Source organism: Saccharibacillus sacchari (assembly GCF_037722395.1).
In the GTDB taxonomy this organism is placed as follows: Bacteria; Bacillota; Bacilli; order Paenibacillales; family Paenibacillaceae; genus Saccharibacillus; species Saccharibacillus sacchari_A.
Genome location: NZ_JBBKAR010000037.1, coordinates 57672 through 115342 on the forward strand (window position 1 = coordinate 57672; position 57671 = coordinate 115342).

Genomic DNA, 57671 nt, shown 5'->3' on the forward strand with positions numbered 1-57671 from the left:
ACGTTGGGATTGGCCTGCACCGCAACCGTAATAATCGGACGCCCGTCTTCGCCTACGGCCGGCGCGGATTCCTGCTCGTTGCCCGAAGCACAGGCCGACAGCAGCATTCCCGCCAAGATCACAGCCAGAGCCGATGCCGTTCCTTTTCGCCATGCCCCGTATCTCGTTCGTATGCTCAACTTGTGTTCCTCCTTCTTTTTTTGAAATCGCTTACAATTTTAATGTAGACAACGTTTCCGTTTCGCGGAACCGGCACTTTTGCGATCGCTGTCGCAGCGTCCGATCCGGGCACTGGCATTTTCTTTTCGTTCCGTCACGGCGTAAGCTTGCGGTGCGTTTCTTTCCAACTCGACGGCGTGACGCCGTGTTTTTTGGAGAAAGCGCGATAAAAGGTATTTTCGCTGCCGAAGCCGCATTTTTTCAAAATGGCGCTGTTCGGCTCGTCGGTTTGGATCAGCAGACGTTCCGCTTGTTCCAGACGAAGCTCCTCGATATATTTGCCCAGGCTTTTGCCGGTCTGCTCTTTCACGAATGAAAACACATATTTCTCCGACAACATCAATTCCGCAGCAATCTTCCCCGCCGACAGCGACGAGTCTCCATAGTTCTCCGCGATATAATTCAAAATATCCGCTTTCAATCGGTCGTTGTTGCTTTTTTTCCGACCGATCACCGACCTGCATAGCTCCAGAGCGGTTTGTTCCAGTTCGCCGAAAAGCTTGAATACGTCTTTCGTTTGGTCATATTCGGGGAGTGCCTCTGCCTTCGTTTCTTCTTTGTATCCGTTGCCGAGACGCATTACTTTGTAAGCATTGGATACGGTTTGCCTGACGGTAAAGAAAATTTGCAGCCGTTCTTGTTCGGTTCGCGCATGGACGGCCATCTGAGTCGACGCATCGGCAAAAATCTGTTCCGCGCCGCGCTCTTCTCCCGCAATCAACGCGTCATGCAGCTTGAGCGGGATCGTATGGTCGAATTCCGGCCCGCCTTCCCCGCTGCCCGATCGCTCAAAAACATGCACGCCGCTGGAGATGCCGTTCTCATGAAGCGACAACGCGTATTGCGCCTGTTCATACGCCGGTCTGGCTTGCTTCAATCCGCTTTTGATTCCGCTCAACCCGATATTGATGATTGCGGCCGACGGAACATCGCGGCTCAACGTCCGCAGCATACCGGATAATCGGTCTCCGAGCTCCCGAACGGAACCTTGTTCCTCCGTTTTGCCGAACAGCACGAATATCGCTTCGTTTGCGTGAACATGAAGCGCCAACACGCCGTAATCCGGCAGCGTCCGCAGCACTTTTTCCAACTCGATGCCCGGATTGGGCCGCAACGCAGCGGGGTTCGCCTCGTCTCGCTCCTCTCTGTTCTCTTCCGTACTCCACCTTGCCTTGGCTATGCAAAACCGTTCGAACGTATCGCCGAAACAATCGATCGCTTCTTCCAGCTCGCGCTGCGTATGCAAGCCGAGCACCAGCAGATTTTTGAGTACGGAATAGCGAATCGAAATGTTCAAGGCCTCGATTCGTTCCAGCTGTTCTTCATTGATCGAACGAATGCGCGTGAATGCGCGATCCATGTATTTGTATTCGTTCAGCGTCGTAAAATTCACCTGGCTCAACGTTCCCGCCGTTTGCACCAACTTCCGGAGCGTCAACGTTTCGCGCATGGAAAACAGGACGGCCAGCAGCACGACGACGATCGCGCCCGCAGCCGCATACGTCACCACCAGTTCCATCAGCGCATCGATATTGGTCTCGAATGTGCTGGAAGGAATCGCGACGACGACGCGAATGCCCAATCGAGCGCTTACGTCGCTCAGCGTCACGTATTGCCGTGAATTCAGCTCGATTGCGTCTTCCTTCGGCTCGCCTGTAGATGTTTGTTTCGTCAGAACTTCTTGCAGAGTATCGGCTTGCGACGCGCTCGCTTCGCTCCCTTTTGCCAATAACAGATTGCCGTCCAGATCGGTCAGGTATACCTGATGATCGCCAAGCTGTTCCTCATACAGCAGCAGCTTCGCGATATCTTCCGTATTGATGTCGATTGCCAGCACGCTTTTAACATCCAGCGCATTATAATAGGAGTTATTGATCAGCACCGTCATCGCCTGAAAGTCGTCTCGGCTGTAATAGGAAGAATGCACCGCCTTGGACGGCAAGATACGGAAAACGTCCGTTTTGCCGAACAACATCGTTTTCCATTCCTGCACGGTCATGCCGGGATAGCGGTAATAACGCCGGTAAACATCGTCCGCGTTATCCGAAGACAGCGAATTGGATACGAAAACCGGATTGTCGCGAAAAGCGATATAAGCGTTCGAGAACAGATCCTGCGTCAGCGACAAGCTTTTCAGCTTGGTTTGCAGCCGTTCGAAATCGTAATAATAAGCGCTCGAAGGCTCCCCTTGCAAAAAGAACAACCGTTTGAAACTTTCTTCCTGTCTGAGCAGATTTCCGATCTCTTGCGCCCGCAGTACCTGCCGTTCCAACACCCCGATTCCGTCGTGCAACCGAGCCGAACTTTTTTCGATCGTCAGCCGCTTGGCCAAATCATACGATTTGACATACAACGGAGCCATCATCAGAATGAGGATAGCCAAGATCAGAAAATACTTAATCAACCGTTTGAAAAAGAGGATACTCGTCTTGTTGCGCTGCATCTGTCTGGCCCCCTCTTGCCCGTTCTTTTTTGTAACCGCTTGCAAAAAAGTGTAAAGCAAACGCCGCCGAAGTTAAACCTTCAATTTCTCCGGCACTGTCAGAGAGTCGGAAAACGCTTGGAACACCAAAAAAAAGAGCAGCCGCGGCTGCCCTTTTCGGATTACTGGTTAAAACAAACCATTCCGTACTCCTGATCCACATGCTGCAAAATCGTGATGCTCGCGTTGCGGATCTCGACCGACGCGTCCACTTCCTCGCACAGTTGGCTGACGATATTGCGAATGGTGTTGCCGTGCGAAACGATCAGGATATTGGCTTCGTCCTCGTAATCGAGACCGACCACCTCTTCCAGTCCGCCCTGGATACGCGTCCACAGTTCGTCGAAGCTTTCCGCGTGACCGTAAGGGTCTGCCTTTTTGATCAGATCCGCGACTTCCTTGACCGTGAATTGTTGACGCAGCTCGTCAAAGCTTCCGATGCCGCCCACTTCCGCGATCTGCTTCAACGCCACTTGGGAATACTCGCCTTCGAAGCCGCCGAAGAACGTTTCGCGAAACGCCTTCGTCCGCTTGATCACCGGAACGGGATGCTTGTTTTCTTTCAATATAAGCTCCGCCGTCTCCAGCGTTCTACCCGAATCGCTCGTGTATACGTGGGTAAAAACGGTATCCGCCAGCTTTTCTCCTGTCGCGACCGCCACAACCTTGCCTTCTTCCGTCAGCGGGCTGTCGCACCATCCTTGCATTCTTTTATAACGGTTGAGATAAGTCTCTCCGTGCCGAATCAGATACAAATTAACCTTTTTGCCCATGATCTATCCCCCTGTATGGTGAGTTCTCGGTTTAAACGTCTGCCGCAGTGAATTTCTCGGCTTTCAGCGGCAAGGCAAAGAAGTCGGTCGAAACTTTAAAGAAGCCGGTAAAATGCGACGAGGCATTATGGCGATCTACCGCATCTTGGTCTGTCCAGACTTCGATCATGGTGAACCGGTTGAGATTCGCCACGTCTTGGGTCAGCGTATAGCGCAGGCAACCTTCTTCGGCTTGCGACCCGGCTACGAGCGGTTGAACCGTTTGAAGAAAAGTTTCCCTTTTCTCCGGCTTGATCTGCATATCGGCATGAATCACAATCATCGAACATCCTCCTTCGCGATTAAACGCTGCCGGGCCGAGATTTTCCGAACCGGTCTATATGATTAGCTTAACACAGAATGGGGTGGGGAATCATGAATGGGGGTTGCGCTGCCGGAATTCGGCGACGCGTTTTTCACTATAAGTGCTGAGCCTTTTCAGGCCCAAAACGCGTACGTCCGCACCCACTCCCTACTTTCTCCCGCTTCCAGCTCCAAATCGATAAACACCTCCGGCGCCACGACGTGGCCCGCGCCCCATAATCCGAGCTTCGCCGCGTCGAAATCGCCGCTTTCGCTTACGCCCGCTCCGCTCGGGGTATGCCGTAGTTCCCAATAAGGATCTTCGCCGTTCGCGAATCCTTCGTATAGCGCGTAATATTCTCCGCCCGCTTCGGCGTTCCAGGTCACCCGATCCGGCGACAGTTGTAGCTTGTCCTCCACGCCGCCGTCGCCCAGGATGTTCAGCTTCGGCGCATACGGCAGGTTCAGCACGTAATCCGGCCCGACCGCATGACCGCCGATACCCATAAAGTTATGCACGTATTCGTTGGTGGAGATTTTTTTCGAACCCAGATTGTCCAGCTTGTAATGCACATGCAGACGGCGTCCGTCGATTTGGATTTTTTTGACCAGCTTGGCGGCGTAACCATTATGTTCGGGCACGTTCATCGTAAAACGAATCTCGCTGCGGCCGACTTCGGTTCGCACTTCATACGCTTCCACCGGATAGGTGCGGGCAAAATTATAGCCTTCTTCGTCGATCTTCGTCAACGCGCCGATCCCCAGCTTGACGAACGTCTCTCCCGGAACCGCTTCGTCATAGCCGATCGCTTGGTCGATACCGAACTCGCCGGATAATCCTTCGCCGCCCGTGCCTTGTCCGGCGATCAGGCTCTCGGGTACGCAAAAGTCGATGCCCGCGCTCTCCAGCCGCACCTGCGTGATCCATCCGGTGCGGTCGAAGCGCGTTCCGGTGCACGTTTCCGGCACGCGGATCGTAACCGTCAATTCGTCGCCGTTCACTATGTATTCATTCGTTTCCATTGTTGAAAACCTCCTTTGTTCGGTTCGGCCTTTGTCTGCTTTCCAGCCGATTTCGTTTCATCATCATAACGCGACGCGGCGGAAAAAGGTAGACGTCCCGACGTCGTTGCGTTGATTTTCCGATTGGGCGGCAGTTTTCGCGCAATCGCGATAGATCGTTGTTTTCCCGTCGATGTGGGGCTTGTGCGGCGTGCTGCGGTCAGGCTCGATCTTCGCCAAAAAAGCCTCGTTCGATCGCGGCGCGGACCGCGATTCGAGCGAGACTTTCCGTTTGTTCCGATTCGGCGAACTTTTCGATCGTTCGATTCCTGTCGCGGGATTTATCGTGTTGCGAGTGTTCGCGGTATGCGCCGATCAGTCTTTCGCTACCCCGTCTTCGATCGCCGACGAGCAGGCCGCGCTTTCGCGGTCCTCCACGATCGCGAAGCCCCAGCCGGGCAGGCGCAGCATTTGGCCGTGCCGGATATCGTCGCCCGACAGCAGTTCGCGCCCGTCGCGGTAGCCGTATTCGAATTCCGCCGACTCGTCGGAATAGTTCAGGAAATAACGCACCCGGCAGCCCGCGCGGTTGATCCCGGATTTCACGATCAGCGGAAAAGACAGCTTCTGATCCGGTCCCCATAAGCCGATATCGCGCAGCAATTGCTCGAACAGTCCCGACAGCAGCTTTTCTTCCGGCAGGAAGCCGATGTACGTCGCGGTGCCTTGCCCGAACGTATTGCGCGTGATCGCGGCATACTCGTTCCACTGCGGATGGTCGTACCGCGCCAACACTTCCGCCGTCGTCGGCGTGAGCAGCTCCATCCACGTCTCGACGCCGTCCGCTTGGTCGATCGCGCCGAACAGATCGCCCGTGAGTCGGACGCGGACGTTTTTCGGCTCGATAAACAGTTGGTAATTCACGCCGCAGGCGCGCTCGATGAGTCCCGGCTGCACGCTTGTCCGCACTTGCACGTCGTCGTTCGTAAACCCACTTTTGAACGTGTAGACGATATGGCCGCCTTTTTCCGTATAGTCGTTCAGCTTCTTCAGCAGTTCGTCCGGCGCGCTGTAGAGAGCAGGCACGACGAGCAGATCGTATTCGTCCAGCGCTTTGGCGTCCGTCTGAGGATAGACGAAGTCGCAGCCGATATTCAGCTTGTACAGCGCGTCGTAGCAGCGGCGCACGACGTCGTTGTAATTCGTCCCGCCCGGCAAAGGAAACCAGTCGATCGCGCTGAGCGCTTCGTTGCTGACCAACATCGCGACTCGGTTGATTTTGCGCAGGCCGGACAGCGATTCGCTCAGGCGCGCAAAGTCGGCTCCGATCGTTTTCGCTTCATTATAGATCGGGTTCGGCTGAAGATCGTGACTGAGCAGTCCTTTCCAATACGTCTCGAACGAGTTGTGGATCGAATGCCAGTGCCAGTATGCGACCATGCTCGCCCCGGATGCCAGATGACTGAACGCGAGCAGCCGAAGCTGGCCCGGATACGGCGTCCAATGCGGAAAAGCTTGCGCCTGCGTCTCCAACACCAGATAATTCGACTGCTTGAGCGAACGCGTCATGTCTCCGCCGAACGAAATTTCCGCTCCGGTCAGCTCGCCCTGCGACGGATGGTAGATGTCCACGCCGGCGATATCGAGACATTTGGCGGCTTTAAAATGGTCCACGTCCCGCTGCACGCCGTACGAATGGCCGCGCCATTCAAAGTCGAAGTTATGCGTAACGAACTGCCCCGGCTTTTTATATTCGTTGACGATTTCCGCTTGCCACGCCAGAAAGTCCGTCACGAGTTGCCGCTGGAACCGGGCAAATTCCGCACCCAGACTGCCGTTGATCGTGCCCAGCACCGACGGGAAATCTTCCCACGCTTCGATCCGGTTGCTCCAGTACGTCAGCCCGAAACGTCGATTCAACTCACTCAGATCGTTGCCGAATTTTTTCCGCATCGCTTTCACGAATTGCAGTTGCACGTTCGGCCCTGCCGTTCCGTAATGCTTCGTCTCGTTGTCGATCTGATAGCCGATCACCGCCGGATGCGCACAGGTGCGGCCGATGAGCTTGCGAATGATGCGTTCCGCGTAGAACAGGTACACCGGACTTGTAATATCCATGATCTGACGGGCGCCGTACTTGCCGGGACCGTCTTTCGTAACCGCCAATACTTCCGGGTGCTCGCGCACCATCCAGGGCGGGATCGCATAGGTCGGCGTCCCGATAATGACGTCAATGCCTGCTTTGTGCATGGCGTCCAGTACCCGATCCACCGATTTGAAGTCGAACACGCCGTTTTGCGGTTCATGCGTGCTCCACGTCGATTCCGCGATACGGACGACCGTGATGCCCGCCGCTTTCATCATTTCGATATCTTTGTCCAGCCGCTCGTAAGGCATATATTCATCGTAATAAGCGACTCCGTAGTGCAGACGTTCCATAGTCGTGATCCGTCCTTTCTTCTTGCGGGACTGAAGGCTGGCGGGCATTCATGCCGTTCTTGCGCTTTGGCTTCTTCCTTGCGGCTTGCCCCGATTATCGTCAGGCGCACCGTCAGCCTTGTCCGTAATCTTTTCGAGACGTGTCGCCGGATGTCCTGCAAGCGCTTCAGTTTCTTCGCTGCGGTCTGTTTTCTTTTTCCGAAAAAAGCTTTCCGTTCTCGGTTGCGTCGTTTAGCCTTTCACCGCGCCTTCCGTAATGCCTTCCATAATGAACCGCTGGCAAAACGCGTAGATAATAACCACCGGAATCGCCGTCAGCACCAGCGCGGCGAGGATGAGCGACCATTCTTTGTTGTACTCCCCGAACAGCATGTTGGTGGACAAAATCAGCGTGTAGCGGTCGACGTTGGTCAGCATGAGCAGCGGCAGCAGGAAATCGTTCCAGACCCACAGGAAGTCGAGAATGCCGATCGTCACCGTTATAGGCAGCAGCAACGGGAAAATGATGCGGAAATACGTCTGGAATTCGCCGCAGCCGTCCATTTGCGCCGATTCTTCCAGCTCGCGCGGGACGGATTTTACGAACCCGTGATACAGGAAGATCGCCATATTGACGCCAAGCCCGATATAGATGATGCCGAGTCCCCAGGTGCTGCCTTGAAGGCCAAGCGTTTTGGCAACACGGGTGAGCGAGATCATGATCGAGTGGAACGGCACGAGCATCGACGACACGAACATGATAAAAATAAATCCGCTCAATCGGCCCGGCGTGCGCGACAACTTGTACCCTGCCAGCCCCGCCGTGAAAATGATGCCGCCGATTCCGACGAGCGACACAATGATCGAATTGAGCGTGCTGCCGAGCAGATTGATCTGGTGAAACGCCTGGCTGTAGTTTTCGAAATGGAATTCCGTCGGCAGCGCCATGACCGATTCGAACATCTGCCCTTGCGTTTTGACCGAGTTGACCAGCGCCATATAGACGGGGAACATGGTGACCGCGGCGCAGACCGTCAGCAGCGTATTGATCAGGACGTTCGAAAATCTGCGGCTCATGCTTCCACCTCCCGCTTTTTCGTGATGCTGACTTGGATCAAGGTCAAAATGAGCACCATCGCGAACAGGATGATCGACTTGGCGCTGGCATACCCGTACCGGAAGTTGTTGGAAAACGCTTCTTCGTAAATGTTCATCGTGACCACCTGCGTGCTGCGTCCCGGCCCGCCGCCGGTCAAGCCGTACACGACTTCGAACACTTTAAACGAACTGTTGAGCGTAAGGAACAAACAGATCGTGATCGCGGGCGTAATCATCGGCAGCGTCACGCTGCGGAACCGTTGCCACGCGTTCGCCCCGTCGATCACCGCCGCTTCTTTCAGCGATTGCGGCACGCCTTGCAGACCGGCCAGATAGATGATCATCATATAGCCGACCCCGTTCCAGAGCGAAACGATCAGGATCGAGTAAAAAGAGAAATTCGGATCGCCGATCCACGACTGGTTGAGGAACGTGAATACGGTTTTTTCCGCGATCTGCGGCAGCACCTGGGAAAAAATAAACGTCCACATAAACGCGCTGATGATGACGCTGATCATGTTCGGCATGAAGAACAAGGTACGGAACAGCCCTTTGGAGCGGGTCCGCGATTCGATCAGCACCGCCAGGAACAGCGCCAGCACGTTTTGCAGCACGACCATCACGACGACGTATTTCAGCGTGAACAGCAGCGAGTTGACGAAGTCCGGGTCGTCTTTGAACACTTCGACGAAGTTGGCGAACCCGATCAGATCGTAATCGCGGTTCAGCCCGTTCCAATCGGTGAAGCTGTAGTAGAAAGCCCCGATCATCGGGATCAGCAAAAACGCGATATAAAAAAGCAACGCCGGAGCGGTGAACGCGAGCAGCGAGACGTATTTATTGCGCGAGGACAAGGCACTCACCTCATTTTCTGTTGGGGTAGGCTTCAGATATATGAAGCTAGCAAGAAGATCCTATTCGTTGGGAAAATCGAGGGCGCTGCGGGAGAAATTCGTTCAGGTCGCTGTCTCACCCGGAAAATTGAATTGGATTTAAATAATGAGTTTTCCGGGTTCAAAGGCGCCCTTCACTGAATTTCTCCCTCCGCTCTCGCTTCCCTGTGGAATAGAATCTACCTACTTGCTTCAAAATCTTCAGCCTTTGGGTTGTTGTAGTTTAACTTTCGCTGCGTGCTTCTCAGCGGAAGAAGATTTTTGGGCTTGCTTTTAGACTTGAATATTTTTTTTATTGCCGTGCAACTTCCACGATTCCAGGGGCTTTCCTGTGGGACACGATCTTTCCTAGCCTCTCCCCTACCTTCGGCCGTAGGTTTTGTAGGGAAGGTTTGGCCTTCCGAAAAGGCAAAAGGCGGAGCGGGGGTGTTCGTGTAGGAGCGTTAGCGATCGCCTTTGTCCTTGGGAAGCTTCCTTGTATAAATCCAATCCAGCTTCCCAAGGACAACACGCGACCGAAACGAACACCCCCGCGCAGCCGCCCCAGCCTTTTCAGCATAGCCGAACCGTCCCTGCAACGAAGGCGGCCGAAGCCGCCTCCCCCTTTATTTTTTGTTGACTTTGTTATAGTCTTTCCAGGCTTTGTCCAAAGCGGTAACGAGGTCGTCTTGCGTCATCTGGCCGGCGAAGTAGCTTTGCAAGCCTTTGCCGACTTCGTCTTTGACGGCTTGAGGGATGACCGGGTCTTGGTACGATTTGCCTTCTTTTACGTAAGCCATGGCGTCCTCGACCCAAGGGTACGTTTGGAATTCGTGGCTTTTGGCGACCGGGTTGAATTTCAGGCTTTCGTAGAACGCGCTGGAGTCTTTGTCGTCCAGTACGTAGTTGATAAAGTCGAGCGCGTATTCTTTGTTTTTGCTCGTCGGCGATACGGCCAGAGCGGTCGAGGTGCTGAGGTCGATCATGGTGGCGTTGGCGTCGTCGTTGATCGGAAGCGCCGCTACGCCGAAGTCGATATCCGGGTTGGATTTGAGAATGGTGTCGGCGTACCACGGGCCTTGCAGCCACATCGCCGCTTTGCCGGTCGCGAACGCGGCCGCGCCGTCGTCGGCGCTGACTTCTAGCGCGCGATCCGTGCCGTTGGCGTTCACCAGATCGATGATGTCGAACATCTGCTTCATTTCGGAGAACGAGCCTTCGTTTTTGCCCATCCGTTCGATAAAATCTTTATTCGTGGTGTTCACGATTGCGCCGACCGACAGCGGCAGGAACAGTTGAGGCACCCACGCTTCGGAATATGACAGCTCGAACGGCTTGATGCCCGCGGCGTTCAGTTTGTCCACCACCGCTTTCATCTCGGTCAGCGTGTTCGGAGGGGTCAAGCCCTGCTCTTTGAAAATGTCTTTGTTGTACAGATAGCCCCAGGAGATCGTCTCCATCGGCACGGACAGCACTTTGCCGTCGATCGTGACGGAAGGCTTCACGCTGTCGAGCAGCTTGTCCACGAACGGCTGATCCGACAGGTCTTCCATATAGCCCGCGCGGTAAAAGTCAGGCGCTTCGTTGACGGCGTGCAGGCTGTAAATATCCGGCGCGTCGTTCGATGCCATCCGCGTTTTGAGAATCTGCGGCGCGTTTTCGGCGTTCGGCATTTCCAGTTGGACTTTGATATCGACGTTTTTGTCCGCTTTTTCTTTGGCGACGAATTGGTCGATATAGGTCTGGTACTGTTCTTTGAACCGCGGCTGCGAGATAAAGAATTTCAACGTTACTTCTTTCGAACCTGAACCTTCTCCGCCGCTTGCCTGGCTGTCCGTTCCGCCTCCGCAACCGCTCAACAATCCTACCAGCAGCAACGAAGCCATCGCTCCGCCCCAGATCTTTTTCATGATTCGTGACCCCCTCGGTCGTTTTTTAAAAGATTGGTTACGCTTACAAATGTATTGTACCGTTATTCTGTAAGCGCTTAATTGGACAGGATTGAGGGAAGCTTTTGTATTATATTGAACCTCTCGACAGCTCCCCCGGAGCGATGCCGTACTGCTTTTTGAACACACGGTAAAAGTAACCCAGATCCTCGTAGCCGCACATCTCGCTCGCCCGCCGGATCGGCACGCCTTCCAAAATCCAGGCTTTCGCCTTTTCCATGCGTACCTGCTGAATGTAATCGGTCAACGTCTGTCCGAACTCCTGACGGAACGTACGGCTCAGATACTCTTTGGATACGAAAAAGCTGCGCGCCAAACCGTCCAGTGACAACGATTCCGCAAAATGCTCCGCTACGTAAGCCCTGACCTCGTTCAGATCCAGACGGTCGCGGAACTTGCGTCGCCGGATCAATTGCTCCAACGATTCCGTATACACGAGCGGGATCTCGGGCAACGTCGGCTCGCTATCGCTTCGCTGTCCGTCCCGGACCAGATCTTCTTCCTGTCCGTAACTCTGACGAAGTTCACGCAGCCGCTGCGTTAATTCCCGAGCCAATCGGCGTTCCGACGCACAATCCACCGAACCCGACTGCAATTGTTCCATATGCTCCCTGACCAGTTCCTCCAATACCCGACGCAGATCGTCCAAACGCAGTTCGCCGTAATGCGCACGAATCAACGGGTCCGCTTCGCGCAGTCGCCGACGCGTCTTATCGTCCAAAGCCGTAGCGGCAAGCTCCTGCTTCTCAAGCTCGATCAGGTCGGCCCGACACTTTTCCAGCGTACGATTCAGCTCCACCGGATCAACGGGCTTGAGCAGATAGTCGTTCGCCCGATAACGGATAGCCTGCTTCAGATAAGCAAAGTCGTCATAGCCGCTCACCACCACGACCTTCACCTGCGGATACCGCTCGTTCAAGGTCTTCATCAGTCCCACCCCATCGACGCCGGGCATGTTCATATCGGTAATGACCAGACGAATGGTGCTGGATTCCATCCGCTTCAGCGCCTCGCCTCCATCTTCCGCTTCCGCCACAATACGAATCCCCAGTCGATCCCACTCCCCGAAGCGCCGGATGATTGCCCGGGTCGCCGCTTCGTCGTCCACGATCATCGCGGGGATTATTCTTTTTTCGTCTGCTGTCGATTTTTCGCTCATCCTTCATTCTCCTCTCCGCCCGATACGGGCATTCGCAGTATAATCGTGGTTCCGATGCCTTCTCCTCCGGATAATTGAAGACCGTAACGTTCGCCGAACCGCAACCTTAGCCGGGCTTCCACGTTCGCCAGCCCGATATGCTCGCCGCTGCCGCTGATCCGCCCCGCTCCCTGATCGATATCCGACCGCAGCTCTTTCAGACGCTCGTCGCTCATCCCTTTTCCGTGGTCGGTGATCGCGATCTCCAAGTCTTCGCCCAACCGCCGCACCGCCACATCCAACCGCCAAAGCGCCTGTTCCGGGCCAAAAGCGTGCTGGAACGCGTTTTCCGCGATCGGTTGCAAAATCAGCTTGGGAACAAGCAACTCTTCCGTTCCCGCGCCGATATCCAAAGTCGTCTCGATCCGCCCCGGATAACGATGCTCCTGAATAAACAAATAGTTTTGCAAATGGCGCAGCTCTTCCTTGACTTCCACCAGTCCCGCCGGGCCTCGCACCACGTAACGGAACATTTCGCTGACGGCCCGAATGACCGCGTACAACCGCTCCGGCGTTTCCGTGAAAGCCATCCCGCCGATCAGCTGTAACGTGTTTTGCAAAAAATGCGGATTGATCTGAGCCTGTAACGCCGCGAGTTGAGCTGTTTTCTTTTCCAGATTCAGCGCGTATTCGGTATGGATATGCTCGCGTATCCGTTTGGACATTTTGTGCATGCGCAGCTCCAGCAATCCGATCTCGTCCGTTCTTCCCGTCAGCGGCGTGCCTTCTTTGATAAACGAGATATTTTGAATCGAGCGCGCCAGCTTAATGATCGGAGCCGTCGTTTTCCAGGCTGCGAACGCCGAAGCCATGACCGCCAGCAACGCCGCGATCACGCCGACGATCGAGCCGTAGCGAATCGTCCGCTCCGCGCTGAGATCCACGGCTGTTCGCGGCACGACTTTGACGATACGCAGCCCCCAGGCATCGAGCGTATCGTAGAACACGTAAGCGTCCGGCGTTTGCGCATAGCCGGAACCTGTCGACGAACGCACCGTATCCGCAGCGCCTCCTGCAATCGTTCCGGTCGGGCTGTACAGCATATTGCCGCTAGCATCGGTAATCAACAGCTCGCCGCCGGAATCCGGGTTGAGCAGTTCCGTGACCCGGTCCGTGAACCGCCAATTGATCCGCAGCGTCATGTAGCCCAGATTTTCTCGATTCTCGAACCTGCGCAGCGCGCGGACCAGCTCGAACGAATCCGGATTGTCCGGACTGCTGCGGATCAAGACGTCCAGATTGCCGTTTTCCATCTTCCGATATTCGTCCGGCATCTCCGGCATGACCCGGCTCGTGACCTCCATCGTGCTGATCGTGAACAGTTTGCCGCCTTGAAGCAGGTACAATTCGATGTCCCGAAGCTGGGTATTGGCGGTGTAGTAGACAGACAGCATCGTGTCGGTGACGTCTTTTTGCAGGGGATACAGGGAACCGGTTTGTCCGTCTTCGAGTGCTTTCAAGTAACGGTTCAGGCTGGGGCTGATAAAAAGGGTATAGGTCAATGTGTTAAATTCGGAGAGTTGCTCATCCAAATAACCGCCTGCCCATTTAACCGTGGAGAGATTGGATTGGATCACCTCGTCCTCGACCGAACTGCGCGTATTGTAAGCCGCCAATTGCGTAACCGCAAACACCGGAAGCACGCCGAGCGGGATAAGCAGCAGCATCAGCCTTACGCGAAAGCTGCGGCGAAACGGGCGAAGAAGCCCCGAATAAAGCGCTTTCCAAAAATCCAAGATGTAAATCCTCCTTATGCGCCGCTTCGCTTCCCTCGGCTTTACCGAGATTATAGCGCAAGCAAACGGGATTGCGGAGAGAAAGATTTTCGGCGGCATATAGCGGATTAAAAAAATTTCATGTCGCGAAGTTTTACAAAACGTTGATCTTTGTTTATTTTTCTATAGAGTCTTTTTCGCATATTGGGCATAAAACGTTTGAACCGACACGTTTTGTTCAAATTTTGGAGGATTCTTTTTCCGAACGCCGAATATGGAATCTAACTGGAAAAAGCGTTTTTTTACATCTGCTTAACAAATGAACGTTATACTTAAAAGAGTTAGTTTCATTCACGCAACCTGCGGTCGATTGCTTTCGTAAACGAATCAATACTTGTGCAAGCAACGTTTGTGCTGCTGTCAAGTAGCTTGGCCAAGCTACTTGTACTCTGTACCAGATGAAGGTAAGGTTACGCTCGTCCGAAACGCACTAGACCCATGCGCGTTTCGGACGAGCGTAAACCTACTATTTAACCTGGTACAAAGTCCTAGGCCCAAACAATCTGTGGCGTATACACGCCGTAATTTTGGAGGAATTATGGATAACCAAGCCGCTCATCGGGGTTCTTCCCCGTATTACATCAACCGTGACCTCAGTTGGATCGAGTTCAATTACCGCGTACTTGAAGAAGCGCAACACCCGGATACGCCGCTGCTGGAACGCGCCAAATTTCTGGGGATCGTCTCGCGCAATCTGGACGAATTCATGAGCGTCCGAGTGGCGGGCATCCGCAATCAACTCAAAGCCGGCATCGTCAAAAAAGACTTTTCCGGTTACACGCCGCAGGTTCTTTACAAGCGGCTCTCGAAGCGCGTCGAAAAAATGGTCACTGCCGAGTATCGTACATACCGCGACCTGATTCGTTTGCTCACGAAAGAGCATCTTGTGCTAAGCCATTACGACGACTTGACGGCAACCCAACAAAAATCGGCCGATGACTATTTCCATGACGTCATCTTCCCGATCCTGACGCCGATGGCGGTCGACCTCAGTCGGCCGTTCCCGCTTGTGCATAGTCAGAACGTCTATTTGGCCGCCGTGTTGGAACGCGAAAACGCGACTGCCGATCTGCCCGACGAAGAACGTTATTACTTCGCGATCGTGCAGATTCCTTCGATCCTGCCGCGCCTGATTCCCGTCGCAAGCCGCAGCCATAGCAAAAAGCAGGTCTACGTCCTGATCGACGAATTGATCTGCAATCATATCCAGACGCTGTTCAGCGGTTACAAGCCGGTGGCCGTGCATGCGTTCCGGCTGTCGCGCGACGCCGATCTGGAGATCAACGAGGAAGAAGCGGAAGATTTGCTCGAAGAGATCGAGAACAAGCTGCGCAAGCGGCGCCGCGGCGCGCCCGTGCGTCTCGAAGTGCAGAAAGACTTCCACCCTTACGCGCTGCAATTATTGCTGGAAGAATTCGAAATCGACGATGCCGTGTACGAAATCGACGGCCCGATTGATCTCGGTTTCATGACGTCGTTCGCCGGCTCGGTCAAAAACCGGGATCATCTGCGGTATCCGACGGCCCGTTCCGTCTATCCGCCGGAATTCGCGGACGGCGAGGATACCGACTTTTTCGCAACGTTGAAAGAACGCGACGTGCTGCTGCACCACCCGTTCGAATCGTTCGATGCCGTGAGCGACTTTGTCGAGCAGGCTGCCGAAGATCCTGACGTGATGGCGATCAAAATGACGCTGTACCGGGTCAGCAGCAAATCGCCGATTATCCGCTCGCTTGCCGAAGCGGCTGAAGCCGGCAAGCAGGTTACGGTCGTCGTCGAACTGAAAGCCCGCTTCGACGAAGAACGCAACATCACCTGGGCACGCGAGTTGGAGAAAGCCGGCTGCCACGTCGTTTACGGCCTCGTCGGACTCAAAACGCATGCCAAAGCGATTCTTGTCGTTCGACGCGAAGAAGACGGCTTGCGCCGTTACGTTCATGTCGGTACGGGTAACTACAACGATACGACTGCGCGTCTGTATACGGACGTCGGTCTGATGACCTCCAATGCTTCGATCGGCGAAGACGCGTCTGAGCTGTTCAACCATATCACCGGATATTCGCGCCACCCGGATTGGCAAGAGATTTCCGTCGCGCCGGATACCATGATGGGCACCTTCGTGACCAATATCCGCCGCGAAGCCGAACATGCGAAAGCAGGACGTCCGTCCCGCATTATCGCCAAGTTCAACTCGCTGTCCAACCAGCAGATCATCGACGAGCTGTACGAAGCGTCGAAAGCCGGCGTCAAAATCGACCTGATCGTGCGCGGCGTCTGCTGCTTGCGTCCAGGCGTCGCAGGCTTGAGCGAAAATATTACGGTGCGCAGCATCGTTGACCGTTATCTGGAGCATTCGCGGATTTTCTACTTCGAAAACGGCGGAGGCGAAGATTCCGAGATTTTCCTCGCCAGCGCCGACTGGATGACCCGCAACCTGACCCGCCGCGTCGAGCTGATGTGCCCGATCCGCGACGCCGGCTGCAAAGATACGCTGCTCAATATCGTCAAGCTGTATCTGAAAGACAATGTGAAGGCTCGCATTCTGACCTCCAGCGGTAGCTACGAACCGTTCAAGAACGGCGAAGAAGACTTCCGCAGCCAATTCCGCGCCGAAGATATACGGACATGGAAGTCTACGTTGGTCTAGGGAATTGATGTACGCAAATGGATGTACGCAAATAGATGTAGGCAAAGGCGAATCGAAACAAAGGAAAAAGTAAAAACCGGATGTCCGTCGTCGATGACGGGCATCCGGTTTTTGGGTTGCGGGCGGATTGACTCTTTGCGTCGAACGATTTTGCGAATGTGTGCAAAACGTCAACATTTTCGGCAAGATCGGCTTTTTTTTCCTCAAATGCTGATGAAAAGTCAAAATTTTTACCCACTCTTTCTCAAAAAAGCCAGTAGAACGCCAAATTTTTGCCTTTACGTCAGCATTTTCGGAAAAAGAGCAAATTAGGTCGAAAAATGTGTGCGTGACGTCAACATTTAGGCAGAGCGCGTCGTATTTTATCGCCGCACCACGCTCTGCCTATCGGGTTGCTTACTGCCTGATTTCTTACTTTGTCGCCGCTTTGTTTGTCTACTTGCCCGCCGACCGGATTTTCAATTCGATCCGCACGTTCCATTCTTTTTCGAACTCTTTCGATGCCAGCTTAAGGTCGCGTATTTCCATGAACGCTTCCGTGCGGCAGGTCAGCTCCATCTCGAAATGGTCGCCGCTTCGTCTGGCGGTCAGGTCGGTGACGGCTTGCGTTTCGCTGGAGTCCAGCGCGGCCGCCATTTGCAGCACGGCGCCCAGGCGGCGCGTCCGTTCTTCGTCTTTTGGAAGCAGGATGTCTTTATACGTCTGCGCCGTCGCGCTTTTGCGCCATTTGAACTTCGCTGCGATGCCGGCGATCAACGCGGTCAGGATGATCTCGCGATGCGTCAGCCCGGCCAACGGCCGCTTGGTCAGCAGATACTGCGTATGCTCTTCATAGTCGATATAGCCGATTTCGGTACCGCTCTGATACGTCCAAGCCGCTACGCGCAGCAGCTTGCGGTTCCATTCGTTTTCCCCGCCTTCGCCAAGCGCCTCGTACAGAACGCGCGCGAAGCGCTCGGTCTGACGCAAATGACGCTGACGCTGTTTGGGCGCGCTGGACAGCAGCGCTCGCAATTCGAATTCCAACACATTTTCGTGCACGGCTTGTTCGGGACGCAGCAGCTCGAAAAACAGTCCTTCGCGCAAGCCGGTCGCGCTGACGACATAGCGGGCTGCTTTCATATGGCGGAACAGCGTACGCAAGATGATCATACCGGGCACGATGATATCGATCCGGTTTTTGGACAGACCCGGCACGCGTTTGCGGCGGTTGTTATCCATGCCCGGCAAAGAATGGTAGAAGTAATCCACGTCTTCGCCCTGCATCGCGTAATTGTGCGTATGCGGCAGCGAATAGTTGCGGCGTCGTTGATCCATTTTGCCGAGACCGCGGATCGTACCGCCCAGACCGACCAGATCAAGCCCCGGATGCTCGGACATCCACGGATGCTTGCGGGCTTCGGCCAATACAAAATTCTCCAATTCGCCGACGCGCTCTTCCGTCCAGCTTCCACTGCCGCCGAATCGCACGTTCATGTTGACCGCGCCGAACGGGAACGAGAAGCTCGACACGCGCCGACGCTCCTGGAACAGCGTGATCTCGGTACTGCCGCCGCCGATATCGATAATAAAGCCTTCGGCGATATCGATCTTGTTGACCACGCCGATAAAGCCGTAATGGCCTTCCATCTCGCCGGGCAGCAATTCGATCTCCAGGCCCGTTTCCCGGTTCAGGATCTCGATGATCTGATCGGAGTTGGAGGCGTTGCGGATCGCCGCCGTGGCTACCGCACGGATTTGGGTCGCGCCGTATGCTTCGCAGATTTCGGTAAACTGGCGCAGCACGGGCACGACGGAATGGATCGCGGGCGACGGCATAATGCCGTCCGCCGTCACCAACGCGCTAAGTCGGGCCGCTTCGCGCGACTCGGTCAGAACGCGGTATGAGCCGCCGCTCTCGCTCTCATAAACAACGAGCCGGATCGAGTTGGAACCGATATCGATAATTCCGGCCCGCAGGCTGGTTTGTACCGCCTCGGGGCGGTTCGTTTCGGGTTGGGTAGTCATAGGGATGGACAGCTCCTTGTCTCCGGTCGCCGCGAATCGGGACCGGACGGTGATGAATGCCGATTGGTTTACCTGTTCATTAGACTTAACCTTAGCAAACCAAACAGGACGGCGCAATGCGCGCCGCCCTTGTTTTTTTACGTTGCGTTTACTTTTCTCGATATCTCGTGCAGCTTTTAAAGCTCCGAATCCACCCGACGCTGTACCAGCAATCGCACCACGCGATCCGGGTGATCGGTAATAATCCCTGCTGCCCCCATCTCGATCAAGGCATCCAAGCGCGCTTCATCATTGACGGTAAACGGATGATAATCAACGCCTGCCTCCAGCGCTTCCCGCACCCAATCCGCCGTTACGGCAGGATCATACGCATGCAGCGCATCCGCGCCAAGCGTCTTCGCGTAATCCCATGGCCGATATAATCCTTCCATATATAACACGCCCGTGCGAATCTCCGGCGCCAGCTTTTTGCACAGCGCGAGCGAATAATGGTTGAAGCTCGAAACGATCGTCTGTTCTTCAACGCCGTGAGCCCGAACGGCCGCGATTACTTTTTCCTCCAACCCCGGATAAGCGCACACGGTATTTTTCAACTCGATATTGACCACGATTCCCGTGTTTTTCGCAAGCTTCAGCAGTTCGTCCAGATGAGGAATCTGTTCGCCCATAAACTCCGGATGATACCAGCTTCCCGCATCGAGACTGCGCAGCTCCGCGTACGTCTTTTCGACGACGCAGCCGGGAGCCGCAGCCGTGCGTGACAGCGTCTCGTCGTGAATCAGCACGGGTTCTCCGTCGGCGCTGAGCTGAACGTCCGTTTCGATGCCTGTCGCGCCCAGTTCGATCGCCCGGCGGAAAGCCGCCATCGTATTCTCGGGACGCGTCCCCGAAGCTCCCCGATGCGCAAAAACAATCGGAGAACCGGGCTTGCCGGCCGCCGAATGTTTTCGGGTATCGCTTGTTTGTTCTGCCGTTTCCCTATCGATGCCGCGAATCAATTCGTTCATGAATATCGCCTCTTCTTCCGATCGGCCTTCGGCCGCTCTTTTGTAGTCTTGTCCTCTTTCTCATTACTATACCCATTCTACGTAAACCCCATGTTAAACGAACGACTTTACCGTAAAATGGATGTTTTACAAAACAGGGGGTTTTTATTTAACAAAGTATTGGTAGGCTAGACGTGCTTGGTTGGGAAAAGAATCGTTTACCCGGCACTCGGTATTCCAGGCATACATAAGGAGGCTCGGCCCTAAGCATGGAAAACATGGACAAGACCGCTTCGGTTTCGCTGGATAAAAAGCGCAAAGCAGCAGGCGCAAGCAAGAGCGGCGATCCTTCACGCGCTGCCAATCTGGGAAGGTTTCGCGAAGCTGCGCTGGCCGCGCTTTTCATTGCACCGGCATTGCTGCTATTCGGTATCTTTCTGTTCTATCCTTTGATGCAATCCGTCTATCTGAGTCTGCATTCCACGAATCCCCGCGGACAGGTCGCAAACTTCGTAGGGTTGACCAACTTCCGTAACCTTTTCGCTTCACCGGGATTTCCGAACAGTCTCATCGTAACTTTAAAATTCATTCTGTTTACGGTTCCGGCCAGTCTGGCGCTCGCACTCGCTTTCGCCGCCGTTTGCCGCAGCAAAATTGTGGGTATGCGTATCTTCCGTTTCATTTTCGCGCTTCCGATTGCCGTATCCGTCAGTACCGGCTCGATCATGTGGATGGTGCTTTTTCATCCGACGCTCGGAAGCCTGAATTATTTTCTCGGTAAAATGGGGCTGGCTCCCGTCCAGTGGCTGACCGATCCCAATATGGCGCTGCTGTCGATCTCGCTCATGACGGTCTGGATGAACGTCGGCTTCCTGTTTATCCTGCTGCTTGGCGGGATGCAGGGAATTCCGGAAGAAATCTACGAGAGCGCCAAAATCGACGGTTCCGGGCCGCTGCGTACCTTCTGGACGCTGACCCTGCCGCTGGTCTCGCCGACGTTGTTCTTCGCCTCTGTCACATCCGTCATCGGAGCGTTCCAGGCGTTCGGACAGATCAACATTCTGACCAAAGGCGGCCCGGTGAACAGCACGGACGTGCTCGTGTTCAGCCTGTATGAAGACGCGTTCGTGAATTTCCGGTTCGGCGTAGGTAGCGCTCAGGCGCTTGTGTTGTTCGCGATCGTGCTGCTGATTACGGTCATTCAATTCGTGTTCGCCGAAAGGAAGGTGCATTACCAGTGAAACGACTCTCCGTGTCCCGCACGCTGGCTTACCTGCTCTCTTCCGTTGCGGCGGCATTCATTCTGTTTCCGTTCTGGATTACGCTCTCGAATGCTTTTATGACCGAGGCCGAATCCGCTGCCTATCCGCCGAAGCTCTGGCCGACCGGACTGCATCTGGACAATTTTTCCGGCGTGCTGGCTTCTATTCCGATCGTGCAGTTTATTTGGAACAGCTTTGTTGTCAGCAGCGTCATTACAATCGGCTGTCTGGCGACCTCCTGCATGGCAGCTTACGCGTTCGCCTTCCTGCGTTTTCCCGGTAAAAAAATCATCTTCGCGCTATTCCTGTCCACGATGATGATTCCTTGGGAAGTCGCGGTGATCCCGAACTATCTGACGGTGCGCAGTTGGGGATGGCTCGACAGCTACGCAGGCTTGACCGTTCCGTTTCTGGCGACTGCGTTCGGCGTGTTCCTGATGCGGCAGTTTTTTCTCCAGCTCCCAAAAGAACTGATGGAAGCGGCGCGGATCGACGGCTGCGGCCACCTGCGAATCTTCCTGCGAATGGCCGTTCCATTGTCGATGCCGGGACTGGCTACGCTTGGCGTGTACTCGTTCCTGAATCATTGGAATATGTATCTGTGGCCTTTGCTCGTGACGAGCAGCGAGAAGATGCGCACCGTGCAAATCGGGGTCAGTATGCTGCAATTCTCGGAAATGACGGCTTGGAATCTGGTTATGGCCGGTCTTGTGTTAGTGCTGCTGCCGTCGTTGATTATGCTGGCGCTCGGTCTGGGGCGATTGGTTGGCGGGCTTACGGCGGGTGCTTTAAAAGGATAGTTTTAGGCTTCTCCAACGATAAAACGTTCTATCCTTACAGCGTTAATACCGGATTCGTTTTCTCGGATCGCCGTTTCCGCTTTGCTCACGAACGCGAAGATGCATTCAGGAAAACGTTTAAAAGCGACTCATGCCAAAAGCGGAGACGGCGAAAAGCCGTCCGAATCCCGTCCCGGCCCCCGCCGGGTCCCTCTCGGACTTAGCCGCACCGCGATAAGCGGTGCTACTGAAAGCTTGACCGCTTAAGAGGTTAAGTTACGCCCCTCGAAAACACGCTTGAACCGTACGTGTTTTCGATGAACGCAAACTTTAGATTTGATGCGGTCAAAGTACCAGTACTTTGACCGCTTAAGAGGTTAAGTTACGCCCCTCGAAAACACGCTTGAACCGTGCGTGTTTCCGATGAACGCAAACCTTAGATTTGATGCGGTCAAAGTACCAGTACCTTGACCGCTTAAGAGGTTAGGTTACGCCCCTCGAAAACCCGCTTGAACCGTGCGTGTTTCCGAGGAACGCAAACCTTAGATTTGATGCGGTCAAAGTACCAGTACCTTGACCGCTTAAGAGGTTAAGTTACGCCCCTCGAAAACCCGCTTGAACCGTGCGTGTTTCCGAGGAACGCAAACTTTAGATTTGATGCGGTCAAAGTACTATGTCCCGGTCTTTTGTCAGCTAACCGAAACGGTCCGCGCCCTGCCATTGGTGAAGCGCGGTTCTCGTGGAGTCCGGCACCGCCTCTGCCTCCCCCTACCTTGTGCGGAGCGCCCCGGATTTCCATATAACTCGGACGGACACGCGGACAGCTCTGCGACTCCGCCTTCCTCCGGGTCCTTTTTTACGGCATCAATGCAACATCTCATAGGCAATACGCACGATTCATGCAACGACTACAGAGAAAAGGGAGTGGGAGTTTTCAATGAAAAGTAGCCGAAAGTGGATGTTCGCCTGTCTGTGCATGTTGATGGTGGTTCTGACTGCATGCGGAGGCGGAGGTAGCCAAACCGCAACGGGAACAGGAACGGCTGAGGCCGCTTCGAGTAACGCTTCGGGCAGCACGGACACGACCCAAAATGACGGCGATCCGGTCAAAGTTGTCTGGTGGCACGCGATGAGCGGCGAGCTGGGTACGGTTGTTGACGAGTTGGTGAAGCAATTCAACGAATCTCAAGACGATGTACAAGTCGAAGCGGTATTTCAAGGTACGTATGACGAGAGCCTGAACAAGCTGAAGACCGCAATGGGCTCCGGCACAGGACCGACCATGATTCAGACATACGAGATCGGCAGCCGTTTTATGATCGATTCCGGCGCGATCACGCCGATGCAGCAGTTTATCGACAAAGAAAGCTATGACGTGTCGCATCTGGAAGAGAACATTCTCGGTTACTATACGTTCGACGATCGCCTCTACTCGATGCCTTTTAACACGTCGAACCCGATTCTCTACTATAACAAAGACGCATTCCAAGCAGCCGGCCTCGACCCGGAGAACCCGCCGAAGACGTACGCGGAAATCGAAGCAGCGGCCAAAGCGCTGACAGGCAACGGCGTAACGGGCGGATCGTTTGCGATCTACGGCTGGTTCATGGAGCAGCTATTGGCCAATCAGGGCGCCGAACTGCTGAACAACAGCAACGGTCGCGAAGGTTTGGCCGATCAGGCGCAGCTTGGCGCACCTGCTGCGGTCAGCACGCTGGAATGGTGGAAAAAGATGGTCGACGACGGTGTCATGCTGAACCTCGGCCGTAAGACTGACGATACCAAAAAAGCTTTTGCCGCCGGACAAATCGCAATGACTCTCGACAGCACGGCGTCCCTGCGCGGTATCGTGCAAGCGTCCGAAGGCAAGTTCGAAGTCGGTACGGCCGCTTTGCCGAAACCAACCGAAGCCGATGCAGGAAAAGGCGGTGTCATCGTCGGCGGCGCAAGTCTCTGGATGCTGAACGACCGTCCGGAAGAAGAACAGCAGGCCGCGTGGCAGTTCATCAAGTTCCTGGCTGAGCCGGCTACGCAAGCTTATTGGCACGTCAACACAGGCTACTTCCCGATTACAAAAGAAGCCTATAACGAAGAGCTGGTCAAAGAAAACCTGGAAAAGTATCCGCAATTCCAGACCGCGATCGACCAATTGCATAATACCGAGCTGACGCCTGCGACTCAAGGTGCCGTCATGGGCGTATTCCCGGAAGCCCGCCAACTGACGGAAACGGCGATCGAAGAAGCGCTCACGGGCGCGGCGTCGCCGCAGGACGCGCTGGACCGCGCTTCGGCGGAGATTACGCAGAAGATTCAGGAATATAACAGTACAGTGGCTCAGTGAGGATAAGCTAGGGGCGCTGCGGGGGAAATTCGTTCAATGCGCCTTTGAACTGAATTTCTCCCTTCGCTTTCAGCTTATTTGGGGAAAAAAAGAAGAAAGAGCAAAAGACCAGCCGTGGTTGCGGCTGGTCTTTTGTCGGGTTGGGACATGTTGGAGAATAGAGACAAAGCGGTTCGTTGATGTTGAACTTGCCGGGAAGGAATATTGCGAGCGTCCATCATTTGGGCGGAGCAATCAGCTTTTCAGATCGGTTTGTTGCCAGAATCCAACATTCATGCAGGCAAAAGCGACTTTTCGGCAAAGAAGGGAGAAAATGATGGACTGCGGCAACATTTTTTTGAATTCTCCGATGCGGTTGCAACAAATGATGGATGCTTGCAACATTCGGCGGCCCGATCCGCTACATTGACTTGATTGGCTCGATCGGATTACGCGGTACGGCGACTACCGATCTTTTTTACTGGATTCATTCGAAATCATTTAAAAATCTGCAACACGCTTGCCCTGCCTTTTTCTTCCGAAAATTCGACCTGAGCCATCGCGCCGTTAATCAGCGTCAATTGGGGAGGCATATGGCCGCAGTCGATATCGTAAAGCACAGGCACGCCGAGTTCTTCCGACATGTCCCGGTAGACGTCTTCGGCCGTATAACCGTCGACGGGCGTATTGGCGGGACTACGGCCGAACATCAAGCCGGAGCAGTTCTCGAACCAACCCGCCAGTTTCATTTGCACCAGCGAGCGGCGCAGGTCGGCGGTATTCAGCTCGCAATTTTCCAAATACCAGAGCACCGGCTCGCCCGGAATATGCCGCTCGCGGAAAGCCCGCACATCGCCGTAAGGCGTACCGACCAGATGGCGGATCACGTCGATACAGCCGCCGAGCAGGCGGCCTTTCAGACCGACGTCGCTGCCGGACACGCTGCGCCAGACCGTCGGTTCCGTCAGGTTGAACACGCTCCCGGCAGACGTTTCCGGTACGGTCGGGTTAAACGAACTTTCGTTCGGCGCATCCGCTCTCGCCGACTCGAACGCGCCTTCGTTACGCGAAGCTTCTGGCCCCGACACGCGGAACAAACCGCCGTCAGCCGCTTCTGATCCCAGCCGGCCGAACGTACCGTCTTGTATCGCCACCGTCTCCGTCCTGTGGAACGAATCGCCGCCAGACGTAGCCGATCTCGCCGCTTCAAAAGCGTCCCCGTCCGAAGCCCCCGCCAAGCGCAACGCGCTTTCCTCGCTCGTATCCGCTCCCGCTTCTTCCGCCGCCGCTTTCCATTCGATCTGATACAGCTCGGAAGAACGCTGCTCGAACGAACCGCCGGCCGGCGTCGTCAATGCTTCGTGCCATTTGGCGGTCGTCTCGTCTACGATCTCGCTGCGCAGATCGAGCAGGTTGGTGCCGTGGGCGGTAGCGATCCCGGTTTTGAGCGTGACCGCGAGCAGCAGCAGACTGATGTCCGAATATCCGAGCAGCCATTTTTCGCCGATTCGCTCGTAGTCGATATATTCCAACACTTCCACCAGCAGCTCGCCGCCCCACGGCGGCAGAACAAGTCCGATCCGTTCCTCTTGCAGCATGCGGTTCAATTCTTCCGCGCGCAGACGGGCCGGAGCGGATTTGGCTTTGTACTGCGTCCAGATCGTATCGCCTCCGGACACGGCAAAGCCTTGATTTTCCATACGTCGCATCGCTTGTTTCAACAATTCGTGCATATCGGGCGATACGCCCGAAGAAGGGGCCGTGACGCCGATCGTCGCGCCCGGCTCAAGCAGCGGATAACGAATCATGTAGATCTCTCCTTTTTCCATACGGATAAATGTCCTTGAACCCACTGCCCGACTTGAACCAGCGCATACGCCGCAAAAGGCAGCATGAACACGATCGTCGGATACCCGTAACGCCCAAACGCGACGAACGGGATATACAGCGCGGTAAAGTAAGCAAACGTGAGCAGCAGCGGCAGCAAGCGTCCGATCCGTTCGCGAATCAGCGCCCAGACCAGACCGAGCAGCGTGACGCCGACTAACGCTTTTTGCAGCGTATCCATCAGCGGGCGTTGGATCGGCCAGATCGGACGCCAATAATACGGTTCCACGTACAGTCCTTCCAGCTTTCCCAGCGTGTACCAATGCGCATACGTCCAAAAATGATGCGTAAATCCGTAGCGTAAAATGTCCCGTCCTTTCGACATCGCCGTATCGTCCCATCCTTTGAAAATCGTGTTGGGATCATACTGCGGATAAGCGTCGAAAAATCCGGCCGGCGGCAGTTGATAATCGATCCGCGTTCCCAGCAAAACGGCGAAGCAAACCGCTCGACTCCATTATGTTATCCAAATCAGAGTCTTCTGACAAAACATTTTACGCGGCGGATTCGAAAAACGGGTAGACGGCCTTCCGAATTCCAGACTTTCCGTCGATACGAACGCGCAAACGTCGGTAAAAGTTCCTTTTTGACTCCGTAAGCCAAGCATCCAAGAACCCGATTTTATCAAAAAAAGCCTGCGCAAGCCGGAAATTCCGCGCTCGCAACAAGCTTCTTTTGGCAACCTTTTTCTGATGAACCGGCAGCCGTCTCAGATCAACAGGCTGAACAGGCTCGGATCGCGGTTCAGTTCGGTGTAGTTGATGCCTTGCTCGTCCATCCGGGCGATCAGCGGCTCGTAGTCTTCGCGCGACGTCAGCTCGATGCCGACCAGGGCCGGACCGTTTTCTTTATCGTTCTTCTTCGTATATTCGAAGCGCGCGATATCGTCGTTCGGCCCGAGCGCTTTTTCCAAAAACTCGCGCAGCGCGCCGGCTCTTTGCGGGAAGTTGATCAGGAAGTAATGCTTCAGCCCTTCGAAAATAAGCGAACGTTCCTTGATCTCCTGCATGCGGTCGATATCGTTGTTGCCGCCGCTGATGATGCAGACGATCGTTTTCCCTTTGATCTCGTCGCGGTACAGATCGAGCGCGGCGACCGGAATCGCACCCGCCGGCTCGGCGACGATCGCATTCTCGTTGTACAGGTCGAGGATCGTCGTGCAGACTTTGCCTTCCGGCACTTTCACGACTTCGTCAAGCTTCTGCTTGCAGATGTCGTAGGTGTGTTGTCCGACTCTTTTTACCGCCGCGCCGTCGACGAACTTGTCGATCTCGTCGAGCGTCACGACCTGCCCGCGCGCCATCGCTTCGCTCATCGAAGCCGCGCCGAGCGGTTCGACCCCGATCATGCGCGTGGACGGGCTCATCGTTTTGATATATTGGGACACGCCCGCAGCCAATCCGCCGCCGCCGATCGTCAGGAATACATAGTCGGCCGGTTGCTCCAGACTTTCCATGATCTCCATGCCGACGGTACCGTTACCCGCGATGATCATCGGATCGTCGAACGGATGGATAAAGGTCAGGTCCAACTCCGTGCAGGCTTTCATCGCTTCCGCATACGCATCGTCGAAGGTGTCTCCGGTCAAAATGACTTCAACGCTTTGCCCGCCGAATTTACGCACCATTTTGACTTTTTGATTCGGCGTCGTGCTCGGCATATAGATTTTTCCGTGAATCCCGAGCGCATGACACGAAAAAGCCACGCCTTGAGCATGGTTGCCCGCGCTTGCGCAGACGATGCCGCGTTCGCGCTCGTCCGCTGTGAGGCTACGGATTTTGTTGTAGGAGCCGCGAATTTTGAACGAACGCACCACCTGCTGATCTTCGCGTTTCAAATACACGTCGCATTCGTATTTTGCCGACAATGTCGCATCGCGGTGCAGCGGCGTGCGCACAATGGCTTCACGCAGCCTGTGATGCGCCCGGATGATGTCTTCCATCGTAACCAGATCGTCGTTCTTTGTATCGTCCAATTCCACAGTAGGTTCGGTTTTCATGTTGTTCTCCTCGCTCCTGATATTGTTTCCATGTGTACCATCCGTCATATTATCGAATTAAATTTAAAGGTAACGCGATTTCATGAAAAATTCAAGCTTCGCGCGGGAATTGAAGGTCGAACTGCCGAATAAAATAAGACAAAGCGGTTGAGTATGAAGATCGCAAAAACGGACAAACGTTCGCATCATCCTTCTGTTAAGATGAACGTACCGATCGGGAGGGAACGAAAAATATGGATCATACCGCATGTATCCAGCGTACTTTGGATTACATCGAGGATCATCTCAAGGAACGGCTGAGCGCTGAAGAGCTGGCTCGGCAAGCCGGATTCTCGCAGTATCACTTCTATAAAGTGTTTCATTCGAGGACAGGTCTGCCGATCATGGACTATATCCGGCGCCGCCGTTTGGCCCATGCCGCAGCCGATATGGCCGGACGCCGTACCCTGCTGGAGATCGCCCTCGATTACGGATTCGAGACGCATGCAGGCTTCACCAAAGCTTTTCGCAAAACATACGGACTCACCCCGGAACAGTATCGCATCCATGCCACCGGCCGAGTTCCCGAGCGGGTGGACCTTGCGAAGCTGGCCGACCATAATATGAGCGGAGGAATGATGATGAGACCGACGATCGTAAGCAAGCCCGAGATCAAGCTGGTAGGTTACGCCCTGGAGACCCGCATGAACGGCGAGAATTTCAAAGAGATTCCGGCTTTCTGGAACCGTTATATCGAAGAGCAATGGGGTCATAAGCTGTATCAACAAATCAAGCCTGTCAAAGATGCCGAATACGGGGCCTGCATCATGCTGCCCGACAAACCGGAGCACTTCCTGTACGTGATCGGCTTTGAAGTCGAGAACTTCGACGACGCACCGGAAGGCACCTATCAAGCCACGTTGCCCGCTTCGACCTATGCCGTGTTCACTTCGCCGAAAGCCGACCGCGCGAACGGAGCTTTTTCGGATTCGATCCAGGGCATGACCACCTACGTGTACAGCGAGTGGTTCCCTAGCTCGGGCTACGCGTACGCCAAAGGCGGCGTAGATTTCGAGCTGTACGACGAGCGCAGCAACGGGGACACAGATTTGCAGATGGATTTATATATTCCGATAGAAAAACAAGAATAGCCTCAAGGTAGAGCCGTTATGCGGACTGTCTGTTTCATAGGCAACATGCGTGACGGTTCTGCCCATGATCAACTGACCGGAGGAATCCTGATGAATCCAACATTTGTTACAAAGCTCGAAATCAAGCTGGCCGGATTTGCGCTCGAAACGAGCATGAACGAATTCAGCGGCGAAAATATGCCTGAAATCCCTGCCTTTTGGGAACGCTATGCCGAAGAAAATTGGCAACACGATCTCCATGAAGTGCTGACACCTGTCAGCCATGACGAATACGGAGCGTGCATCATGCTGCCGGACAAGCCGGATCGTTTTCTGTATGTGATCGGCGTTGAGGTACCTGATTTCGATAACGTGCCGGACACCCTGCACACCGTCACGATTCCGGCTTCGACCTATGCGGTGTTCACTTCGCCGAAAGCCGACCGCGCGAACGGAGCTTTCGTCGACGCGATTCAGCGCATGACCGCTTACGTCTACAACGAATGGTTCCCTAGCTCGGGTTACGCATACGCCGACGGCGGAGTCGATTTCGAACTGTACGACGACCGCAGCAAAGGCGACAACGATTTGCAAATCGACTTGTACGTTCCGGTGGAGAAGCAGGTCTGACTTGGCGGACAGCCTGGTTCGTTGCTGGCCTGCAACCTTGAGCGTAGACGGGATATCTCGTGTACAGCTCGGCGGACAACGTTGTTCGGTCGTTGTTGGCGGCAACTGCTTGAGCGCCGATTGCGGAGTTTTTAAAAAGCTGTCCCGAAAGTCGCTGTGCGGCGGACGGGCAGCTTTTTGGCGCTATTTCGGATTTTTGTGTGCCGCGCTACGCCGCGCGTGCATACCGAAAGCCGAAAACGTCGAACCGCAGCGAAGTCGTTTGAGTTGCGAAATTTCGTCGTAGCCGGCATTTCGCAAATAAGTGCGGATATGCAACTATTCGCTTCGATTTTTTCGTTTTCGCTTCATTAAGTGTGAATATGCAATTATTTTACCGTTTCCGTATCGGATCTCCGCTTGATCGGTCAAATAATTGCACTATAGCACTTATTTTGATTTTTGTTGAAAAAGAGGACGGAATAATTGCATATCTGCACTTATTTCTCAAGGTTCGGTCGGAAGAAGGATTGGTTGAATCGAAAAAGGTCGCGCGAACCGTCCCGACTGTCTGTTTCGCGTTCGCGACTTTGCGAACCGCTCACGTACATATTGCACACAAATTGCATACAAAAACGAAGCGGCCCCAAAAGGGCCGCCAAAGAAACAACAGTTCGTCGGCATCCGTTCCGGCGCCCGCAAAAGAAAGAGCAATCCGGTCACGCTGCCGATCCGTATGCCGAGATCAGCGGCGGCCGTGATAGAAGAAGCAGACACGATATCGCCTGCTTTACCTGCACGGCATCAAAGCTTTCAGCGCGATATCGCCTGCTTCACACGCGCGGCATCAAAGCCTTCAGCGCGATGTCGCCCGCTTCACCTGCGCGGCTCCAAAGCCTTTGCCGCGATATCGCTGCGCTTGTGTGCGCCGTCGAATGCGATGCGTTCCGTTGCCGCATATGCGGCATCGCGCGCTTCGGCGATGCCCGCTCCGCGGCCGACCACACCCAGTACGCGGCCGCCGGCCGTTACCAGTTCGCCTTCCGTATTGCGCGCCGTGCCCGCATGGAATACCAGACCGCCGCCGGCTTCGGCGGCTTCAATGCCCGTAATCACGCGCCCTTTCGGATACGCAGCCGGGTAGCCTTCCGAAGCCAGTACGACGCAGACCGCCGCTTCGTCGCTCCATTGGATCTCGATGTCCGCCAGCGTTCCGTTCACGGCCGCCAGGAAAATGTCCAGCAGGTCGCTTTGCAGACGCGGCAGCACCACCTGGGTTTCCGGATCGCCGAAACGCGCGTTGAACTCTACCGTGCGCGGCGTTCCGTCCGCTTCGATCATCAGACCCGCGAACAATACGCCGGTAAACGGACGCCCTTCGCTAACCAACGCTTTCGCCGTCGGCTTGATGATTTCTTCGATCGACCGCTCGATAATCGCGGGATCGATATGCGGCAGCGGCGAGTACGTGCCCATGCCTCCGGTGTTCGGGCCTTTGTCCCCGTCGAAAACAGGCTTGTGATCCTGCGCCGCAGGCATCGCCCGAACGGTCTCCCCGTCCACGAAAGCCAGAATCGACATCTCTTCGCCCGCCATGAATTCTTCGATGACCACTTTGCTGCCTGCCGCGCCGAACGAACCGCCGACCATCGCGTCATGCAGCGCTTTTTCCGCTTCTTCGAGCGTTTGCGCGACCGTTACGCCTTTGCCTGCGGCCAGTCCGTCGGTTTTGACGACGATCGGCGCTTTTTGCGAACGCAGATAAGACAGTGCCGTTTCGTAGTCGTCGAACGTCTCATACGCCGCTGTCGGAATATTATACTTTTTGAGCAAATCTTTCATAAAGGCTTTGCTGCCTTCGATCTCGGCCGCATTCTGACGCGGTCCGAAAACCGGAATATGTTTCGCTTCAAAAGCATCCGCGATGCCTGCCGCAAGCGGATCGTCCGGGCCGATCACGGCCAGGCCGACGCCTTTTTCCAGCGCGAACGCCGTCAGCGCTTCGAAATCGAACACGCCGATATCGACGCATTCCGCGACTTGCGCGATCCCCGCATTGCCCGGCGCGCAGTAAATCTTCCCGGCTCGCTGCGACTGCGACAGCGATCGGCAGATCGCATGCTCGCGCCCGCCGCCTCCCACAACCAAAATATCCATTCCAACGTCCCCTCTCGCTTCCTCGTGTGTTCTTTTTCCCATGACCGATATTGCTTATCAAAAAACGCCCGCCGCCCCGTGGACCCGTCCGCCTGACGCAGACCCGATCCGCCGGCGCGACGCGCGTCGATGTGAAAGCTTTGATACGAAAACGGCTTTTAGTGCTTGAAGTGGCGAACGCCGGTGAAGATCATCGCGATTCCGGCTTCGTCGGCCGCTTGGATCGACTCTTCGTCCTTGATCGAGCCGCCCGGCTGAATGATCGCTTTGATGCCGTATTTCGCCGCCAGCTCGACCGTATCGCCCATCGGGAAAAACGCGTCGGAAGCAAGAATCGCGCCTTGCGTTTTGTCTCCGGCCTGCTCCAAAGCGATCTTGGCCGAACCGACGCGGTTCATCTGGCCTGCGCCGACGCCGACCGTCATATTGTCCGCCGCCAGCACGATCGCGTTCGATTTGACGTGCTTGACCACTTTCCAGCCGAACAGCAATTGCTTCAGCTCGTCTTCGGTCGGTTGACGTTTGGTCACGACTTTGAGATCGGCGTCGCTCAGCGAGTGAACGTCGCTTTCCTGCACGACCATGCCTCCTTCGATCGACGTCACGACATGCACGGATTGACGGCCTTCCGCCGAAGTCAATTCGCCCATTTTGAGAAGACGGATATTTTTCTTTTTCGTCAGGATTTCGAGCGCTTCCGGCGTAAAGTCCGGGGCCAGCACGATTTCCAGGAAAATCTCGCTCAGCGGCTGCGCGGTTTCGGCGTCGATGACGCGGTTGGCCGCCACGATGCCGCCAAAAATGGACACCGGATCGGCGCTGTACGCTTTGTTATAAGCTTCCGCGATCGTCGATCCTACGCCCACGCCGCACGGATTCATATGTTTGACCGCCACGACGGCAGGCTCGCTGAATTCTTTGACGATCTGGAGCGCCGCGTTGGCATCGTTGATATTGTTGTAGGACAGCTCTTTCCCGTGCAGTTGCTCGGCGGTCGTCAGCGTGCCCGCCGGAGCCAAAGGCGCGCGGTAAAAAGCAGCCGCCTGGTGCGGGTTTTCCCCGTAACGGAGGTCCTGAATCTTCTCGTAAGTCACCGTGTAGCGTTCCGGCAGCGGGTCGCCTGTTTGCTTCGCGAGGTAGTCGGCGATCAAAGCGTCGTACGATGCGGTGTGGCGGAATACTTTCGCGGCGAGCTTTTTGCGGGTATCGAGCGTCGTATCGCCGTCGGCGCGCACTTCTTCGATCACTTTGCCGTAATCGGCGCTGTCCACGACCACGCTGACGAACGCATGGTTTTTCGCCGCGGAACGCAGCATCGTCGGGCCGCCGATATCGATGTTTTCGATCGCGTCTTCGTAAGCCACGTCCGGCTTCGCGATCGTTTCCTGAAACGGGTACAGGTTCACGACGACGAGGTCGATGTAATCGAGGCCGAGTTCTTTCATCTGGCGCGTGTGCTCCTCGTTGTCGCGAACGGCGAGCAGCCCGCTATGTACGGCAGGATGCAGCGTTTTGACGCGGCCGTCCATGATTTCCGGGAAGCCTGTTACTTCGGAGATGCCGATGACCGGAACGCCTTCTTGCGCAAGCAGGTTTTTCGTGCCTCCGGTGGAGATGATTTCGACGCCGAGCTGCGACAGCTCGCGGCAGAATTCGACGATGCCTGTTTTGTCCGATACGCTGACCAGCGCTCTTTTGATACTCACGATGAAAAGTCCTCCTTGGGGATTGGGATAAGATAGGCTTGCCTGGATACGATCAGATCAATCTCAATGCTTCTCGGGAAAATGTCGCGATGTCCGTCTCCGGCGGCAGCTCGTTCAACGAAAACCAACGCAGCTCCGCATGTTTTTGCGGCTCGCGGTTTTGCGGTTGGCCGCCGGTGTAACGGACTTTGTAGATCAGCGACAACAAATGGCGATTTTTTTCCGGTTCGATCGTCTCGTCCGTGCAGAGAAGATGTTCCACCTCGACGGTCAGGCCCGTTTCCTCTTCGACTTCGCGGACGACGGTATGTTCCAACGTTTCGAAAGGATCGACCTTGCCGCCGGGAATGCTCCATTTACGGATCTCGGGGTCTTTCTTGCGAAGCACCAACAGTACCTGGCCTTCGTCATTCAGAATGACCGCTCCGGTTCCGACTACGATCGGCATGGCTTTTCACTTCTTTTCCGTATAAAAGTTTAGAACAAAAGCACCCGGCGGCCTTCCAGCTTCACGCGGCCTGCCGCGAACCAGGAAACCACTTCGGGATACAACAAACGTTCCTGTTCCTGAATGCGAAGCTGAAGCTCGGTCGCCGAATCTTCGGGCAGCACTTCGACGGCGCGCTGGGCGATGATCGGCCCGGTGTCCATGCCTCCGTCGACGAAATGCACGGTCGCGCCGCTGACCCGCACGCCGTGCGACACCGCTTGGCCCGCGGCGTCTTTGCCCGGGAAAGACGGCAGCAGCGAAGGGTGAATATTAATCATGCGGCCGGTATACGGCTCGACAAGCACGCTCGTTAGCAAACGCATATAGCCCGCAAGCACGATCAGGTCGATCTTCGCTTTGTTCAACTCTTCCAACACGAGGGTTTCGTACGCTTCGCGGGACTCGTATTCTTTCGGCGTGAAGACGAATACCGGAACGCCCGCCGCGCGGGCGCGTTCGACGGCCGGCGACTCCGGTTTGTCGGACACGAGCAGCGCTACTTGCGCGCCGAGCGTGCCGGCGCGCGCCGAATCAAGCAGCGCCTGGAAGTTGCTGCCCGAGCCGGACGCGAATACCGCGATGCGGTACGGGCGGTTCGGCCCTTCGCCGTCCGGCAACGCTTGTTCCAGCTCAAGCAACTGAGCCGCGGGATCGCCTTCGTTGTCGGCGAGATCGTCCGCTTCGTCCGGGTCTGCGACGGCGGGAAGGCCGGGCATCGTCAGCGGTTCGGGTTCGCTGCCGGGCGTAGACGGCTGCGGAATACCCGGCTGCGGCACGCTCGGCGTGCTCGGCTGAGGAATCGGTTCGCCGTCCGGGGTAACGGGCTGCGGCGTCGGCGGTAATATCGGCTCCGACCGAAAAGGCTCGCCGTCCGGCGTCACCGGTTCCGGTACGGCCGGAATATCGGGGATCGGAATGGGAATTGTCCGGTCCGGCGACGGTTCGGGCGAACCCGGCACAGCGGGAACCGGAACGCCGGGTTCGCGGGACGGCTGGGGCGCGTCCGGGATCGACGGAACGATCGGCTCCGGTTCGTCCGGCAAACCGGGCATCGGACCGGGCTTCAGCGGCACTTCTTCCTCGCTCAACCGAGTACCGTCTTCCCGAATATCTTTGCCTCCGCTCGCACTCATTGCGCGTTCCCCTGGAACGTCACGACTTTCTCGCCCGCCGTCACGCTGCCGATCAGGTAAGCTTCTTCGCCTGCTTCTTTCAGTTGGCGCAGCGCTTCTTCTTTGTCGCTGTCGGCTACGACGAGCACCAGCCCGATGCCCATGTTGAACGTCGTGTACATGTCGCTGTCCGTGATATTGCCTTTTTCCTGCATCAGCTTGAAGATCGGCAGCACCGGCCATGTGCCGTGCTGAATCTCGACGTTCACGCCTTCCGGCAGCATCCGCGGAATGTTCTCGATAAAGCCGCCGCCCGTAATATGCGCCATGCCTTTGACTTGAATGCTTTTCAGCAGTTGCAGCACAGGCTTCACATAGATTTTGGTCGGCTCCAGCAACGTCGCGCCGAGCGTACCGCCCAGTTCCGCCACTTCGTCGGTCAGCTTATAGCCGTGCTGTTCTAACAGCAGTTTGCGCACGAGCGAGAATCCGTTGCTATGCACGCCGCTCGAAGCCAGTCCGATCACCGCGTCGCCTGCCGAGATCGACTGTCCGCTGATGATTTTCTTTTTATCGACGATCCCGACCGTAAAGCCCGCGATATCGTACTCGCCTTCGGTGTACATGTCCGGCATTTCCGCCGTTTCGCCGCCGATCAGCGCGCAGCCGGATTGCAAACAGCCGTCCGCGATGCCTGCGACGATGTCTTCGATCTTCTCCGGCACGACTTTGCCCGTTGCCAGGTAGTCGAGGAAAAACAGCGGCTCCGCGCCCTGCACGATAATATCGTTCACGCACATCGCGACGGCGTCGATGCCGATCGTGTCGTGCTTGTCCATCGCGAACGCGATTTTCAGCTTCGTGCCGACGCCGTCCGTCCCGGAGACGAGCACCGGCTCTTCGTAAGCGTCTTTGTTCAGGCCGAACAGCGCGCCGAACCCGCCCAGATCCGTCATCACTTCCGGACGGAACGTTTTTTTGACGTGCTTTTTCATCCGCTCGACCGCTTCGTTGCCCGCCGCGATATCGACTCCGGCATTTTTGTAGGCTTCAGACACAACCGACACATCCTTTATCTTTAAATTAGATTTGTGTGGGGGAAGCTGGGGGCGCTGCGGGAGAAATTCGTTCGATTCGCTGTCTCACCCGAAAAATGGATTGAAGTTTTTATTTGTATTTTTCGGGTTCAAAGGCGTCTCTCACTGAATTTCTCCCTCCGCTCTCGCTTCCCGCGTACAATTTAATTTCAAGATGCAAGCGTCGCTTGTATCTTGAAATTAATTAGGGGAAAGAACTTTTCGATTTCATACGAAAAGGAAAGCTTTATGATTTATATCCTGCTTTGCAGTTGGACTCGCTCGAACTTCGAACGCTCGTGTGAGAACTTGATATACATTGAACAATAAGTCCTACAACGCAACGCCATACCCCGCAATAAAAAATTCTAACCTACAATCTCAAAATCCCGTGCTCCAAACGCTTTTTCTTCAAAAAGAAAAAGCAGCCCTACCCTCTATCCTACCTACAAAAAAGGATGCGTGCGCGTCGGAGTCAGCGGAGGGTGGAGGGAGCCTGAAGAAACGAAGTGGTCGCCTTTGAAATCCGATTCCACCCTCTAAATGTTTTACTTAATAAAAGGAATCGGATTGAAACAGCGATCGGAAGGCCCCTCCACCCGCAGCGCCTCCCCCACCTCACCCTTCCCTATTCAACACCCGCAGCCGAATTTTTCCTCCCCGCCAAAATCCACCTGGGTCGGATAGTCGTTGTCGAAGCAGGCCATGCAGAGGCCGCCTTTGTAAGCGGAACGGTCGTCGCCGTCCACGGCTTCGATCAAGCCTTCGTAGCTCAGGAAAGCGAGCGAATCGGCGCCGATTTCTTCGCGGATCTCTTCGACGGTACGGGAGAACGCGATCAGTTCGCGGCTGTCCGGCGTGTCGATGCCGTAGAAGCACGGATTTTTGAACGGCGGCGACGTGATGCATACATGCACCTCGGTCGCGCCCGCTTCGCGCAGCAGGTTCACGATGCGGCGAGACGTCGTGCCGCGCACGATCGAGTCGTCGATCATGACGACTCGCTTGCCTTCGACGACGCGGCGGACGGCGCTCAATTTCATTTTGACGCCTTGCTCGCGCAGTTCCTGGCTCGGCTGGATAAAGGTCCGGCCGGTGTATTTGTTTTTGATCAAGCCAAGCTCGTACGGGATACCCGTTTGCTCGGCGTAGCCGATCGCGGCGGAGATACTGGAGTCCGGCACGCCGGTCACCAGATCGGCGTCGACGAATTTTTCTCTCGCCAGCACGCTGCCCATCCGTTTGCGGGCGGAATGCAGGTTCGATCCGTTCATGTCGCTGTCCGGGCGCGCGAAGTAGATGTACTCCATCGCGCACAGCGCTTTGCGCTGCACTTGCGTGAAGCGGTCTTCGCGCAGTCCGTCCCGGTCCAGCACCAGCATTTCGCCCGGACGCACGTCGCGAACGCTTTCCGCGCCGATAACTTCCAGCGCGCACGTCTCCGACGTGAAGATATACGCGTCGCCGAGACGGCCCATCGTGAGCGGACGCAGTCCGTTCGGGTCGCAGGTGACGAGCAGCTTATCGTGTGTGAGCAGCATAAACGCATAACCGCCGACGATCCGGTTCATGGCGTCTTTCGCCGCTTCGACGAAATCTTTCGGCGAACGGGCGATCAAGTGCGCCACGACTTCCGTATCACTCGTCGTCTGGAAGATCGAGCCGCTTTCTTCCAATTCGCGACGGATTTCCGGAGCGTTGACGATATTGCCGTTGGTGGCGACCGCAAGGTCGCCGCCTTTGTATTTGAACACCAGCGGCTGGGCGTTGGTCAACCCTCCGCCGCCGCTTGTCGAATACCGGACATGGCCGATCGAGTGCTTTCCTTGAAGTCCGGCGAGCGTGTCTTTGTCAAAAACCTCTTTGACCAGACCCAAACCGCGATGATAATTGAAGTGATCTTCGTCGCTGACGCAAATCCCCGCGCTTTCCTCTCCCCGGTGCTGAAGTGCATGCAAACCGTAATAGGACAGGGACGCGGCGTCGGGATGTCCGTAGACGCCGAACACGCCGCATTCTTCGCGCAGGGTGTCGAACGGATCGATCTGATCCATTCCCTCGTTGTAGTAGTCCCCCGTCCACAACGGCTGCTTTACTTCATCAGACATGGAATCGCATCCTCCCAAACCTGTTTGAGTGTATGAATCTCTTCGCTGAGCACTTCTTTGCCGTCTACTGTGATATGCAGTTGCAGTCCCGACACGCGTCCGATCTTCGCCGCCGGCACGCCGTGCGCGCCGAGCTGGCTGAGCAGCGCGTCCGCGTTTTCCGGCGTCGCCGACAACAGGATACGCGATTGGCTTTCGCTGAACAATGCAAAGTCCGGACGAAGACCGGCTTCGCCGATCTCTGCCGTATGCAGGCTGACCTGCGCCCCCAGACCGCCGCCGATGCAGCTTTCCGCTACGGCAACCGCCAGACCGCCGTCCGACAAGTCGTGCGCCGAACGCACGAGACCGCTTTGGATCGCTTCCAGCACGCCGCCCAGCAGTTTCTTTTCGACCGCCAGGTCGAGCTGCGGAGGTCGTCCTTCCGTCACGCCGTGAACCACTTGCTGGAACTCGGTTCCGCCCAGCTCGGCTTTCGTAACGCCCGTCAGAATCAGAATATCGCCTTCGCCTTTGAAATGCTGCGTCGTGATATGATCCACGTCGTGCACCAGACCGACCATGCCCACGACCGGAGTCGGGTAGATCGAGCCTTTGGCGTTTTCGTTGTACAAGCTGACGTTGCCGCCGATCACCGGCGTATCCAGTTCGCGACACGCTTCCGCCATGCCGTCGACCGCTTTTTCCATCTGCCAGAAGATTTCCGGCTTTTCCGGGCTGCCGAAGTTCAGGTTGTCCGTGATCGCCAGCGGCTCCGCGCCGGAACACACGATATTGCGCGCCGCTTCGCTGACCGCGATCCGGCCGCCCACTTCAGGGTCGAGATACACGAAACGTCCGCTGCAATCCGTCGTCATCGCCAACGCTTTGCGCGTGCCGTCGATCGTCACGACCGCCGCGTCCGAACCCGGACGTACCGCCGTGTTCGTGCGCACCATGTAATCGTACTGCTCGTACACCCACGCTTTACTCGCCACGCTCGGCGAACCCAGCACCTTTTTCAACGCGCCGCCCAGATCGGTCACTTCGTTATAAGCCGTCGTATCGACCGCAGCGTTTTTCGCATAGTAAGCCGGTTCGGTTGAAGGTTTATCGTAGATCGGGCATTCGTCGACCAGCGCGTGAACCGGCATATCGCCGACTACTTCGCCGTGATGCAGCAGTTTGAGACGTCCGTCGTCCGTCACTTTGCCGACTTTCGCGCAGATGACGCCCCAACGCTCGAAAATTTCCATCGCTTGCGCTTCGTCTTTCGGTTCCACGACGAACAGCATGCGCTCCTGGGATTCCGACAGCATCATCTCGTACGCCGTCATGCCTTCTTCGCGCTGCGGTACTTGATCGAGGTACAATTCCAGGCCGTTGCCCGCTTTGCTCGCCATTTCCGAACTGGAGCAAGTCAGACCTGCCGCGCCCATGTCCTGGATGCCGACCACGATGCCGCTGTCGATCAGTTCCAGGCACGATTCCATAACCAGCTTTTCCATAAACGGATCGCCGACCTGAACCGCCGTTTTGCGCTCTTGCGATTCTTCCGTCAGTTCTTCGGATGCGAACGTCGCGCCGTGGATACCGTCGCGTCCCGTCGGAGGGCCGACGTAGAACACCGGGTTGCCGATGCCTTTTGCCACGCCGCGCTGAATCTTGTCGTGGTCGATCAGGCCGACGCACATCGCGTTGACGAGCGGGTTGCCTTCGTAGCTTTCGTCGAACACGACTTCGCCGCCCACCGTCGGGATGCCGATACAGTTGCCGTAACCCGCGATGCCGCTAACGACATGCTCGAACAGATATTTGACGCGGTCGCTTTCAAGTCTGCCGAAACGCAGCGAGTTCAGCGACGCGATCGGGCGGGCGCCCATCGAGAAAATATCGCGGATAATGCCGCCCACGCCCGTTGCCGCACCCTGGAAAGGCTCGACCGCCGAAGGGTGGTTATGGCTTTCGATCTTGAATACGACCGCCTGGTTATCGCCGATATCGACGATGCCCGCGCCTTCGCCCGGTCCCATCAGGACGCGAGGACCCGTGACCGGGAATTTGCGCAGCAGCGGCTTCGAATTTTTGTACGCGCAGTGCTCGGACCACATTACGCTGAAAACGCCGATTTCCGTGTAATTAGGCTTACGGCCGAGAAAACCGCAGATGAGCTGAAACTCGCTGTCCGATACACCCATCTGTTTGTAAATTTGCTGATCCGCGATTTGCTCCGCCGTCGGTTCTTTAACGGACATTTGCTGCGTCATGTTGTTCCCTCCAAGCGTTAATGATCGATGTGAACATCTTTTTGCCGTCTGTCGTGCCGAGAATCTCGTTGACCGCGCGTTCCGGGTGAGGCATCATGCCGAGCACGTTGCCCGCTTTGTTCGTGATGCCCGCGATATCGTCCACCGAACCGTTCGGATTGCTTTTATACCGGAAAGCGATCTGGTTGTTGGCGCGCAATTCCTCCAACGTTTCTTCGTCGCAGTAATAGTTGCCTTCGCCGTGCGCAATCGGAATCACGATCTCTTCGCCTGCCGCGTAATCGCGGGTAAACGGCGTTGCGTTGTTTTCCACTTTCAGCACCGTGTCGCGACATGCGAACTTCATCGACATGTTGCGGCGCAGCGCGCCAGGGAGCAGTCCCGCTTCGGTCAGGATCTGGAACCCGTTGCAAATGCCGAGCACGAATTTGCCTTCTTCCGCCGCTTTCGCCACTTCGTTCATGACCGGGGCAAAACGCGAAATCGCGCCGCAGCGCAGGTAGTCGCCATACGAGAAGCCGCCCGGCACGAGGATGCAATCATAGGCGGACAGATCGGTCGCGGTGTGCCAGACGTAATCGACCGGCTCGCCGAGGACGTTTTCCACCGCTTTGTAACAGTCGATGTCGCAGTTGGAACCGGGAAATACGAGGACTGCAAATTTCATGGACTTTAACCCTCCAGTTCGTAGCGGTAGTCTTCGACGACCGTGTTGGCCAACAGCTTTTCGCACATTTCCTTCACGCGGTCCCCGGCAGCTTCTTGGCTCACGTCTCCGAGTTCAAGCTCCATATATTTGCCGACGCGCAGGCTTTCCACTTCGTTGAAGCCGAGCGAGTGCAGCGCGCCTTGAACGGCAACGCCTTGCGGATCGAGTACGCTTTGCTTGATGGTCACATAGACTTTGGCTTTCATGAATGTCCTCCTGGATAAGCCCTTCCCGAACCTTTTCGCCTGTTTGAACGGCAGGCGGGATCGGGAAGTCGGCTGTTTGTAATGGTGGGTGATGCGGCGGAACGCTTTCGTCCCTGACGGGACACGCTTGAACGACGGTGCAAAGATTGGTTTGCCGAATACGGGTTATCGCTTCCGGCTATAGTGCTTTTTTGGCAATCTGCAACAGCAAAACACCCTTTTCGGCGAGTCACGTTGCTTTTTATACAACCTACAGCAACATCAGCACACAGTTTCGCTCGATTACAGCTTCTACATTGCTTTTACGGCAACGTAACTCCGAACTCAGCCGATCAGCAGCGGCTACATTGACTTTTAAGCAATTTCATCGCACCGCTTTGCACACGGCAGATTATAACCCCAGCAAGCTTTTCCCGGTCAACCGCTCGTAAATGCCCAGGTAGCGCTTCGTCGTTTCTTCCACGACGTCCGCCGGAAGCGGATCGGGCGCGCTGTTTTTGTCCCAATCGGTGCCGGACAGATACGCGCGCACGGGTTCTTTGTCCATGCTGTCGATCTCGACGTCGAGCGCGTATTTGTTTTCCGCCCAGAAGCGGGAAGAATCAGGGGTGAAGATCTCGTCGATCAGGATCACGTTGCCGTCGATCAGGCCGAATTCGAATTTGCAATCCGCAAGGATGATGCCTTTTTCGGCGCATGCTTGACGGGCATAGGCGTACAGGGCAAGACTTTTGTCGCGCAGCTCCGCAGATAATTCCGCGCCGACGAGTTCTTCCATTTGTTCGAACGGAATGTCTTCGTCATGACCGACGTCGTTTTTCGCGGCAGGCGTGAAGATCGGCTCCGGCAACGGCGAGTTTTTGCGCAAGCCCGCCGGAAGTTCGATGCCGTTCACCGCGCCGCCGGCTTGGTACTGCCGCCAGCCTCCGCCCGTGATATAGCCGCGCACGACGCACTCGATATCGATCCGTTCCGCTTTGCGGGTGACCATGATGCGGTTTTTCAGCGCCAGCGGATCTTTGGCGATCGCGCCGAGCTTCAGCACGTCCGTATGCACGACATGGTTTTGCAGCAGATCGGCCGTTTGATCGAACCAGTAGGCGCTCAGACGGTTCAGCACGTCGCCTTTGTACGGGATCGCCGGATCTAGCACATAGTCGAACGCGGAGATGCGGTCGGTGACCACGATCAGGAAATGCTCGCCCAGATCGTACAGCTCGCGCACTTTTCCTTTATACAGCAGCGGCGCGTCCACCAGATGTTCGGCGGTGGACAGAGCCTGCGAAGATACGAACATTGTTTTTGTCCCCCTTGGTTGAGTCCGACTACTCGTTCAATCCCAGCTTGGCGAAGATAGTATCGACATGCTTCAAATGCCAGGCCGGATTAAATGCGTCTTCAATCTCTTCTGCGCTCAGCACGTCTGTAATCGCCGGGCTTGCCAGTACGATATCCTTGAAGCTGCGTTGTTCTTCCCAAGCCTGCATCGCGCGCGGCTGCACGGTATCGTAAGCCGTTTCGCGGCTCATGCCGGAATCGATCAGCTTGGTCAGGATACGGCCGGAGAACGGCACGCCATACGTACGTTCCATGTTGCGCTTCATGTTTTCCGGGAACACCGTCAGGTTCTTGATGATGTTGCCGAAGCGGTTCAGCATGTAGTTGAGCAGCATCGTCGCATCCGGCAGGATGACGCGTTCTGCGGAAGAGTGCGAGATATCGCGTTCGTGCCACAGTCCGACGTTTTCATACGCCGTCAGCATGTGACCGCGAATCACGCGGGACAAGCCGGAGATATTTTCGCTGCCGATCGGGTTGCGTTTGTGCGGCATCGCCGACGAACCTTTTTGGCCTTTCGCGAATGCTTCTTCGACTTCGCGGAATTCGCTTTTTTGCAGGGCGCGAACTTCGGTGGCGAACTTGTCGAGCGACGTCGCGATCAGCGCGAGCGAAGCCATATACTCGGCGTGACGGTCGCGTTGCAGCGTCTGCGTCGAGATCGGAGCCGCTTTCGTGCCCAGCTTGCCGCAGACGATTTCTTCCACGCGCGGATCGATATTGGCATACGTGCCGACCGCGCCGGACATTTTGCCGTACTGCACGCCGTCCGCCGCATGGCGGAAACGCTCCAGGTTGCGCTTCATCTCTTCGTGCCACAACGCCATTTTCAGACCGAATGTGGTCGGCTCAGCGTGTACGCCGTGAGTCCGGCCCATCATCGGCGTGCTCTTGTACGCGATCGCCTTGTTTTTCAAAATTTCGATGAAGTTCAAAATGTCTTGTTCCAGAATCGTATTGGCTTGCAACAGCAGATAGCCCATTGCCGTATCCACGACGTCTGTCGAAGTCAGGCCGTAATGAACCCATTTGCGCTCTTCGCCGAGGCTTTCGGAGACTGCGCGGGTGAACGCGATCACGTCGTGGCGCGTTTCCTGCTCGATCTCGTAGATGCGGTCGATATCGAAAGTCGCGTTGTCGCGGATCTTCTTCACGTCTTCCGCCGGGATCACGCCCAGTTCCACCCACGCTTCGCAAGCGCAAATTTCGACTTCCAGCCATGCTTTGAATTTGTTTTCCTCGCTCCAGATACTGCGCATTTCCGGTCTGCTGTAACGTTCGATCATAAGGGGTATAGCCTCCAAAAGGTAAATTTGAGGTTCACGCCGTCACGCCGCTGGATCATGGATCGCAAGCGGTATTCCCGACGCGCCTTCTTTCATTATATAAGGTGTCAGAGGGAGACGGGATAGCCCAACGGATTGGCTTGGGTCTCCTGTCAAAAGGTTACGCTCAAAACCGCTTGACTTGCCCGCTCTCCCGGCTTCTTCTATCCATCGTTCTCCACCGGCCAGATGCCCGCGTTGTCGATCCAGGCCAGCGCATCGGCAGGATCGCCGCAAAGCAAGTTGATATGCCCCATCTTCCGCCCGGTCTTTCCTTCGGCTTTGCCGTACAGATGGAACTTCGGATGAACGAGGTCCGTTCCGATACTCTCCGGCGACAGCATCAGCTTGTTCACGCCGTCCAGATGCTCGCCGAGCACATTGACCATGACGACCGGCGTCCGAAGTTCCGGACTGCCGAGCGGCAAGCCGCAGATCGCGCGTACATGCTGCTCGAACTGCGAAGTGACACAAGCTTCCATCGTATAATGGCCCGAGTTATGCGGTCTTGGCGCCACTTCGTTCACGTACAGCTTGCCGTCCTTGCCGTAAAACATCTCAACGGCGAGCAGCCCGACTGCATCGAACGATTCGACGATCCGTGCCGCCAGTTGTTCCGCTTCGGCCAGAATGCCTGCCGGAACCCTTGCCGGAACGATCGAAGCGTGCAGGATGCCGCCTCGGTGAATATTTTCCGCGGGCGGGAACGTGCTCGTCTCGCCCATCGAGCTGCGCGCCGCGATCACCGAAATCTCGCATTCGAACGCGATAAACTGCTCCAATACCAGCTCCGCTCCCGACTCCGCCAGCTCCGCGTAAGCCGCCGCAACCTCGCCGCGGTCGCGAATCACGAACTGCCCTTTGCCGTCATAGCCTCCGGTCGCCGTCTTCAGTACGCACGGCGTGCCCAGACGCGCCACCGCCGCGTCCAATTCCGCTTCGCTCGTTATAGCCGCATAAGGGGCCACCGTCGCGCCCGCCGCTTCCAGCGCCGCCTTCTCTCGCAGGCGGTGCTGGGTCGTGTATAGCAGCCGGCTGCCTTGCGGCACATACGACCGCTCTTCCAGCAGAGCGGCCACTTCCGCATCCACGTTCTCGAACTCGTACGTGATCACGTCTGTCCGCGCGGCCAATTCCGCCGCCGCTTCCTGATCCGAATAAGCGGCGACGATCTGCGCCGACACCTGACCGCACGGCCCGTCCGCTACCGGGTCAAGTGCCATAAAGCGGTACCCGAGCGGCGCTCCCGCCAGCGCCATCATGCGGCCCAATTGGCCGCCGCCGAGCACGCCGATCGTCTTGCCCGGCCCGATCACGCGCGCTTCGCGCTTGCCGCCGCTTGTGGCCTGTACGGCTTCCGGCGCTCCGCTGCCCGGCGCCGCTTGCTTCGCGCCGCCCGCCGCCATTCCGTTCGCGTCTCCCGTCATGGCAGCTCCGCTTCCAGCACTTCGCGCTCGATTCTCGCGCGACGGGCCGCGACGCGATCGAGCACCGCGTCGTCAGCGGTGCCTACGATCTGCGCCGCCAGCAATCCGGCGTTGATCGCGCCCGCTTTGCCGATCGCGACCGTCGCTACCGGTATGCCTCCCGGCATCTGCACGATCGACAACAGCGAATCCAGTCCGTTCAGCGCAGCCGATTGAACCGGCACCCCGATTACAGGAAGCGGAGTCTTCGCCGCGACCATGCCCGGCAGATGCGCCGCGCCGCCTGCTCCCGCGATAATGACCTTAAAGCCGCGTTCGCGCGCTTGCTGCGCATATTCAAACATCAAGTCCGGCGTACGATGAGCCGAGACGACCTTTTTTTCATAAGGAATCCGAAGCTCTTCGAGAATCTGACAAGCATGCTGCATCGTTTCCCAATCAGAGGTACTGCCCATAATGACTGCTACCTGCAAAGACATAATCCACGCTCCATATCGATCGTTTTTCGGTGCAAAATCAAAAAAGTCCGGAATCGCCGCAAAATCTCAATGATCTCTCGGGAATCCGGACTCGGGAAGAAACGGCGGGGGATCAGGCACGGACGCGCAAAGACGAAAATACGCGTTATCCATCCATAGTCTTTTGATAACAAAGCCTATAATGGAAAAACGGATTCTCGTGCGAGAGAACGTGCGGGATCGGCAGCAGGTTGAGCCTGTGCCACATTCGATTGATCCGTTAGCTTGCGTCTGCTTTCAGACAAACTATAATCATCGAACCCTTCGTTCGCTTCCGTAGTCCGGGTATTTACGGTTCCCGGGTAGATACTGCCGGGCCTTATCCCCAGCTTTATACGGTACGATGTTCAATTCGGTTATGTGTCGGAAGCGCGGTTGCCACACGCCCGACTTCTGTTCCAGTTTAACAATTCCGTACATGCTGTGTCAAATTAAAAACCGAACATTTTAAAATCGTAAAATCCGAATGTTCGTTTTTACACAAGCAGCAAGCGAAATATCTGCTAATCCTACGATTCCTGCACTAAATACCGCTCGAATTGTAAAAATTGCGGATATAAAAAAGGCCCGAAAACGCAGCGCGCTTCCGAACCTTCTATTCATTTGCCTCATATAAAACCTGCAAACCGCTCTTTTTATCGAACGTTCCCGCACAACCTGCACTTATTTGACGACCAGTACCGGAACTTGTGCCTGCTGAACCACGTTATGGCTGACGCTACCGAGTACAAACTCGCGAATCGCACCCAAGCCACGGCTACCGATGACAATCAGATCGGCATTCAGCTCTTTGGCATATTCAAGAATCAGTACGGCCGGTGCTCCCTGACGCATCTCAATCCGAGCATCAACTCCAGCTTCCTGAAGACGACGACGCGCTTCTTCCACAGTCTGCTCGGCCAGATCGAAAAACTCCTTATTCACGCTGCCCGGAACCGGCGCGATCCCGTCTCCAACGAAAAAGCGCGGATAATCGTAAATATGCAGCACTTCCAGCACGGCGCCCGGCGAAGCTTTTACCAGCGCGGCCGAACGGTCGAGCGCCTTATTGGAAGCTTTCGAACCGTCATAGGCGACTAGAACTTTAGAGAACAGCATGATAAAGCACCTCTTTCCTTCGATTCGGACTCCAACCCGTTCTTTTCCGGGGAAAAGGACAAGCTATCCGTTCATGTTCATTATTACCCTTTCGAAAACGGGAATCAAACACCTTGCTTGCTTTTCCTTTTCGGCCGGGTTCAACGAAGCATGAAATAAAAAAGAGCTCCGTATGCCGCGATATTCCATACGAACAATGCAGGCACGCCGAACCGAAACGAACGGTGCTGCGTTTTGTGACGCTTCGTCTGCATCGCGATCCAGATGCCCGGCGCGCCGCCGACCGCCGCCCAGGCAAACAGCGTGCGCTCCGGCACCCTGCGCCGGCGTTTTTTCGCCCGGCTTTTGTCCGAAGCCATGACGGCGTAGGCGATCAGGTTGACAATCAGCAGCCAAGCCGCCAAGATCAGGGGTAACATCCTTATCATCGGTTCCATGTATGTTCCTCATTTCTTATCTTCAAAGGTGATGCGGAAAGAATTCATGCGCGAAAAAGTTCGATAGGGATTGAACGAAGGTGCGCGGCGGGTACAGCGTCACGGTGCACGCATGCGCCGATTCGTTCTTGAAGCGCGAACGAATCCCGTTTGCTCGCGCCGTGAACGAATAGTATTCGTTCATGGTGCGAGCAAACTAGATCCATCCTTTCTCCTCCGCCAGCTTCACGGCTTCGATCCGGCTTTTGACCGCAAGTTTGCCGAGCGTCTCGGACATGTAATTGCGTACCGTTCCGTAAGATAGATGCAGTTTCTCCGCGATTTCGCTTGCGCTGCTTCCTTCCGCGGCCAGACGCAAAATTTCCTGTTCGCGCGGCGTCAGCGGGTTCTGTTCGCGCATGCTGCCGAACGCAAGCTCCGGCGATACTTCGCGGCGGCCCTGCATGACGCGGCGGATCGCTCCCGCCAATTTTTCTACCGGTTCGTCTTTGAGCAGATAGCCGCGAACATCCGCTTTGACGCCGCGTTCGAAGTATCCGGGACGCGCGAACGTGGTCAATATGACCACCCGGCACGGCGAATCTGCCGCTTTCAACCGCTCCGCCGCGTCCAGTCCGCTGAGCTTGGGCATTTCGATATCCATCAGGCAGACGTCGGGCCGCAGCTTTTCGATCAGGCGAAGCGCTTCTTCCCCGTCTCCCGCTTCGCCGACTACTTCGATATCGTCTTCCAGATCCAGCAGCGATACCATCGCTCCGCGCAGCAGGCGCTGGTCTTCCGCTATTATAATACGAATCATGCGATTCCCCCTCCTTGATGCGACCGGACGACCAGCGGAATCGTGACGCTGAGTTCCGTCCCCCGTCCTTGCCGCGCAGTCAGGTGCAGCGTGCCTTCGATCAGCGCCAATCGTTCGCGCATTCCTTGGAGCCCGTTGCCGCCGCCCACGTTTTCCAGTCCGCTGCCGTCCGTCTTTTCTTGCTTCCCGACGTCTTTGCCGCCGGGTCCGACCCCGTCATCCTCGATTTTCATTTCCACCTCGGAATCGCTTCGGCGCAGCGTGACCGTGCAATTTTGCGCCCGGCTGTGTTTGACGATGTTGGTGACCGCTTCTTTCAAGCATAGGCTAAGCACGTTCTGGGTCAGTTCCGCCACTCCTTCCAAAGCCTGCTCTCCTTCCACGCGCATCGCGATTTCCGCCGTCCGCAGCATTTCGCGCGCCTCGATCAATTCTTCGCTCACTTTGATCGCCCGCATTTCCGACACCAATTCGCGCACCTGACGTAGCGCGGCTCGGGAAGTCTCCTGAATTTCTCTGGCTTCGTGCTGCGCGCGCTCGGGACTTTTGAACGCAAGGCGTTCCACCAGTTGGCTTTTAAGCGTAATCAAGGACAGCGTATGCCCTAGCGTGTCGTGCAAATCCCGCGCGATACGCAGCCGTTCTTCTTTTTTCATCAGCTCGCCGATCTGTTCGTTGGCCGCAGCCAACTGCTGACGCAATTCGATCTGCCGGTTGACCGAACGCATGCCGAACGGAAGCAGCAGCAGAACCATCACGATCGGAAACAGCGAGATCAGATCGGCAGGCGACAACTCGTTCAGATGCAGCGCGATGATCGTCACCATCAAGATTCCCGACAGCGCAAGAAACCTTTTGAACGTTTTCTTGTCGCATATGCCCCCGATAAAAGTTGCCGTAAAAAATCCCAAGTACAGATTGTACAGGCCGCCGAGCTGGGCGAACGCCGCGATAATCAGCATCATGCCCAGCAGCAGCAGATTGTACGTCCGCCCGTTCGCGCACCAGTATAGCTGCCTGTAGATGACGGCGAACACGATCACCAACGCGTAACCCGCGGTTTGAAGCTCGATACTCAGATCCTGGATGCTTAGAATCGGAAAGATCAAATACAGCAAAAAGATATAGGGCAGCATCCCATACCTTTTCGGCAGCCGAAACCACGTCGCGACATTCTTCATACGCCTATCACACCGCCTCCTGCTTTTTTCTCACGTATCCCGATAGTACCATAAAAGCGGCCAGGTAGCCGAGCAGAAGAACGACGCTCGTCGCGGAAGGGGTGCCGCCGGCCGCGATCGACCAGGCTCCTTCGCCGTAATTATAGGAAGGCAGCCATTTTCCGATCCGCTGCACGGCTTCGGGCATGATCTCGAACGGCATCCACAGCCCGCCGGAAATCGCCAGGCCCATATACAGCATGTTGCTGATTCCGTTTGCCGTGTCCACTTTTTTCATGCAGCCGATCAAGCCGCCCAAAGCCAGGAAAGGTAGCGAAGCGAGCACGATCCACAATCCCGAAGCCAACCACTGCGCCGCGCTTAAATGAACCCCGTTGATTAGCCAGCCGGAGACGAAAATGACGACGATGCAGAGCAGGTTAAGCAGCATTTGGGCAAACATCTTGGCCGCCGCGTACGCGGTACCGGTCAGCGGCGTCGTGCGAAGCGCGGTCGACCATCCCTGCGTGCGCTCCTGCACAAGACGGAGGCCGAACGTCATGACCGATGTTCCCATAACGCTGAATGCCGCCATGGACATCAGATAATGGGCCTGCCATTGTTCCGGATTCGGCATATCACCGTTCAACACCCGGGTGAAGACAAAGTAGAATAAGATCGGCATCGCCAAGGACCAAAATACGAAATAGGGATTGCGAAGAATACGCAAGATTTCCGCTTTGCTTTGCATCAATAGACTTTTCATGGTCAGATCGCCTCCTGCGTTTCGGATAGGGTATTCGCTTCGCGATTGCGGGTCAATTGTTCGAAAGCCGCGTCGAGCCGGCCGACGTCGACACGGATATCCCGGATGCCGAGACCGGATTCGATCAGGACGCGCAGAACGGCATCCGTATCTTCCGCCGTCACGACGATCCGGCCGTTCGACTCGGTCACGCTCGCTTTGTCGGCCGGTCGCACGGCGAGCAGTCCTTCCGCGCGTTTAAGGCAATCGTTTTCCGCCGTTTCCGGCAGGAACGATACGCTGCGTTTGACCAGCGCGCGCTTGATCTCTTCCGGCGTTCCGTCCGCCGCCAGCTTCCCCTGATCGAACAGCAGGATCCGGTCGGCTTCGCTATCCGCTTCCTCCAGGTAATGCGTCGAGAACAGCACCGTTTTCCCCAGCTTCGCCAACTGCCGAACCTCGTTCCAGAATCGGCGGCGTGCCCCTGTGTCCAGCCCGACGGTCGGTTCGTCGAAAAAGAGGACATCCGGATTGCCGGCCATCGCCAAAGCGAACCCCAAACTTCTTTTTTGTCCGCCCGACATCTTCTGCGCGACGCGTTTCAGGTCGGCAGGACTCAGCCCGCTCAATCCGATCAAATAATCGCGGTCCGCAGGGCGGCTGTAGTAGCTGCGGAACAAGTCGATCAATTCTCCTGCCTTGAGCCCGTCCATGACGGCGACCTCCTGAAGCATGACGCCGATCCGGTCGCGTATATCGCGGTCGCCCGGCGATCCGCCAAGCAGGTTCACGCTGCCCTCGCTCGGTTCGAGCAGGCCCAGCATCATGGACATCGCCGTCGTTTTGCCTGCCCCGTTGGGCCCGAGCAGCGCGGTTACCGTTCCTTTTTCGATCGCGAAACTAACGCCGTCAACCGCTTTTTTTCCGCGGAACGTTTTGGATATGTTTTTCAGTTCGATTACGCTTTTCATTATGTTCTCCCCTTCGTCGTTAAGGTCGATGATGAGCCGCTGTTCTTTATGTATTCAGCTTACCTGAGCAAGGAAAGTGGCAGTAGTATGGGCTGTCACCGTTTTCGGGTGACAGTTGTCACCCGGTCGGCGAGAAACGCACATACGAAAAAGACCGCATAAAATGCTCCGCGGCCTTTTTCAAAGTTATGCACATGTGGATAACTTTCAAGAAAACATATTCTTCCTCAGGTTATCCCCGAAGTGGGAGTAACCTGTTCGGAACTTTTTAAAAGTAATCGGGCAAATAAGGAGTACGTGCGGGAATCAGTGCATCCAATCGTTCGGCGGTCGCTTCGGAAGCTTCCAGCAGACCGAAACGTCGAAGATCCGACGGTCGGCGGTAGCCGAGCAGCATCGCGGTCAACAGTCCGATGGAAACGGACAATCCATTCCCTGCTTCATTTTCGGCATCGGCAGGCGTTCGAACGGACTCAAGATCCCCCGTTCCGTCTGGGGATATGCTCCATACCCAGGTTCCTTCGTTCCACGGAGCGTCGCGGTCTTCGATCTTTAGCGAGAAACGCGAATGCGTGCCGAGCCCGGCGAAAGGATACTCTCGCACGAACACGGCCGCGTCGACGATCCGTCCCATGAAGTAAGGCTCGATCTCCTGTTTGACCATTGGGTCCGGAAGAAGCAGAGAGAGCGGATCGTCGGCCGGAAGTTTGAGCCTGACTTCTTTCAGCTTAGAGTCGTGATTGCCGATAAAATCCCACAATCCCTGCCGGGCCGTCTCGTTTAGCCAGAACATTTCTTCCGTGATCCATACTTTTTCTTCGATCGCGTACAGGACGTAGGCTTCCGGCTCGCCAATTTCGTTGTAATACACGGCGGTATACGGAATCCCGCTCATTACCCGATTTTTCCACCAATTTCCGCTGCGGGTCATCGCTCCGTTATAACGTGTGATCACCCGATCGTAAACGGATTTCAGGACCGAGATATCGCGTACTTCCCGCACGACGCGTCCCGGAACGTTTTGGCGTGCGGGAAGCTTATCCACGGGAATGGAATAGTTTTTGTTGTCGGTAAAAATCTCCCAGCCGTACTTCCGGTAGAAAGCGACCGAAAAAGGATGCAAATAGGACAGCAGCTGCCCCTGATTCTTCATCTCTTCAAGCGCCCGGCGCAACAGAAGGGTCACCATGTCTTTGCGCCGTTTCTCGGGCCACGTCGCCACACCGCCGATCCCGCCCATTTTAAGCTTTTTCTCATGGACATAAACTTCAAGCGGCATGAGCGCAAGCTTCGCACATAATTCTTGGCCTTCAAAGGCACCCCAGACTATTTCATCTCCGAATCGTTTACGCCGTTCTTCCTTCTGCTGATCGCTCAATGTATACAAAAACGCATATTCAGCCAACGCGACATTATCATCGAAATCCTGATCGGTCAGGCGTCTAATTTCCATCTTTGTTAATCTCCTCTCGGCTTGGAATCTCGTTTTACTTCCTTCTCCGTTTACAAGCAAGTTCCTGCGTGAAAAGAGCAAAAAAAGACCTCCTCGCTAATCGCGAAGGGTCTGAGTGATCTGTCATCATCCTTTTCAAACATTTTCTCGATGCAGCGTACTATGCGTGCTGCGAACGGTCGATAATCCGGTCGATCACGCCGTATTCCAGCGCTTCCTCCGACGACATGAAATAATCCCGGTCCATGTCGCGCGCGATCCGGTCGAGCGGCTGGCCCGTATGCAAAGCGGCAATCTCATTTAAACGCTCGCGCGTCCGGATGATCCGCTTGGCACTGATTGCGATATCGCTAGCCTGCCCTTGCGCACCGCCGTGAGGCTGGTGAATCATGATTTCGCTATTCGGCAGCGCCCCGCGCTTCCCGGATGCTCCAGCCAGTAATAGAATAGCCGCAAACGATGCTGCCATACCGGTACAAATCGTATGCACGTCGGGCTTAATGTGTCGCATTGCGTCGTAGATAGCGAATCCCGCCGTCGTCACTCCGCCCGGACTGTTGATATAGAAATAGATGTCTTTCTCCGGATCTTCGGCTTCAAGCAGCAACAATTGCGCTGTAATGCTGTTGGCCACCTGATCATCGATCGCCGAACCCAAAAAGACAATCCGATCCTTCAGCAGTCTGGAATAAATATCGTAAGATCGTTCGCCGCGGCTCGTCTGCTCCACGACGTAAGGAATGAATGTACTCATCGGCTATGCCTCCTCCAGATTATAAAAAGGATGATATCCGAGCCGGATCGCTACGTCTTGAGCAGCCTGTAGCTTGACCAAATCAACTTGCAAGGTTGGTCAAGCTGCTAGTTGGAGACGAACAGAAGAACCAACTGTTGAATGCCTGCGCGACTGCATCATATCATTTCGGGCTTCGCGTACAGGCATTACAGACGTAGATGCACCGCAGCGAACCGCCAGTGAAGCTTCTTCTCCGCTACCGCCGTTCCACAGCACCATCAGCGCACGTACATCCTGGAGTCGAATCGCCTGCATATAAGCAAAAACAGCCTGTTCGTCCGAAACATTCGATTCCGCCAAAGGTTCCGTCCATTCCTGCTCCGGCTGACGCCGCTTGTCCAGCTTCTTTCTTGCTCGATGCAAAGAAGCTTTGACACCGCCTTCTGTTGTCCCCAGCAATTCAGCCGTTTCTGCCGCTGTAAAGCGCAGATACTCCATCAACAAATATACCGTTCGCTGATCCGGCGTTAGCACACGAACAAGGCGATCTGCTGCTGCCCATAGTCGTAGCGGCTCAGCGGCGTACGCATGGCTTTCCTCCTTGATGCAATCAAGAACAGCCTCGTCTTTCCCTTTGCGCACCCGATCAATCCACGCATGATAGGCGATGCTCCGCAAATACGTTCGATTTCTGGCTCCGCCTTTTTCACGAAACGCTGCCCACGCTTTAAGCCATGTCTCCTGTAAAAGATCCTGTCCGTCTGCTGCCGAACCGGTCAGAAATCGACAGTACTTTCCCAGTGCCTCATTATGCTCCTCAATCAGCTCTGCAAACTCATCATGTCGCTTTGTTTCTCTGGTTAGGCTGCTTTCCATTCTTGCCGTCTCCTCCTCTCCGCTTGGATTCAATAGCTTAAACGGATCAATGAATCCAAACGATACTCTACGTTCTAATTTTTATTTTAAACTTTTTTTCGATTTGCGTTTCGCGCTTTTATAGTATGGTTATAACTCTGTATAACTATTTTCAAACAATCCGGAATTCTATTCCGAACAAACGGTGTAGCCTGTAACTTTGAATAACGGGATAAAATCGGCAAAAAAAACGGGAACCAGTTGCGACCTGGTCCCCGCGAAAACAAATCTTTGTGAAAGAAGATTTGGAACAGTAGTATTTTTCGGATCGGCATTGCGCGGATTTGAAAAATATTAGAAGCCGATATTATCAACAAGAGTGATAATCCCGTTCTTGAAAGTTGTAGCTGCGCCGTTTTTGTTGATCAGCGTGTTGCGTTCGAATTTCACTTTTTTGATCGTTCCGTCGCCCCAGACGCCGATGCCGCGATGCGCGCCGTCCGTGATCGTGTTGCCGACAAACTCGACGTTGTCGATCGTGCCTTTTCCGCCGTAAACCAGAATGTTCGGATGGTTTTGCGGTTCCTGAATACCCGTATGGTTAACGATGTTGTTGACGACTTTGACGCGATCCACGTTCAGCGTATCATAGGAACCTTCGACCGAAATATAAATGCCGGCCATCATCGTATCGGCCACTTTGTTGTTTTCGATCCGCACATCCACTCCGCCTACCACCGAAATGCCGCGAGCCTTCGAGAAGTTGCCAATGTTATTTCCGCGAATCGTAATGTTATTAACCGGTGTTGGGCTTGTTCCATAGCTGACAACCGCGATACCATCGTCCCCCACACCCATAACCGTATTGTTTTCAACCGTGATGTGATGGCTTTCCGTGGTCATATGAATGCCGTCTGCGCCTGTATTTTCGACTACGTTATTAGATACAACCCCGTTGTTCGATCCGTAGGCCATCATGATTCCTGCTGTGCTGGACTTGCTTACATAAACGTTGTCGATCACGAAGTTCGTCGCGCCGCGCACCGTAATGCTGTTTTTGTCATGCGCGCCGTTTCCTCTCGGAATCGTGGTTTGGTAGACATGCTTAAGGTTACGAAGCTGTACGCCGTCGCCTGTCAGGTCGATCGAACCGCCATCGGGATTCGTGGATACCAGCACGGTCGATTCTTTTCCGGCGCCTTCAACGCGAATGCCGTCAAGCGTCAGGATTTTGCTGAGCGTGAATTCTCCGGCAGGCACATACAATATTTTCTTTTGCTCTTTGGCTGCCTTGGCCGCCGCGACGAATGCTGCATAATCGTCTTTTCCGTCATTGGCGACAGCCCCGAAATCTTTTACCGAAAGTCCCGCAGTAGTCGTCGGCGTCGGCGTCGGAGTACTTGGTGTCGGCGTTACGGGAGTCGTCGGCGTTGGAGTGCTTGGTGTCGGCGTTACAGGAATCGTTGGCGTCGGAGTGCTTGGTGTCGGCGCTACGGGAGTCGTCGGCGTCGGAGTGCTTGGTTCCGGCGCTACGGGAGTCGTCGGCGTCGGAGTGCTTGGTTCCGGCGTCGTCGGATTCGTGGGCGTCACAGCTCCAGCCACAAAAGAGATACTTGGATTCCACAACGTCTCATCGTCCTCTGTCGTACCGTTCTTATTGACCGTAAAATAAATGGCTGTTCCAGCCTGTACCGGAATCGCCTCGACGTTTTGCGGCTTCTCGCCCGTTTTGGTTTTAATCAGCGAACTCCACAATACCGTGCTGTCTTTTGTAATGCTGGCAACGATGCCGTCCCCTTTATTTCCGCTTTTTTTCACGATACCGCTAATTTCGATTGTCCCCGGCCCCGGAGCTACCCATTTGCGGACCGCATCGGCTGCGTCGCCTGGATGCTGCGAACTTGCCGCGACCCACGGAAAGCCAGACGAAGTGCTCCACAGCTTTTGGTTTCCGTCATAAGCGAGATCCGAATAAACGCTCCCTGCCGCTTGTTGGTAATACCATCCTTTTAGTCCTTGTACCGTTTTGCTGAAATCCGGCGAAGCTTTATAAGTTTCTGCGGAAGCGGCTTGCGCTTGTCCCAAAGCGCCCAGCCCGCTGCCGAGTCCCAACGAAAGTGCGGCAATCGCGATGATGATCTTGTTTCTTTTCAAGGTGTATCCCTCCAATGATGTTGATGCCGAAAAGTGAACAGTGACGTGATGACAATCCGGTTTCTCCTCCGCCCCTGGGCTCAAAACCGGTCTTTGCTAAGATAATCGCTAATGCGAAAACGGATATTGGATAGCTGTGACTGCTTCAACTGCGGCGCTTCACGATGAATATTCATGTATATTCACTGTGGATAAAAATTACGCCCTGAAGCGAAGTGCTTATGTTACTTATATCGACAACAATTTTCAGGAAGTTACAGCAGCGTCATTTAACGAATCAAAAGACCCAGGATTTTGTAAAAAACCCCAACCGAGTACATAGAAAAAACATGCCTTTAATCGTCTAATTCCGTTTTTTTACCCATATAAATTCCATTAAATTCTAATTATAAGAACAAAAGTACGCTTATTGCTTGCTTAAAGAAGCGGATTTATTTAATCAAACGAAAGTTTGTTCGTAAATATGAAAATTCCAATTTAGAATCTTTAGAACGTGAATTAAAACACAAGTGCTATTTTGTCGATGCAGATCGGACTCGAAAAATAAGAAAACTAGGAAGTCTATCTTTTAAAAAAGAGACATACTTCCTGTTCACAATTGCATATATATACGATATTGATTATCTGTTTTTTATTTCCGGAATTTTGGGGATAAGCCGTGGATATCTATAGGAGAAAAGGGTAGGCCCTTTGCGAGAGAATGGGGAATCATTCGAAGTTTTATACCGATATTGTGGAAAAGGTGTGAACAATAAAAAAAGAATGACATTCATTCTTATCGTTTGATTAAAACTCCTTTTACTCTGGGGATAACACGAGGATCGTTTAATATGAAAAGGAGTATAAAAAAAGCCTTACCCGTTATTCACGGATAAGGCTCTTCTTGATTGGCTTGGCAGCTTCCTACTCTCCCGGGACCCTACGGTCCAAGTACCATCGGCGTTAGAGGGCTTAACGGTCGTGTTCGAGATGGGAACGTGTGGAACCCCTCTGCCATCACCACCAAACCATGGGCGCTCCATATTTGCCTTCTCGCTCGAACTTGGTGCCACCCTTCGGATGAAACATCCTCGGTTAGGGCATCCAAAAGTCGCTCGAATGCAAATATTTCG

General features: G+C 55.2%; 46 protein-coding genes, 1 rRNA gene and 1 riboswitch (1 of these 48 only partly in view). Of the genes, 6 read left to right on the forward strand and 41 right to left on the reverse strand.

Features of this window, described 5'->3' with window-relative positions; all coding sequences use genetic code 11:
* The 12 genes from WKI47_RS14230 to WKI47_RS14285 all read right to left on the reverse strand — a co-directional run.
* Positions 1-179: the 5' portion of an extracellular solute-binding protein gene (locus tag WKI47_RS14230; protein ID WP_340227811.1), read on the reverse strand. It extends 1471 nt beyond the left edge of the window; only the first 179 of its 1650 coding nucleotides appear in the window; the start codon lies at positions 177-179; its stop codon lies off the left edge, out of view.
* Positions 180-313: 134 nt separating this feature from the next.
* Positions 314-2662: a helix-turn-helix domain-containing protein gene (locus tag WKI47_RS14235; protein ID WP_340227812.1), complete on the reverse strand. Its 2349-nt coding sequence runs from the start codon at positions 2660-2662 to the stop codon at positions 314-316.
* Between the two features lie 161 nt (positions 2663-2823).
* Positions 2824-3474 (reverse strand): histidine phosphatase family protein, encoded by a 651-nt coding sequence (locus WKI47_RS14240; protein WP_340227813.1) that lies wholly within the window; start codon positions 3472-3474, stop codon positions 2824-2826.
* A gap of 31 nt (positions 3475-3505) precedes the next feature.
* Positions 3506-3796 (reverse strand): putative quinol monooxygenase, encoded by a 291-nt coding sequence (locus WKI47_RS14245; RefSeq protein ID WP_340227814.1) that lies wholly within the window; start codon positions 3794-3796, stop codon positions 3506-3508.
* Between the two features lie 155 nt (positions 3797-3951).
* Positions 3952-4839 (reverse strand): hypothetical protein, encoded by an 888-nt coding sequence (locus tag WKI47_RS14250; protein ID WP_340227815.1) that lies wholly within the window; start codon positions 4837-4839, stop codon positions 3952-3954.
* 63 nt (positions 4840-4902) lie between these two features.
* On the reverse strand, positions 4903-5058 hold the full coding sequence (locus WKI47_RS14255) for a hypothetical protein (RefSeq protein ID WP_340227816.1): 156 nt from the start codon (positions 5056-5058) through the stop codon (positions 4903-4905).
* Between the two features lie 135 nt (positions 5059-5193).
* Positions 5194-7257, reverse strand: coding sequence for a beta-galactosidase (locus WKI47_RS14260; RefSeq protein WP_340227817.1), 2064 nt, complete (start codon positions 7255-7257; stop codon positions 5194-5196).
* A gap of 231 nt (positions 7258-7488) precedes the next feature.
* The gene (locus WKI47_RS14265; protein ID WP_340227818.1) at positions 7489-8313 is read right to left on the reverse strand and encodes a carbohydrate ABC transporter permease; all 825 of its coding nucleotides are present in this window, start codon (positions 8311-8313) and stop codon (positions 7489-7491) included.
* Entirely contained in the window at positions 8310-9188 is an 879-nt protein-coding gene (locus WKI47_RS14270; protein WP_340227819.1) for a sugar ABC transporter permease, read from the reverse strand. The genes WKI47_RS14265 and WKI47_RS14270 overlap by 4 nt, the downstream gene beginning before the upstream one ends.
* A gap of 644 nt (positions 9189-9832) precedes the next feature.
* The gene (locus WKI47_RS14275) at positions 9833-11116 is read right to left on the reverse strand and encodes an ABC transporter substrate-binding protein (protein ID WP_340227820.1); all 1284 of its coding nucleotides are present in this window, start codon (positions 11114-11116) and stop codon (positions 9833-9835) included.
* A gap of 109 nt (positions 11117-11225) precedes the next feature.
* Positions 11226-12314: a response regulator transcription factor gene (locus WKI47_RS14280; RefSeq protein ID WP_340227821.1), complete on the reverse strand. Its 1089-nt coding sequence runs from the start codon at positions 12312-12314 to the stop codon at positions 11226-11228.
* Positions 12311-14089 carry a sensor histidine kinase gene (locus tag WKI47_RS14285; protein ID WP_340227822.1) on the reverse strand — a complete coding sequence of 593 codons (1779 nt, stop codon included), beginning with the start codon at positions 14087-14089 and terminating at the stop codon, positions 12311-12313. The genes WKI47_RS14280 and WKI47_RS14285 overlap by 4 nt, the downstream gene beginning before the upstream one ends.
* Positions 14090-14666: 577 nt before the next feature.
* On the opposite strand from WKI47_RS14285, the gene ppk1 reads away from it, so the two are divergent.
* Positions 14667-16775 carry a polyphosphate kinase 1 gene (gene ppk1 / locus WKI47_RS14290; RefSeq protein ID WP_340227823.1) on the forward strand — a complete coding sequence of 703 codons (2109 nt, stop codon included), beginning with the start codon at positions 14667-14669 and terminating at the stop codon, positions 16773-16775.
* 435 nt (positions 16776-17210) lie between these two features.
* Here ppk1 and WKI47_RS14295 read toward each other — a convergent pair whose 3' ends face one another.
* Both WKI47_RS14295 and WKI47_RS14300 read right to left on the reverse strand, forming a co-directional pair.
* The gene (locus WKI47_RS14295; protein WP_340227824.1) at positions 17211-18782 is read right to left on the reverse strand and encodes a Ppx/GppA phosphatase family protein; all 1572 of its coding nucleotides are present in this window, start codon (positions 18780-18782) and stop codon (positions 17211-17213) included.
* 176 nt (positions 18783-18958) lie between these two features.
* Positions 18959-19789 (reverse strand): glycerophosphodiester phosphodiesterase, encoded by an 831-nt coding sequence (locus WKI47_RS14300; protein WP_340227825.1) that lies wholly within the window; start codon positions 19787-19789, stop codon positions 18959-18961.
* Between the two features lie 248 nt (positions 19790-20037).
* On the opposite strand from WKI47_RS14300, the gene WKI47_RS14305 reads away from it, so the two are divergent.
* The 3 genes from WKI47_RS14305 to WKI47_RS14315 all read left to right on the forward strand — a co-directional run bounded on the left by WKI47_RS14305 (position 20038) and on the right by WKI47_RS14315 (position 24150).
* The gene (locus tag WKI47_RS14305) at positions 20038-21009 is read left to right on the forward strand and encodes a sugar ABC transporter permease (protein ID WP_340227826.1); all 972 of its coding nucleotides are present in this window, start codon (positions 20038-20040) and stop codon (positions 21007-21009) included.
* The gene (locus WKI47_RS14310) at positions 21006-21830 is read left to right on the forward strand and encodes a carbohydrate ABC transporter permease (protein WP_340227827.1); all 825 of its coding nucleotides are present in this window, start codon (positions 21006-21008) and stop codon (positions 21828-21830) included. Before WKI47_RS14305 ends, WKI47_RS14310 begins: the two co-directional genes overlap by 4 nt.
* A 916-nt stretch (positions 21831-22746) precedes the next feature.
* Positions 22747-24150, forward strand: a complete 1404-nt coding sequence (locus WKI47_RS14315) for an ABC transporter substrate-binding protein (protein ID WP_340227828.1) — start codon at positions 22747-22749, stop codon at positions 24148-24150.
* Between the two features lie 476 nt (positions 24151-24626).
* Here the strand turns inward: WKI47_RS14315 and WKI47_RS14320 are convergent, their stop codons facing one another.
* The 3 genes from WKI47_RS14320 to ilvA all read right to left on the reverse strand — a co-directional run bounded on the left by WKI47_RS14320 (position 24627) and on the right by ilvA (position 28015).
* Positions 24627-25937, reverse strand: a complete 1311-nt coding sequence (locus tag WKI47_RS14320) for a S66 peptidase family protein (protein ID WP_340227829.1) — start codon at positions 25935-25937, stop codon at positions 24627-24629.
* Positions 25934-26446, reverse strand: coding sequence for a hypothetical protein (locus tag WKI47_RS14325; protein ID WP_340227830.1), 513 nt, complete (start codon positions 26444-26446; stop codon positions 25934-25936). The genes WKI47_RS14320 and WKI47_RS14325 overlap by 4 nt, the downstream gene beginning before the upstream one ends.
* A gap of 279 nt (positions 26447-26725) precedes the next feature.
* Complete coding sequence (ilvA, locus tag WKI47_RS14330; RefSeq protein WP_340227831.1) at positions 26726-28015, reverse strand: threonine ammonia-lyase IlvA; 1290 nt, start codon at positions 28013-28015, stop codon at positions 26726-26728.
* A 233-nt stretch (positions 28016-28248) separates the two neighbouring features.
* Between ilvA and WKI47_RS14335 the strand changes: the two genes are divergently transcribed.
* Entirely contained in the window at positions 28249-29145 is an 897-nt protein-coding gene (locus WKI47_RS14335; protein WP_340227832.1) for an AraC family transcriptional regulator, read from the forward strand.
* Positions 29146-29235: 90 nt separating this feature from the next.
* Positions 29236-29754, forward strand: coding sequence for a GyrI-like domain-containing protein (locus WKI47_RS14340; protein ID WP_340227833.1), 519 nt, complete (start codon positions 29236-29238; stop codon positions 29752-29754).
* 855 nt (positions 29755-30609) lie between these two features.
* Here WKI47_RS14340 and purD read toward each other — a convergent pair.
* The 24 genes from purD to rrf form a co-directional block, all read right to left on the reverse strand.
* On the reverse strand, positions 30610-31890 hold the full coding sequence (purD, locus tag WKI47_RS14345; RefSeq protein WP_340227834.1) for a phosphoribosylamine--glycine ligase: 1281 nt from the start codon (positions 31888-31890) through the stop codon (positions 30610-30612).
* 158 nt (positions 31891-32048) lie between these two features.
* Positions 32049-33596 (reverse strand): bifunctional phosphoribosylaminoimidazolecarboxamide formyltransferase/IMP cyclohydrolase, encoded by a 1548-nt coding sequence (purH, locus tag WKI47_RS14350; protein ID WP_340227835.1) that lies wholly within the window; start codon positions 33594-33596, stop codon positions 32049-32051.
* A gap of 52 nt (positions 33597-33648) precedes the next feature.
* A complete protein-coding gene (locus tag WKI47_RS14355) occupies positions 33649-34044 on the reverse strand; it encodes an NUDIX domain-containing protein (RefSeq protein WP_340227836.1) in 396 nt (131 codons plus the stop codon).
* A 29-nt stretch (positions 34045-34073) separates the two neighbouring features.
* Positions 34074-35219 (reverse strand): phosphoribosylglycinamide formyltransferase, encoded by a 1146-nt coding sequence (purN, locus tag WKI47_RS14360; protein ID WP_340227837.1) that lies wholly within the window; start codon positions 35217-35219, stop codon positions 34074-34076.
* The gene (gene purM, locus WKI47_RS14365; protein WP_340227838.1) at positions 35216-36256 is read right to left on the reverse strand and encodes a phosphoribosylformylglycinamidine cyclo-ligase; all 1041 of its coding nucleotides are present in this window, start codon (positions 36254-36256) and stop codon (positions 35216-35218) included. Before purM ends, purN begins: the two co-directional genes overlap by 4 nt.
* Positions 36257-36906: 650 nt before the next feature.
* A complete protein-coding gene (purF, locus tag WKI47_RS14370) occupies positions 36907-38382 on the reverse strand; it encodes an amidophosphoribosyltransferase (RefSeq protein WP_340227839.1) in 1476 nt (491 codons plus the stop codon).
* Positions 38367-40628 carry a phosphoribosylformylglycinamidine synthase subunit PurL gene (gene purL / locus WKI47_RS14375; protein ID WP_340227840.1) on the reverse strand — a complete coding sequence of 754 codons (2262 nt, stop codon included), beginning with the start codon at positions 40626-40628 and terminating at the stop codon, positions 38367-38369. The genes purF and purL overlap by 16 nt, the downstream gene beginning before the upstream one ends.
* Positions 40606-41295, reverse strand: a complete 690-nt coding sequence (purQ, locus tag WKI47_RS14380) for a phosphoribosylformylglycinamidine synthase subunit PurQ (RefSeq protein ID WP_037284816.1) — start codon at positions 41293-41295, stop codon at positions 40606-40608. The genes purL and purQ overlap by 23 nt, the downstream gene beginning before the upstream one ends.
* 5 nt (positions 41296-41300) lie before the next feature.
* On the reverse strand, positions 41301-41543 hold the full coding sequence (gene purS / locus WKI47_RS14385; protein ID WP_340227841.1) for a phosphoribosylformylglycinamidine synthase subunit PurS: 243 nt from the start codon (positions 41541-41543) through the stop codon (positions 41301-41303).
* A 391-nt stretch (positions 41544-41934) separates the two neighbouring features.
* Positions 41935-42840: a phosphoribosylaminoimidazolesuccinocarboxamide synthase gene (locus WKI47_RS14390; protein ID WP_340227842.1), complete on the reverse strand. Its 906-nt coding sequence runs from the start codon at positions 42838-42840 to the stop codon at positions 41935-41937.
* A 28-nt stretch (positions 42841-42868) separates the two neighbouring features.
* Positions 42869-44167 carry an adenylosuccinate lyase gene (gene purB, locus WKI47_RS14395; RefSeq protein ID WP_340227843.1) on the reverse strand — a complete coding sequence of 433 codons (1299 nt, stop codon included), beginning with the start codon at positions 44165-44167 and terminating at the stop codon, positions 42869-42871.
* Positions 44168-44370: 203 nt separating this feature from the next.
* Positions 44371-45633, reverse strand: coding sequence for a 5-(carboxyamino)imidazole ribonucleotide synthase (purK, locus tag WKI47_RS14400; protein WP_340227844.1), 1263 nt, complete (start codon positions 45631-45633; stop codon positions 44371-44373).
* On the reverse strand, positions 45630-46112 hold the full coding sequence (gene purE / locus WKI47_RS14405; protein WP_340227845.1) for a 5-(carboxyamino)imidazole ribonucleotide mutase: 483 nt from the start codon (positions 46110-46112) through the stop codon (positions 45630-45632). Before purE ends, purK begins: the two co-directional genes overlap by 4 nt.
* A 296-nt stretch (positions 46113-46408) precedes the next feature.
* Positions 46409-46510: riboswitch (purine riboswitch) on the reverse strand.
* 304 nt (positions 46511-46814) lie between these two features.
* Entirely contained in the window at positions 46815-47249 is a 435-nt protein-coding gene (locus WKI47_RS14410; RefSeq protein WP_340227846.1) for a universal stress protein, read from the reverse strand.
* Between the two features lie 140 nt (positions 47250-47389).
* Positions 47390-47686, reverse strand: coding sequence for a DUF1294 domain-containing protein (locus WKI47_RS14415; RefSeq protein ID WP_340227847.1), 297 nt, complete (start codon positions 47684-47686; stop codon positions 47390-47392).
* A gap of 196 nt (positions 47687-47882) precedes the next feature.
* Positions 47883-48485, reverse strand: coding sequence for a response regulator transcription factor (locus tag WKI47_RS14420; RefSeq protein WP_340227848.1), 603 nt, complete (start codon positions 48483-48485; stop codon positions 47883-47885).
* On the reverse strand, positions 48482-49666 hold the full coding sequence (locus tag WKI47_RS14425) for a sensor histidine kinase (protein WP_340227849.1): 1185 nt from the start codon (positions 49664-49666) through the stop codon (positions 48482-48484). The genes WKI47_RS14420 and WKI47_RS14425 overlap by 4 nt, the downstream gene beginning before the upstream one ends.
* 7 nt (positions 49667-49673) lie before the next feature.
* On the reverse strand, positions 49674-50411 hold the full coding sequence (locus tag WKI47_RS14430) for an ABC transporter permease (RefSeq protein WP_340227850.1): 738 nt from the start codon (positions 50409-50411) through the stop codon (positions 49674-49676).
* Between the two features lie 2 nt (positions 50412-50413).
* Positions 50414-51361 carry an ABC transporter ATP-binding protein gene (locus WKI47_RS14435; protein ID WP_340227851.1) on the reverse strand — a complete coding sequence of 316 codons (948 nt, stop codon included), beginning with the start codon at positions 51359-51361 and terminating at the stop codon, positions 50414-50416.
* 268 nt (positions 51362-51629) lie between these two features.
* Positions 51630-52814, reverse strand: coding sequence for a GNAT family N-acetyltransferase (locus tag WKI47_RS14440; protein ID WP_340227852.1), 1185 nt, complete (start codon positions 52812-52814; stop codon positions 51630-51632).
* Positions 52815-52974: 160 nt separating this feature from the next.
* Positions 52975-53568: an ATP-dependent Clp endopeptidase proteolytic subunit ClpP gene (gene clpP / locus WKI47_RS14445; protein WP_340227853.1), complete on the reverse strand. Its 594-nt coding sequence runs from the start codon at positions 53566-53568 to the stop codon at positions 52975-52977.
* A 99-nt stretch (positions 53569-53667) separates the two neighbouring features.
* A complete protein-coding gene (locus tag WKI47_RS14450; protein ID WP_340227854.1) occupies positions 53668-54426 on the reverse strand; it encodes an RNA polymerase sigma factor in 759 nt (252 codons plus the stop codon).
* A gap of 333 nt (positions 54427-54759) precedes the next feature.
* Positions 54760-56559 (reverse strand): right-handed parallel beta-helix repeat-containing protein, encoded by a 1800-nt coding sequence (locus tag WKI47_RS14455; protein ID WP_340227855.1) that lies wholly within the window; start codon positions 56557-56559, stop codon positions 54760-54762.
* An 890-nt stretch (positions 56560-57449) separates the two neighbouring features.
* Positions 57450-57566: ribosomal RNA gene (rrf, locus tag WKI47_RS14460) — 5S ribosomal RNA — on the reverse strand.
* Positions 57567-57671: the final 105 nt, after the last annotated feature.

Bases quoted from the DNA above. Each gene is read 5' to 3' on its own strand.
- WKI47_RS14235 (WP_340227812.1), bottom strand. From the start codon at position 2,662: ATGCAGCGCAACAAGACGAGTATCCTCTTTTTCAAACGGTTGATTAAG.
- WKI47_RS14240 (WP_340227813.1), bottom strand. From the start codon at position 3,474: ATGGGCAAAAAGGTTAATTTGTATCTGATTCGGCACGGAGAGACTTAT.
- WKI47_RS14245 (WP_340227814.1), bottom strand. From the start codon at position 3,796: ATGATTGTGATTCATGCCGATATGCAGATCAAGCCGGAGAAAAGGGAA.
- WKI47_RS14250 (WP_340227815.1), bottom strand. From the start codon at position 4,839: ATGGAAACGAATGAATACATAGTGAACGGCGACGAATTGACGGTTACG.
- WKI47_RS14260 (WP_340227817.1), bottom strand. From the start codon at position 7,257: ATGGAACGTCTGCACTACGGAGTCGCTTATTACGATGAATATATGCCT.
- WKI47_RS14265 (WP_340227818.1), bottom strand. From the start codon at position 8,313: ATGAGCCGCAGATTTTCGAACGTCCTGATCAATACGCTGCTGACGGTC.
- WKI47_RS14275 (WP_340227820.1), bottom strand. From the start codon at position 11,116: ATGAAAAAGATCTGGGGCGGAGCGATGGCTTCGTTGCTGCTGGTAGGA.
- WKI47_RS14280 (WP_340227821.1), bottom strand. From the start codon at position 12,314: ATGAGCGAAAAATCGACAGCAGACGAAAAAAGAATAATCCCCGCGATG.
- ppk1 (WP_340227823.1), top strand. From the start codon at position 14,667: ATGGATAACCAAGCCGCTCATCGGGGTTCTTCCCCGTATTACATCAAC.
- WKI47_RS14295 (WP_340227824.1), bottom strand. From the start codon at position 18,782: ATGACTACCCAACCCGAAACGAACCGCCCCGAGGCGGTACAAACCAGC.
- WKI47_RS14300 (WP_340227825.1), bottom strand. From the start codon at position 19,789: ATGAACGAATTGATTCGCGGCATCGATAGGGAAACGGCAGAACAAACA.
- WKI47_RS14305 (WP_340227826.1), top strand. From the start codon at position 20,038: ATGGAAAACATGGACAAGACCGCTTCGGTTTCGCTGGATAAAAAGCGC.
- WKI47_RS14315 (WP_340227828.1), top strand. From the start codon at position 22,747: ATGAAAAGTAGCCGAAAGTGGATGTTCGCCTGTCTGTGCATGTTGATG.
- WKI47_RS14320 (WP_340227829.1), bottom strand. From the start codon at position 25,937: ATGATTCGTTATCCGCTGCTTGAGCCGGGCGCGACGATCGGCGTCACG.
- ilvA (WP_340227831.1), bottom strand. From the start codon at position 28,015: ATGAAAACCGAACCTACTGTGGAATTGGACGATACAAAGAACGACGAT.
- WKI47_RS14335 (WP_340227832.1), top strand. From the start codon at position 28,249: ATGGATCATACCGCATGTATCCAGCGTACTTTGGATTACATCGAGGAT.
- WKI47_RS14340 (WP_340227833.1), top strand. From the start codon at position 29,236: ATGAATCCAACATTTGTTACAAAGCTCGAAATCAAGCTGGCCGGATTT.
- purD (WP_340227834.1), bottom strand. From the start codon at position 31,890: ATGGATATTTTGGTTGTGGGAGGCGGCGGGCGCGAGCATGCGATCTGC.
- WKI47_RS14355 (WP_340227836.1), bottom strand. From the start codon at position 34,044: ATGCCGATCGTAGTCGGAACCGGAGCGGTCATTCTGAATGACGAAGGC.
- purN (WP_340227837.1), bottom strand. From the start codon at position 35,219: ATGAGTGCGAGCGGAGGCAAAGATATTCGGGAAGACGGTACTCGGTTG.
- purF (WP_340227839.1), bottom strand. From the start codon at position 38,382: ATGTCTGATGAAGTAAAGCAGCCGTTGTGGACGGGGGACTACTACAAC.
- purL (WP_340227840.1), bottom strand. From the start codon at position 40,628: ATGACGCAGCAAATGTCCGTTAAAGAACCGACGGCGGAGCAAATCGCG.
- purQ (WP_037284816.1), bottom strand. From the start codon at position 41,295: ATGAAATTTGCAGTCCTCGTATTTCCCGGTTCCAACTGCGACATCGAC.
- purS (WP_340227841.1), bottom strand. From the start codon at position 41,543: ATGAAAGCCAAAGTCTATGTGACCATCAAGCAAAGCGTACTCGATCCG.
- WKI47_RS14390 (WP_340227842.1), bottom strand. From the start codon at position 42,840: ATGTTCGTATCTTCGCAGGCTCTGTCCACCGCCGAACATCTGGTGGAC.
- purB (WP_340227843.1), bottom strand. From the start codon at position 44,167: ATGATCGAACGTTACAGCAGACCGGAAATGCGCAGTATCTGGAGCGAG.
- purK (WP_340227844.1), bottom strand. From the start codon at position 45,633: ATGACGGGAGACGCGAACGGAATGGCGGCGGGCGGCGCGAAGCAAGCG.
- purE (WP_340227845.1), bottom strand. From the start codon at position 46,112: ATGTCTTTGCAGGTAGCAGTCATTATGGGCAGTACCTCTGATTGGGAA.
- WKI47_RS14410 (WP_340227846.1), bottom strand. From the start codon at position 47,249: ATGCTGTTCTCTAAAGTTCTAGTCGCCTATGACGGTTCGAAAGCTTCC.
- WKI47_RS14415 (WP_340227847.1), bottom strand. From the start codon at position 47,686: ATGGAACCGATGATAAGGATGTTACCCCTGATCTTGGCGGCTTGGCTG.
- WKI47_RS14420 (WP_340227848.1), bottom strand. From the start codon at position 48,485: ATGATTCGTATTATAATAGCGGAAGACCAGCGCCTGCTGCGCGGAGCG.
- WKI47_RS14425 (WP_340227849.1), bottom strand. From the start codon at position 49,666: ATGAAGAATGTCGCGACGTGGTTTCGGCTGCCGAAAAGGTATGGGATG.
- WKI47_RS14430 (WP_340227850.1), bottom strand. From the start codon at position 50,411: ATGAAAAGTCTATTGATGCAAAGCAAAGCGGAAATCTTGCGTATTCTT.
- WKI47_RS14435 (WP_340227851.1), bottom strand. From the start codon at position 51,361: ATGAAAAGCGTAATCGAACTGAAAAACATATCCAAAACGTTCCGCGGA.
- WKI47_RS14440 (WP_340227852.1), bottom strand. From the start codon at position 52,814: ATGGAAATTAGACGCCTGACCGATCAGGATTTCGATGATAATGTCGCG.
- clpP (WP_340227853.1), bottom strand. From the start codon at position 53,568: ATGAGTACATTCATTCCTTACGTCGTGGAGCAGACGAGCCGCGGCGAA.
- WKI47_RS14450 (WP_340227854.1), bottom strand. From the start codon at position 54,426: ATGGAAAGCAGCCTAACCAGAGAAACAAAGCGACATGATGAGTTTGCA.